Below are 55,805 nucleotides of genomic sequence, written 5' to 3'. Positions count from 1 at the left end.
CAACGCATGAACTCACATTTGGGTGCTTGATCCGGGTGCCGCAAATCACGTTGCCGAGAGGCAAGTTATGCGCTGTGCGCATGGCTGCATCCCACCTCCTGCGGTGGCTTAACAGCGGCGCGCCCGCTACAACGACCCCTTCGCGCGAACATAATATCCTATAGGACTGTCCAATGCCCCGAGCCTTGCTGGCAAGTTTTGCCAACCGTATCGCCATACCCGATCTGCGCTGGGTGCCGGATGAGGGGCTGACCTTCTCTCGCCTGCGGATCGAGCTGCTGTCCGGCCTGACCGTGGCCCTCGCGCTGGTGCCCGAGGCCGTGGCCTTTGCTTTTGTGGCAGGCGTGCATCCGCTGGTGGGCCTCTATGCCGCGTTCATTGTGGGGCTCATCACCGCGCTGATCGGCGGGCGACCCGGCATGATCTCGGGAGCGACGGGCGCGCTGGCGGTCGTCATGGTGGCTTTGGTGGCCGAACATGGGGTCGAATACCTGTTCGCGACGGTGGTTCTGATGGGGATCCTCCAGGTTATCGCCGGGGCGATGCACTGGGGCCGCTTCATCCGACTGGTGCCGCACCCGGTGATGCTGGGCTTTGTGAATGGCTTGGCCATCGTGATCTTTCTGGCCCAGATGGGCCAGTTCAAGGTGCCGGGTACCATGGAAAACACCGGTCACGGCATGGGTGGTGGAGAATGGCTCTCGGGTGCGCAGCTATACACCATGCTAGGCCTTGTGGCACTGACAATGGCGGTGATCTGGGTGGTGCCGCGCATCACGCGTCTCATTCCAGCACCTTTGGCCGGTATTCTGGTTGTCGCTGCGCTGGTGATCGGTCTGGGGCTGGATGTCCCGCGCGTCGGTGATCTGGCCTCGATCGAAGGTGGCCTGCCTGCCTTCCACATCCCCATGGTTCCGCTGAACTGGGGCACGCTTGAGATCATCCTGCCCTACGCCGTCATTCTGGCTGCGATTGGCCTGATCGAATCCCTGCTGACCCTGAACCTTGTGGGCGAGATCACCGGCAAGCGCGGCGGGGCTTCTCAGGAATGTATCGCGCAAGGTGCGTCGAATATCGTGACCGGCTTTTTCGGTGGCATGGGTGGCTGCGCGATGATCGGTCAGTCGATGATCAACGTGAAATCCGGTGGCCGGACCCGCATCGCGGGGATCGCTGCGGCGCTGTTTCTGCTGACCTTCATCTTGTTTGCCTCACCGCTGATCGAACAGATCCCGCTGGCCGCGCTGGTTGGGGTGATGTTCATGGTGGTGATCGGCACCTTTGCGTGGAACTCGTTCAAGATCCTGCGCAAGGTTCCACTGACCGACGCCTTTGTCATCGTTCTGGTCACTGTCGTGACGGTGATGGAAGACCTCGCGGTGGCGGTTGTTGTCGGCGTCATTGTCTCGGCTCTGGCCTATGCGTGGAACAACGCCAAGCGCATCCACGCGGTCACCCGCGACTCGGCGACCGAAAAAGGGGCGAAGGTCTATGAAATCCAGGGACCGCTGTTCTTTGGGTCATCGGATGGCTTTATCGAACTTTTCGATGTGCCGAATGACCCGGAAACCGTCATCGTCGATTTCGCTGAAAGCCGTGTGGTGGACCAGTCGGCATTGCAAGCCATCGAAAACATCGCGGCCAAATACGAGGCCGCGGGTAAACGCGTCATGCTGCGCCACCTGAGCCGGGATTGCCACAAGCTGTTGAACAAGGCAGGCCACCTGATGGTCGACAGTGATGATGACCCGGATTATGAACTTGCCGTCGATTATTCGGTCCGTACCGGCATTCTGGGCGGCCACTGATCCTTTTGCGAGGCTCTGCCTCGCGCTCCGGGATATTTGAAGCCAGATGAATGAAGGATCCCTGCTTCATCTGGCCAAAAAATATCCCGGGGGAGCCGCCCGGAACGGGCGGTGGGGGCAGAGCCCCCGACAACCTCAATCATCCGGGCGATTGAGCGAGAACAGCTCGGACACGACCGAATAGTCCCGGTATCCAAGCCGCGCCAGAGGTTTGAACGAGGTTACGTCGAACTTGCCCTCCCGGATGTGGTCGTCGAGCAGATGCACGCCTGTCACTTCGCCAAACACGACGCGGTTGGCCGCGCCGGGCAGGGTCACGATCTGGGTGAGCTTGCATTCCAACGCCGCCGGGGCACCTTGTACACGGGCACAGGGGATGGTTTCGCATTCGACCGATGTTAATCCGGCATGGGCAAACTCGTCCACCTCCTTCGGAAGGCTGGCCGAGCTGGCGTTCATGGCATCCTGATGCGCATGGGCCACGACATTCACGCAGAATACGCCAGTCGCCTCGATATTGGCGATACTGTCCTTGCCGCCGACCTGATCGTGTTTCGTGCCGGTTGTGGCAAACATCACCTGCGGTGGTGAGTAAGCCACCCCGTTGAAAAAGGAATAGGGTGCCAGATTGTTGATCCCATCCGCATCACGGGTCGAGATCCAGCCGATCGGGCGTGGCGTGATAATGGCATTGAATGGGTTGTGCGGCAGGCCGTGGCCGTCTTCAGGGCGGTAGAACATCATATCTCCAAGCGTTTGCCCAAGGCGTAACGAAGTGCTAGGGCGATTTCCAGCAAGGAAAAGAGGGCAAACGTGCAGCAATTCGGGATCAGGCCGGAAGAGCCGGACGATTGGTGGGAAGTCGAGGCCCTATACGATCTGTGCTTTGCGCCGGGCCGTGAGGCGTTGTCGTCCTACCGGTTGCGCGATGATGTGCCGCCGGTTGCTGGTCTGTCTCTGGTCGCGCGCGACGGTCAGGGCATTCTGGCCGGGGCGATCCGCTTCTGGCCTGTCCATGTAGGCGAACACGATGCATTGTTGCTGGGGCCCGTTGCCGTGCACCCTACCCATCAGGGCGAGGGTCTGGGCGGATATCTGATCCATGCCGGTGTTGAAGCCGGGCGCAAACTCGGATGGCAGCGGGTCATGCTGGTCGGTGACGAACCCTATTACAGGCGATTTGGTTTTGCGCGGCTGCAAGGTGTCGAGATGCCGCCGCCCACCAACCCGGACCGGGTGCTGGGGCTGGAACTGACGCCCGGGGTCTGGTCCGGAGTTCATGGGGCCGTCACCCGCTGGACCCGCTGACCTATTGAATCGACACGGTTCAACGCCGATGTTGATAGGCAGGAGGACGCACATGCAGAACGTGGTTCTTGTCGAAAACGTGGATGCCGAGGCTGAACTGGATCGTTTGGCGGGTTATTACCGATCTGCCGGAGGGGCCGGTGTCAAACTGCTGAACAAGCTGGGCGGATCAGCCGAGTCACTGCTCGAGCAATTGCCCGAACCAGTTCGGAACGGCCTGACAGGGGCTACCGAGCAGGCGTTGTGGTTTGCGATGCACGCGGCTCAGGGGTCCCGGCTTGCGATCCCTGATCAGCAGCCCTGGGTCAATACCGCGCTTGCCACGGCCATGGGTGCGGCCGGTGGGCTGGGCGGTGTATCAACAGCCCTGATGGAGCTGCCTGCAACAACCGCCATGCTGCTGCGTGCCATTCAGGGGGCCGCCGCGCGCGAAGGTTTCGACCCGTCCGCCGAGAACGTGAAGTTCGATTGTGTGCGGGTTTTGTCCGCATCGGGTCCGCTGTCGCATGATGACGGAGCGGATTTCGGCTTTTTCTCGGTGCGCCTGACACTGACCGGTCCGGCCATGCAGCGTCTGATTGCTGCCGTGGCACCACGCTTTTCGATCGTGCTGGGGCAAAAACTGGCGGCACAGTCCGTCCCGGTGCTCGGCGCATTGGCTGGTGGTGGAACGAACTATGTCTATTCGCGCTATTACCAGCAGATCGCGCGTGTGCATTTCGGCCTGCGAAGACTGGCGGTTGACGCCGATATCTCGCATGACGAGCTGGTGAAGCAGCTGTCAGCCCGCATGTGATCAACAAATGCTCCGTCACGCCAGACTTGGCGGACACCACTTCATATGGTAGTTTTTCAAGGGGTGGGCGCTAAATAGGCGTGTCATGCGCGCCTATAAGGCCAACGGGTCCGTTGCCCGAACAAAAGGTGCGTCGCGCAATGAATGCAAGACCGGTGCCGCGTGAATTGGCTGAGACTGCGGAACACCCTGTTTTGCGGCAATCCTCTGCCCTGTGTTATCGGATCCGGCATGGCCAGCCAGAGGTTTTGCTGATCACGACGCGCCGGGCCCAGCGCTGGATTATCCCCAAGGGGTGGCTCATCCCCGGGCTAACCCCAACAGAAACCGCAGTGCAGGAAGCTTGGGAAGAAGCGGGCGTGACGGGGCGATGCAGTACAGCGGGGCTGGGGCAGTTTCTGCACCTCAAGCATAGCCCAAATCAGCGCCCGACCTTGATACTGGTTGATGTTTTTGCGCTGCATGTACAGGTTATGTCGCAGGATTTCCCTGAAATGCACGAGCGCAGGCGCAAGTGGTTTGCGCCTAAAAAGGCAGCTCAAAAGGTCGGATCACCCGAGCTAGCCGATTTGTTACGCGACTTTAAGACATATACACATTAAGATAGTTCCAGAGAGGCTTGATATTGTCAGTCTGGTCGGTATCTATTCGCCAATCGCAATTTTGGACTGAACATGATTCAATACGCGTTGAAATGCAGTGAAGGCCACACATTCGACAGCTGGTTTCAATCCGCAGAAGCCTTTGACAAGCTGGCCTCTGCCAGGATGGTGACCTGCGCGATCTGCGGATGTACGCAGGTTGCGAAGGCGATCATGACACCGCGTGTCCGTCCGGCCCGGAATGCGCCGGGAAAACCTGAAAACGCGCCTGCATCCAATGAACAGATCAACGTCGCCACCCCTTCGCCTGAGATCGCGAAGGTTCTGGCCGAGTTGCGCCGCCATGTGGAAAAGAACTCGGACTACGTTGGCAAGGATTTTGCAAGCGAGGCGCGCAAGATGCATCTGGGAGAGGCGCCAGAGCGTTCGATCTATGGTGAAGCCAGACCGGATGAAGCGAAATCGCTGATCGAAGATGGCGTGCCGGTGGCACCGCTGCCGTTTCTGCCCAGCAGAAAGACCAACTGATCCATGCATGTCGTGATCACCGGTGCCAATCGCGGTATCGGCCGCACCCTTGCCTCGCGCTACGACACCCGCGGTGACGTGGTCACTGGAACCGCGCGCGATGGCAGCGCGCAAGTGCGTCTGGACGTGGAGGACCCTGCTCAACAGACGGCAATGGCCGAACAGCTGAAAGGCCAGCCCGTTGATCTGCTGGTCTGCAATGCCGGGGTCTATCTGGACAAGGGGCACACGATCGACGGCTACCCCGCCGAAATGTGGGCGCAAAGCTTTGCCACCAACGTGACCGGCGTTTTCCTGACCGTTCAGGCCTTGTTGCCCAATCTGCGTGCCGCAGGCGGCAAGGTCGCGATCATCTCGTCGCAGATGGCGTCTCATACGCGGGCACCGGGGGGCAGCTATATCTACCGTGCCTCCAAGGCGGCGGCGCTGAATCTGGGGCGGAACTTGGCAACGGATCTGAAAGCCGACGGGATCGCCGTTGGCATCTATCATCCGGGCTGGGTACAAACCGACATGGGCGGCGCGGCCGCCGATATTGATGTCGATCAGGCCGTTTCGGGCCTGATGGAACGCTTTGAGGCCCTGTCGATCAGCTCAACCGGCTGTTTCGAAACCTATGATGGACAGGCGCACGCTTACTGACGGGACAGTGCCGCTTTGGGAATTTCATAGACTTCACCGGGTTCAATATAAATAACCATCAAATCACCGCGCGTTTCATACGACATCTTCGAGGTGGAACTGCTGGAGTCTGGCACGCCTTCCTTGAAATAGATGCGGCGCACCTCTCCTCCACCAAGAGCAACCGCAAGCGTTATCGTGCCGTCGTCATGGCGGCGCAATTCCGCATTGCAGCTTTGCATCGGGTCACCGGCATTTGCGGCACAGGGCACTTTGCCCAGTGCATTCTTTCCGTCCGTTCCGGCCACACTGGCAACCTGGGCCAGTACAGGCGACGACAACAAAGTAACGGCAAGGGCTAGGCGAAACATGGGGAACCTCTTGATTTGGTTGTTACTCGCAGGCTGACACCGCACCTGCGTAATGTAAAGCGGCCCTGTGCCACAGGCGGGTCCTGTTTGCGCTCTTGCTCTTGGGGTGCCCCTCGCTTATGAGGCTCGGGACCTCTAATCCAAGGCGCGGAGACATTTGCCCCCATGCCCGTACTCGTTATGAAATTCGGCGGCACTTCGGTCGCCAACCTGGACCGCATCCGCCGCGCTGCCAAGCGTGTTGGCGTCGAAGTTGCCAAGGGCTATGACGTGATCGTCATCGTCTCGGCCATGTCGGGCAAGACCAACGAGCTGGTGGGCTGGGTGAACGAGACGTCGCCGCTGTTTGATGCACGCGAATACGATGCTGTTGTATCTTCGGGCGAAAATGTCACCGCTGGCCTGATGGCTCTGACATTGCAGGAAATGGACGTTCCGGCGCGCAGCTGGCAGGGCTGGCAAGTGCCGCTGCTGACAACCAGTGCGCATAGCCAGGCGCGGATCGAAGACATCCCGACCACAAACATCAACCAGAAATTCGGCGAAGGCATGAAAGTGGCCGTTGTGGCCGGGTTTCAGGGGCTCAGCCCCGAAGGCCGCATCACAACGCTGGGCCGGGGTGGCTCGGACACCACTGCCGTGGCTTTTGCCGCGGCGTTTGGTGCGGAACGCTGCGACATCTATACCGACGTGGATGGTGTCTATACCACCGATCCGCGCATCTGCGAAAAGGCCCGCAAGCTGCACAGGATCTCGTTCGAGGAAATGCTCGAACTGGCGTCGCTGGGCGCCAAGGTGCTGCAGACCCGCTCGGTCGAGTTGGCAATGCGCTACAAGGTGAAACTGCGCGTTCTTTCAAGTTTCGAAGAACAATCCGACGAGGCCGGTACGCTGGTCGTTGACGAGGAGGATATCATGGAATCCAATGTTGTGGCCGGTGTGGCCTATTCCCGTGACGAGGCCAAGATGACCGTCGTTTCGGTGGCGGACCGTCCCGGTATCGCCTCGACCATCTTCACCGCGCTCAGCGATGAGGGCGTCAATGTCGACATGATCGTGCAGAACATCTCGGACGAGGGACGCACGGACATGACCTTCTCGTGCCCCACCGATCAGGTGGTCCGTGCCGAAAAAGCGCTGCTGGCGATCAAGGACAAGGGCGAGCTCAACTATGCCGAACTGGTCGCCGATACCGGTGTCTGCAAGGTTTCGGTGGTGGGAATCGGTATGCGCTCGCAATCGGGTGTTGCGGCCAAAATGTTCAAGGTACTCTCGGATGAGGGGATCAACATCAAGGTCATCACAACCTCCGAAATCAAAATTTCCGTTCTTATCGACAGGAAATACATGGAACTTGCCGTTCAGGCACTGCATGATGCCTTTGAACTGGACAAGGCGGCCTGAGCTGATCGGCCAAGGGTTTCGCCTGACACACTGAATTGGTTGGGCCATGGCAGACGGCACGGAAACAGAATCCCGCAAGCTGCTGGGGCGGTTGCGCGAGGCGATGGCCAGCGAAGCCGCTGGGCAGGAGCGCCTTGATCAGATCACTCATCTGATCGCCGACAGCATGCGCAGCGAAGTGTGCTCGATATATCTGTTCCGCGATGAAGAGACCCTGGAACTCTGTGCGACCCAAGGGCTTGCGCCGGAATCGGTACACCAGACCCGGATGCGCATGGGCGAGGGGCTGGTGGGCCGGGTCGCCAAGACCGGCAAGGTGGTCAACACCCCGGACGCGCCGTCTGAAAAAGGGTTCCGGTATATGCCGGAAACCGGGGAAGAGCGGTTTTCGTCCTTTCTCGGCGTGCCGGTGCAGCGCCTTGGGGAAAAGCTGGGTGTTCTGGTTGTCCAGTCCCGCAAAGCGCGTGAATTTTCCGCTGACGAGATTTATGCGCTGGAAGTGGTGGCCATGGTGCTGGCCGAAATGGCCGAACTGGGTGCCTTTGTCGGCGAAGGCGCGGCCCTGTCGCCACGGCACCAGCAATCGGTCCTGTTGCGCGGCGGCCCGGCGCAGGAAGGTTCCGCCGAAGGCCATGTCTGGCTGCATGAACCCCGCGTGGTCGTCACCAATCCGATTGCCGAAGACCCGCACCGGGAACGCGAACGTCTGAATGAGGCAGTGGAAGAGCTGCGCGTCGGTGTCGACAAGATGCTCGAAATTTCCCGGGATGGTGATACCGAACAGCTCAAGGTGCTGGAAGCCTACCGGATGTTTGCCAATTCCAAAGGCTGGATGCGCCGGATGGAAGAGGACATTGCCCTGGGGCTCAGCGCCGAAGCCGCAGTCGAGAAAGAACAATCCCAGGCGCGCGCCCGGATGGGGCAGGTGTCTGATCCCTATCTGCGCGAACGGCTGGCGGATCTTGACGATCTCAGCAACCGTTTGCTGCGCATTCTGACCGGGCAGGGAAAAACCGACAGCGCCGATCTGCCACCCGACCCGATTTTGGTCGCACGCAATATCGGCCCCGGCGACCTGTTGGAATACGGTCGGGCGCTGAAGGGGATCATCCTCGAAGAAGGTTCAGTCGGCAGTCACGCTACCATTGTGGCCCGTGCGCTGGCGATCCCTCTGGTGGTCCATGTGGGCCGGATCACGACCGAAGCGCTGAACGGTGACCACGTGCTGGTGGATGGCGATCAGGGCGTTGTTCACCTGCGTCCGGAAGACAGCGTGGTCAGCGCCTTCCGCGACAAAATCGCGATGCAGGCCAAGGCACAGGAACGCTATGCCTCGATCCGCGAAACCCCCTGTGTCACTCGCGACGGAACGCGCATCAATCTGGTGATGAACGCGGGTCTGATGGCCGACCTGCCATCGCTGGGAACGTCAGGTGCCGAGGGTGTTGGCCTGTTCCGAACCGAGCTGCAATTCCTGATCCGCAATAAGATGCCCAAACGGTCCGAGCTGGTCACTCAGTACCAGCGGGTTCTGGATGCCGCGGGCGACAAAAGGGTGGTGTTCCGCACGCTCGATATCGGGTCGGACAAGGTACTGCCCTATATGAAACACGTGGCCGAACCCAACCCGGCCCTGGGTTGGCGCGCCATTCGTGTCGGTCTGGACAAACGCGGCGTGATGCGGATGCAGTTGCAGGCCCTTCTGCGCGCCGCCAATGGTCGCCCGCTGACCGTCATGTTCCCCTTTGTCGCGCAGGCCGAGGAATATCGCGAAGCCCGCTGGGAAGTGAACAAAACCATCGAACGCGAAAAGCGACTGGGCCACGTTCTGCCCGAAACGCTTGAAGTCGGCGCGATGCTGGAAACCCCTTCACTGGCCTTTGCGCCGCAAAAGTTCTTTGACGAGGTCGATTTCATCTCGATCGGTGGGAATGACCTCAAGCAGTTCTTTTTTGCCGCTGACCGCGAAAATGAACTGGTCCGCCGCCGCTATGACACGTTGAATGTCAGTTTCCTGAGCCTGATGGAACGCATTGTCGAACGCTGCGGGCTTTCGGACACTCCGCTCAGTTTCTGTGGCGAGGATGCGGGCCGTCCGGTCGAGGCGCTGTGCCTTGCGGCCATGGGTATTCGCACCCTGTCTATGCGCCCGGCGTCGATTGGTCCGGTCAAAAGCCTGTTGCTGCGGTGCGACCTGATGGAGGTGCGAAAAATCATCGCCGACGCGCGCCATCGCGGCGAACAATCCGTACGTCCGGCCGTGATGGAATGGCTGCGCAGTCAGGTATAGCCCTCAAAACCTCGCTTTTTGGGGAAACTATGCTTGATTTTTTCGCGCAGGCTTTCTATCACGCAGGCAATGTTAGCGGTAACAGTGTGCCGCAGAGCCGTTTCATGCCGTGCTGAACTGATATCGGCAAACTCGAGAAGGAGCCTGTGATGGTTTCACGCGTAATTCCGGTAGAGCCGTTCGATCTTGTGTTGTTCGGCGCGACCGGGGATCTGGCGCAACGTAAGATCTTGCCGGGCTTGTACCATCGGTTCGAGGTCGGCCAGATGCCCGATGGGGCGCGGATCATCGGCACGGCGCGCTCGGATATCGACAGCGACGAGTTTCGCGATCAGGTCCGCGCATCGATGCAGGAATTCGCACCAAAGTTCAAAAAGGACACGCTGGACCGGTTCCTGTCTCATGTTGAATACGTGCCGGTGGATGCACTGGGCGATGCCGGATGGTCCGATCTGTCCAAGCTGCTGCGCCCCGACGTGGTGCGGGCCTTTTACCTGTCGGTGGGTCCCAGCCTGTTTTCGGGCATTGCGCAGCGCCTGCATGACGCCGGTCTGGCCACGCCGGACAGCCGCATCGTTGTTGAAAAGCCTTTCGGTCATGACCTTGCCTCGGCAAAAGCGCTGAACGAAGGCTTGCGGGCGTGTTTCAAGGAACACCAGATTTACCGGATCGACCATTATTTGGGCAAGGAAACCGTGCAGAACCTGATGGCGCTGCGCTTTGCGAATTCCCTGTTCGAGCCGCTTTGGAATTCGACCCATGTCGACCATGTGCAGATCACCGTGGCGGAAACCGTCGGGGTCGAAGGGCGCGGGGCCTATTACGATCAATCCGGCGCGATGCGGGACATGATCCAGAACCATCTGGTGCAGTTGCTGTGCCTAACCGCGATGGAACCTCCGTCAAAGTTCTCTCCCAACGCGGTGCGTGACGAGAAGGTCAAGGTGATCGAGGCGCTGGAACCGGTCGAACCCAGGGATATCGCCCGTGGTCAATATCGCACGGGCAAGGGCGGTGACGGATACCTTGATCACGTTGGCAACCCGGCCAGCCGCACCGAAAGCTTCATTGCGCTCAAGGTTCATATCGGCAACTGGCGCTGGGCCGGGGTGCCGTTCTACCTGCGCACAGGCAAACGCCTGCGCGCCCGTGCCTCTGAAATCGCGGTGTTCTTCCGCGACCCGCCACACACGATCTTTCCCAATGTCGGCCCGTTGCACGGCAACGTGCTGGTGATCCGCCTGCAACCAGACGAAGGCATCACCCTGCGCACGACGATAAAGGAACCGGGGCAGGGCGGGTTCCGCCTGTCCGATGTTGCTCTGGACATGAGCTTTGCCGACGCGCTGGGTGATGACTCGCAATCCCCGGACGCATATGAACGCCTGATCATGGATGTCATTCGGGGCGATCAGACCCTTTTCATGCGCGGGGACGAGGCCGAGGCCGCCTGGGCCTGGGTCGATCCCATCATTCACGGCTGGGAACAGCGCGGGGACAAACCCGCCAAGTACGATCAGGGCAGTTCAGGCCCCGAAGAAGCACTGATGCTGATGCATCGCGATGGGCGTCGCTGGCGTCAGATCGGAGGGTAATCATGGTTCACTCTGTCATTTCCGACGTCACCAAACGGATCATCGACCGCAGCGCCGATCTGCGCGGCCCCCATATCGACCGGATGGAACAGGCCAGATCCAAAGGTCCCGCCCGTGCGCACCTGTCCTGTAGTGGGCAGGCCCATGCCTATGCGGGTGCGGGTGAAGACCAGCAATCCATGGCCACCGGCACGGCGGGCAATCTGGGCATCGTCACCGCCTATAACGACATGCTGTCCGCCCATCAGCCCTTTGAAAGGTACCCCGCCCTGATCCGCGATGCGATCCGCGCCGCCGGAGGTACTGCTCAGGTCGCAGGTGGCGTGCCAGCCATGTGCGACGGTGTCACCCAAGGTGAAGCAGGGATGGAATTGTCGCTGTTTTCACGCGACGTGATTGCTCTGGCAACTGGCATTGCGCTCAGCCACAACACCTATGACGCGGCAGTCTTCCTCGGCGTCTGCGACAAGATTGTCCCTGGTCTGATCATCGGTGCGCAGGCGTTCGGGCATCTGCCTGCCGTGTTCCTGCCCGCAGGACCAATGACCAGCGGTCTGCCCAATGACGAAAAGGCCAAGGTCCGCCAGAAATTCGCTGCCGGAGAGGTCGGGCGCGACGAACTGATGGCCGCTGAAATGGCCGCCTATCACGGCCCCGGCACCTGCACTTTCTACGGCACCGCCAATACCAACCAGATGCTGATGGAGTTCATGGGCCTGCACCTGCCGGGCTCCAGCTTCGTCAATCCCAACACGCCCTTGCGCGACGCGCTGACACAAGAGGGCGCGCGCCGCGCCCTGTCGCTCAGCGCGCTGGGAAACAGCTATACCCCGGTTTATCAGGTGCTCGACGAACGGGCCTTTGTGAACGGTATCGTCGGCCTGATGGCGACCGGAGGCTCGACCAATCTGCTGATCCACCTGATCGCCATGGCGCGCGCCGGGGGCATCGTGCTGGATTGGCAGGATTTTTCCGATATCTCCTCCGTTGTTCCACTGGTCGCGCGGGTCTATCCCAACGGTCTGGCCGACGTGAACCACTTCCACGCCGCAGGCGGGCTTGGGTTCACGATCGGCACGTTGCTCGAAGAAGGTTTGCTGCACCCCGATACTCTGACCGTCGCCGGGCAGGGCCTGCACAATTACACGCGCGAACCCAAGCTGATCAATGGTGAGCTGACCTGGCAAGACGGTACAGGCCACAGCCTGAATGACAAGATCGTCCGCCCCGCCCGCGATCCGTTCCAGCCCACCGGCGGCCTGTCGCGCCTGACCGGCAATCTGGGCACAGCCGTCATGAAGGTCTCGGCCGTCGCGCCAGAACATCAGGTGGTCGAGGCTCCGGTCCGCGTTTTCCACGACCAGGACGCGGTCAAGGCAGCCTTCAAGGCTGGCGAGTTCACCGGTGACGTCATCGTCGTGGTCCGGTTTCAAGGCCCCAAGGCCAACGGGATGCCGGAACTGCACTCGCTGACGCCCATGCTGTCGATCCTCCAGGGCCGGGGCCAGAAAGTGGCGCTGGTCACCGATGGCCGCATGTCTGGCGCTTCCGGTAAAGTGCCCGCCGCCATCCATGTTGTCCCCGAGGCGCTCGACCGCGGCCCCATTGCATACCTTCAGGACGGTGACATCCTGCGCGTTGACGCGGTCAGGGGTGATCTGGAAATCCTCACCGCAGGCGTTCTGGACCGCGCGCCCGTCACCACCGATCTATCCGCCAATCAACACGGCGCAGGGCGCGATCTTTTTGGCGCGTTCCGCCAGAATGTCGGCTCGGCCGACACCGGTGCCAGCATTTTCGGAGTTTAACCTCATGTCCAAATCCCAACGCACCCGTGAAATCTGCGCACTGGCCCCGATCGTTCCGGTTCTGGTTGTCGATGACGTCGCGCAGGCCCGCCCGCTGGCCGAGGCATTGGTCGCCGGCGGTCTGCCAGCGCTCGAGGTCACCTTGCGCACGCCCGCCGCGCTCGACGCGATCCGCGCGATGGCCAAGGTGCCCGGCGGCGTGGTCGGCGCAGGTACGCTGGTCACACCCGAAGACGTCCGCGCCGCCAAAGAGGCGGGCGCGCAGTTCGGCGTCTCTCCGGGCGCAACCGACGTGCTTATTGCGGCGTGCGAGGCCGAGGGCCTGCCCCTGCTGCCCGGCGCGGCCACGGCCAGCGAAGCGATGGCTTTGCTGGAAAAAGGCTATGACATGCTGAAATTCTTCCCGGCCGAGGCCTCGGGCGGCGCGCCCGCACTCAAGGCAATCGGTGCGCCCCTGCCGCAGATCAGCTTTTGCCCGACAGGCGGGGTGTCGCCGTCCAACGCCCGTGACTATCTGTCCCTGTCCAACGTGGTCTGCGCCGGTGGCAGTTGGGTCGCGCCCAAGCAGATGGTCGAAAGCGGTGACTGGGCCGGGATCGAAACACTTGCGCGCGAGGCATCAAAGCTGGCGGATTGACGCCGCGAAGCCCCTCGGTAATGTGGGCGTCACCTCAGACAGGCTGACCCCATGACACAGACATCTGCCCTCTCCCAGGGGCGAACTTATTTGGCAATCCCGGGCCCCTCGGTGATGCCGGACGCGGTCCTGCAGGCGATGCATCGCCCGTCGCCCAATATCTACGATGGCGCGCTCATCGACATGATGCCCGACCTGACCCGCGATCTGCGCCGGGTTGCTCGCACAGGCCATGACGTTGCCATCTACATTGCCAATGGTCACGGCACGTGGGAGGCCGCTCTGTCCAACGTGATCGCCCCCGGCGAAACCGTTCTGGCTCCTGCCTCGGGCCGGTTCACCCATGGCTGGGCCGAGATGGCCGAAGGCATCGGGGCAAAGGTGCAACTGATCGACTTCGGCACCTCATCCGCCTGGGATCTCGACCGGATTGCCGACGCTTTGCGCGCGGATAAAGGCCACCAGATCAAGGCTGTTCTCGCGGTTCATGTGGACACATCAAGCTCGATCCGCAACGATATCCCGGCGCTGCGCAAACTGCTCGACGATCTGGACCACCCCGCGCTGTTGATGGCCGATTGCATCGCCTCGCTGGGATGCGACCGGTTCGAGATGGATGAATGGGGCGTCGATGTCACGGTCACCGCCTGCCAGAAAGGCCTGATGACCCCCGCAGGCACAGGCTTTGTCTTTTTCAACGACAAAGCACAGGCCAAGCGGGCCGCCATGCCGCGTGTGTCGCGATACTGGGACTGGCAGCCGCGCGCCAATCCCGACCTGTTCTACCAGTATTTCGACGGTACCGCGCCGACGCATCACCTCTATGGTCTGCGCGCCGCGCTCGACCTGATCCATGCGGAAGGGATCGAACAGGTCTGGGCCCGCCATGAGCGTCTGGCTACTGCCATCTGGGCGGCCTGCGAAACATGGGCCGAAGGCGGCGCGCTGCATCTGAACGTTGCCGACCGCGACCACCGCAGCCATGCCGTTACAGCCCTGCGCCTGACCGGAGGGCGCGGCACGGCCCTGCGCGCGTTCACCGAACATCAACTGGGCCTGACATTGGGCATTGGTCTTGGGATGGAGGACTACGACAGCTGTTTCCGCCTCGGGCATATGGGCCATGTCAACGGGCAAATGGTGATGGCGATGCTGGGCGGTATGGAAACGGCCATGGCCGCGCTTTATATCCCCCGTGGCAAAGGCGCGCTCGAGGCCGCCGCCGCCGTCCTGGCCGCCTGATACACGTCAGACGAACAGCACTGATCCGCCCCTTCATCTGGCCAAAAACATCCTCGGGGGGAATCGGGCATTGCGCGATGGGAGGCAGACAGCCCCCCTTTGACCCGATGGCAAGACAGACCAGCGCTAGCCCGTCTTTGCCCGCACTTCCGCTAGCGCCTTGGGCAAGGCGGCCGCAAAAGCATCCAGATCTGCTGTTTCACCACAGCTTACCCGGATGCACCTGTTCTGGGGCGTTGCAAACGGCATCCGGACAAACAGGCCCCGCGCAACCAGAGCCTCCAGAACCGCTCGGGCAAAATCCCCATCCCGCCCGCAATCAATCGTCACGAAATTGGTGGCCGAGGGCAGCGGCTCCAACCCGTTCTCGCGGGCAATCGTTCCTATCCGCTCACGCGCCTCGGCGATTTGCGCCTGAATATGCTCCAGCCACGCACCATCCTGCAACGCGGCCAACGCCCCGGCCTGTGCCGCGCGGTTCATGCCGAAATGGTTGCGCACCTTGTTGAAGGCTGCAATCAGGTCGGGCGCTCCCATGGCATAGCCAACCCGTGCGCCCGCCATGCCATAGACCTTGGAAAATGTCCGCATCCGTATCACGCGGGGGTCGTCTGCGCTTACAGGAGCCGCTGTCCCATCTGGCGCGCACTCCACATAAGCCTCATCCAGAATCAGCAGGCACCCGTCGGGCAGGGCGTCCATCGCCGCCACGATATCCGCGCCGGAATGCCAGCTGCCCATCGGATTGTCCGGATTGGCCAGATAGACCAGCTTTGCACCCACCTCGGCCGCCTTCGCAAACAGGGCCGCCGGGTCTTCGTGATCCCCGGCATAGGGAACCTTGTGCAGAACGCCACCGAACCCGGCCACATGATAATTAAAGGTCGGATACGCCCCGTCCGAGGTCACAACCGCATCCCCGGGCCCTACAATCAGACGCACAAGATAACCCAGAAGCCCGTCAATCCCTTCGCCCACAACGATATTTTCGGAGGTTACCCCATGATACTCGGCCAAAGCATGGCGCAGTTCGTGGTTCTCGGGATCACCATACATCCAGATATCAGACGCGGCCTGCTCCATGGCCCGGATCGCGCGGGGCGAGGGGCCAAACACGCTCTCATTGGCCCCAAGACGGGCAATGAACGCCGCGCCGCGCTGACGCTCTTGCGTTTCGGGGCCCACAAAGGGCACGGTGGCGGGCAGGGATTGGGCAAGCGGGGTGTATCGAGGTCCTGTCATGCCTGCAGATAACCCCAAGCCCGAGCTTCGGGCAAGCGCGCACCTCATCCCGCGCGTCAGAACGTATTGAAACAAAAGTAAGGAGCGCAGATGCGCATACTGTCTGCCATTGTTCTTCTGGGCCTTGCCTATCTTCTGTTCTGGCCCGTTCCCGTTATCCCCGTCGCCGTTGAGATACCGGAAGATGCCGGTTTCACAGGAGATTTCGCAGAAAACACCGCGCTGGACGCCGCGCAGCTGATCCGCCTGCCGGATGGGGAAACCGGCCCCGAAGATATCGCCATCCTGCCCGACGGCGCGGTCTATACGACCAGCCGGTCTGGCACGCTCTATCGGATTGACGGGGCCGACCCTGTTGTGGTCGACCAGCTTGGCGGGCGTCCTCTGGGCCTCAGGGCCGGGCCGGATGGCGCGCTATATATTGCCGACAGCTTTCGCGGGGTGATGCGCTGGACCGGGTCGGGCACGCTTGAATCCGTGGTGGCCGATATCGACGGTGCGCCCGTGGTCTATGCAAACCAACTGGACGTGGCACAGGACGGCACGATCTATTTTTCGAACTCCTCTGACCGGTTCGACCCCGAAACCATGGGCGGGACCAAGCCGACCTCGGTCCTGACCATCTGGGAACAATCCGATACAGGCTATGTCGCCCGTCACACACCCGACGGCAGAACCGAAAAGATTGCCACTGGGTTCGTCTATACCAATGGCATTGCCCTCTCGCCCGATACAGATTTCCTGCTGATCGCCGAGACCGGCCGCGCAAGGGTGCACAAGCTGTGGCTCAGCGGGCCGAAAGCCGGTCAGCAAGAGGTCTTGCTGGACAATCTGCCGGGCTATCCCGACAATCTCGAAGCACAGGGCGATGGCACCTACTGGATGGCCTTCGCCAGCCCGCGTGTGCCGTCCGAGGCGCTGATGCCGTACCCCTTCCTGCGCAAGGTGATCTGGCGGCTGGGCCCGGCTGTGCGCCCGGCGCCGATCCATCGGGGTATGCTGGTGCAGTTCGATGGTGAAGGCACGATCCTGCGCACGCTACAGGATCCGCAGGGCCGTATTGGCATCACGACAGGGGGCCGGATCGTGGGCGATCAGTTCTATGTCATGACGCTCGATTCTCCCTGGTTCGGGCGGATGCCTGTCAGCGATCTGCCCTGACGTCGCAGTGGAAATCGGCGTCCCGTCCGGGCATGGTCGCCGCAACTGAATTTCGGGAGGTCCCCCATGTCACGCGTATCCGTCACCTATCAAGACCATGTTGCCCATGTCACCCTGACCCGGGGTGACAAGATGAACGCGCTGGATGACGCGATGGTCAAGGCATTGCTCTCTGCCGGGCAAGAGGTCGCCGCCTCGGACGCCCGCGCCGTGGTTTTGTCGGGCGAGGGGAAAAGCTTCTGCGCAGGGCTCGACATGGCAAGCTTTGCAAAGATGGCCCATATGGATCCCACCGAATGGCTGATGACCCGCAACCATGAGGATGCCAACGAGATGCAGGAGCTGGCCCTGATCTGGCGTCGCGTACCGGTACCGGTGATCTGCGCCATTCAGGGTGTCGCCTATGGCGGTGGCCTGCAAATTGCGCTGGGCGCGGATATCCGTATCGCGCACCCCGAGGCGAAACTGGCGGTGATGGAGATGAAGTGGGGTATCATCCCCGATATGGGCGGCATGGTTCTGCTGCCCCGGCTTGTGCGTTCGGACGTGCTGCGCCTGCTGACCTACACGGCCCGGCCCATCGGCGCGCAGCAGGCGATGGATTGGGGACTGGTCACGCAGCTTTCAGATGACCCGCTGACCGAAGCTCTGGCCATTGCCGAGAATATCGCCGGTCAAAGCCCCTCGGCTATCCGTGCCGCCAAGCGGCTGATCGAAGTGGCCGAAACCCAGCCCCGTGCGGACGTTCTCAAGGCGGAATCCGCCGAGCAGGTTGAGCTGATCGGCAAGCCGCATCAGATGGAGGTCGTGATGGCGCAGATGCAGGGCCGCAAGCCCGAGTTCAAGTGATCAGCGCATGAAAGCCCGCCGTGCATCGCGGGCCATGTTGTAACGCATTTCAAAATCGGCGTTTTTCGCCATCACAACCTTGCGTTCTGCCGAACCAACCAAGGGGCGATTAATCCCGGCAAGGGCAGGATGCGAAAGCGGCTACCGGATTCTGTTGCTCACCAGATAGGCCAGCCCGCCGACCAGCAGGCCCCAGACCGCCGCGCCCAGCCCAAAGACCGAGATGCCCGATGCGGTGATCGCAAAGGTCAGCATCGCGGCCTCACGCTCGGCAGGAACCTCAAGTGCTGCGAAAATCGAATTGGCCAGCACGCCGATCAGGGCGACACCGGTCAGTGTCCCCATCAACAGCGGATCGGCATGGGATGCAAAGCCGGTAATCGCCACGGCAAAGATACCGAATACACCATAGAACACCCCACCCATGATGGCCGACCAGTACCGTTGCGCGGGATCGGGGTGGCTGTCTTCGTTGGAACACATCGCAGCGGTGATCGCAGCAAGGCAGGTGGCAGGTGCACCAAACGGAGCCGATAACAGGCTCGCCCCACCCACGGATGAAAACAGCCTGCCCGGAGCCGGGGTATAGCCAAAGCTGCGCATCACCGCGATGCCGGGAATGTTCTGGGTCGCCATCGTGACGATGAACAGCGGGATGGCGATTCCGATGGTCGAGGCCAGCGAGAAACCGGGCATGGTCCAGACCGGTGCCGCCAGCCATCGCGCCGGGGTCACCGAGGTGTCGCCTGCGTTCAGTACCACAACCAGCGCGGCGGCGGCAACGGCCGCCGGAACGGCGAACAGCCGGTTGACCCGGCCTGCGATGAACCATGTCAGGATCACCGGCAGGGCTTGCGCGGGCAATTCGACTGCGGCCTGAAAGGGCAGAATGCAAAGCGGCAGCAGAACGCCCCCCAGCATGGCCTGTGCCAAAGTCGTTGGAATGGCGGCCGCCAGCCGCCCCAATGGCCGCCAGAGCCCGGCCAGCACCGTCAGCGCCCCTGCACACAGGAACGCGCCCGTTGCCTCGGAAAACCCCAGCGCCGGAGTCGCGGACACCGCCAGCAGCGCCGCCCCCGGTGTCGACCAGGCGACGCTGATCGGTTGCCGGTACCACAGGCTCAGCACAATGGCGGTCAGTCCCATTGCGATGGCCGCCATCATCAGACCCGAGGCCGCCTGCGCCGGAGACGCCCCCATCGCGGCCAGCCCCTGCAACACGATAGGAAAGGAACTGAAGAACCCGACAATGGCGACAACCAGCCCGGTCGAGACTGTCTGGAGCGGTGGGGCAAACTGGGTCATGACAGCCTCGGGCGGTTGGGGTTGGTGATTGCTAACAAGCGGCGGCAGGGGCGGGCAAGGTCTGAACACGCAAAAGAAAACCCCGCCGGATCAGCGGCGGGGTTCGGGGTATGAGTATTTTTGAAAAGATGAAGATCAGGCGATCTCGGCCAGACGGGCCAGTGCCTCGTTCAGCTTGGCTTCTTCTTCCTCGCGGGCGGCGAGGTTGGCTTTGGCTTCCTCAACCACCTCGTCCGGGGCCGAGGCCACGAATTTGGGGTTGTTCAGACGCCCGCGCAAGCCACCCAGTTCCTTGGCCAGCTTGCCCTTGGCTTTCTCCAGCCGCTCCTTTTCCGCGCCGATGTCGATGATATCCGCCAACGGCAGGCCGAAGGAGGCTCCAGGGGCGGCAATCGAGATGGTGCCCTTGGGCAGCGCGTCCGCCTTAGTCAGGCTGTCGATGCGTGCCAGACGTTTGATCAGCGCCTCGTTGCGGTCCCACGCGGCTTGGCCGTTGGCGTCGATCTCGGTCACCAGCATCGGCACGTAGAGACCGGCAGGTACCCGCATCTGCGCACGGGCCGAGCGGGTGTTTTCGATTACCGAGATCACCCAGTTCATCTCACGATCCGCATCGGCGTCGACCAGTTCCGTGCCGTAGGTCGGCCAGTCGGCGTGGACGACCAATTTGGCGCGATTGCCGGTCAGGCCCCACAGCTCTTCGGTGATGAAGGGCATGATCGGGTGCAGCAGGACCATGCACTGATCCAGAACCCAGCGCATGGTGGCGCGGGTCTCGGTCTGAGCCTCGGCGTCGTCGCCCTGTAACAGAGGTTTCGACAGTTCCACGTACCAGTCGCAGACCTTGCCCCAGACAAAGACATATAGCCCGTTCGCCGCATCGTTGAAGCGATAGCTTTCCAGCGCCGCGTCGACCTCTTCCCGCACGCGGGCGGTTTCACCGATGATCCAGCGGTTGACGGCGGCCTTGGGCTTCAGGTCTGCCACATCCAGTTGCGGAACGGCGTCGGTAAAGACCTCGTTCATCTCGGCAAAGCGGACGGCATTCCAAAGCTTGGTGCCGAAGTTGCGATAGCCGGTGATGCGTTCACGCGACAGTTTCAGAACGCCGCCAATTGCCGCCATCGAGGCGTTGGTGAACCGCAGCGCGTCGGCACCGAACTCGTCCACGATCTCCAGCGGGTCAATGACGTTGCCGGTGGTCTTGGACATCTTCTTGCCCTTCTCGTCGCGGACGAGCGAGTGCAGGTAGACGGTTTGGAACGGAACCTCGTTCACCACGGCCAGTTGCATCATCATCATCCGAGCGACCCAGAAGAACAGGATATCCGCGCCGGTGATCAAAACGCTGGTCGGGAAATAGCGGCGCATCTCCTCGGTATCCTCGGGCCAGCCCAGCGTGCCGATGGGCCAGAGGCCGGAGGAGAACCAGGTGTCGAGGACGTCTTCATCACGGCGCATTCCAACGCGCCTTTTCCCATCGGACAGTGGGCCAATGCCCGCTCCTACGCCACTTTCTCGACCAACACGGCCTTCGATTTTTTCTTCCTCAAAGTAGCAACCTTCTGGAAATTGCTTTTTGATCTGCTCGACTGCCGCGTCAAAGCTAGGGGCACAAACCTGTTTCTCGATCATCGAATACCTGAGATGCTCGGGAATTTCCACGCGACCAGAGGGATTGTTCTCGCCTTGGAAAGTTTCGTTCAGCCACTTTATTTGGGCATCCAGCTTTTCAAAGCTATCTGGAACCCAATAATACCAAACCGGAATCTGATGCCCCCACCACAGCTGGCGCGAGATGCACCAGGGCTCGATGTTTTCCAGCCAGTGGTAATAGGTCTTTTCACCCGACTCGGGGATGATCTTGACCGTGCCGTCCCTGACCGCGTCCAGCGCGGGGCCGACCACCTTTTCGGCGTCCACGAACCACTGGTCGGTGAACATCGGCTCGATGACGACTTTCGAGCGGTCGCCAAAGGGCTGCATGATCGGCTTGCTCTCGACCAAAGGCACCAGAGCCGCCGGGTTGTCATCCTCGCCCAGTTTGGTGCCCAGACGCGGATCATCCGCGCGGGTCATCACGGCCAGACCGTCAGCAGTGATTTCCTCGACCACCTTCACACGCGCCTCGAACCGGTCCAGTCCGCGCAGGTGATCCGGGATCAGGTTGATCGCGTCGATCTCATTCTCGGTGAACGCTTTGCCGCGCGCGTATTCCTGCGCCTTGCCCGCCTCCTCGGCGTAAGGCGCGCCATCGGCCCGCATCGCGCCCTTGGTGTCCATCAGGCGGTACATTGGAATGCCGCCGCGCTTGGCCACCATGTTGTCGTTGAAGTCATGCGCGCCGGTGATCTTCACCGCGCCCGAGCCGAAATCGGGATCGGGATACTCATCGGTGATGATCGGGATCTGGCGGCGATGCTCTTTCGGGCCAACCGGGATTTCGCACAGTTTGCCGACGATCGGCGCGTAGCGCTCATCCGACGGATGCACGGCCACAGCACCGTCGCCCAGCATGGTTTCGGGCCGCGTGGTTGCAATGGAAATATAATCCCGCTCCTCGCGGAAGATCACATTCCCATCTTCATCTTTTTCCAAATACTCATATGTCTCGCCGCCCGCCAAGGGGTACTTGAAGTGCCACATGTGGCCCGGCGTTTCAATATTCTCGACCTCAAGGTCCGAAATCGCCGTCTCGAAATGCGGGTCCCAATTGACCAGTCGCTTGCCGCGATAGATCAGGCCCTTTTCGTACATGTCGACAAAGACCTTGATAACAGCATCATGGAAGTTGGGTGAGTTTTCGTGCCCGGTGCGTGGGTCACCTGGCGCGCCCGCCATGGTAAAGGCATTGCGCGACCAGTCGCAGGAATTCCCCAACCGCGTCATCTGTTCGATAATCTTGCGGCCGTATTGCCCCTTCCAATCCCAGACCTTGGCCAGAAACTCCTCGCGCGCGTAGTCGGTGCGCTTCTTGCCCTCTTCGGCCATCAGTTTCTTTTCAACCTGCATCTGCGTGGCGATGCCGGCGTGGTCCTGACCAGGTTGCCACAGAGTGTCGAACCCGCGCATCCGGTGCCAGCGGATCAGAATATCCATCAGTGTATGGTTAAAGGCATGTCCCACATGCAGCGCGCCGGTCACGTTGGGCGGTGGCAGCATGATGCAAAAGCTCTCATCACGCGAACGGTTCGCGCCTGCCTTGAAGGCTCCGGCCTGTTCCCAGGCCTCATAGATACGGGCCTCGGCCTCGGCCGCGTTGAATGTCTTTTCCATCGCCATGGGATGCGTCCTGCGTCAACAAATTCGGGTCAGCGCCTGCAATAGCGAATGGAGACGGGAAGGGGAAGGCCCTGCGCGGCGACGATTGCCGATGTCACCCCGTGCCGGTCGCCTCGTTTCCGTACAGGTGCGTGCTTTGCGCCGCGCCTTGTGTCATCGCCTTGGCCTGATCCTCCCGAATGCGGGCATGAAGCGCCAAGGCTGGCGGCGAAAACAATTCGGTCGGTGGTTCGATGAGGATGAAATTGCCCACACGGTCTTCGCCCCGCGCCAAGACCGCGTAATCGCGGTCCGCCACTTTTTGCTGTGCGTTCGGGTTCAGATACCGGATTGCCAGCCCGATCCGCCGATCGTCCGACATATTGGGTCCCGAGCCATGGATTGTGAGGCCATGGTGCAGCGACATTTGACCCGGCTGCAACTCGATATGCGTTTTGTCCTCGTCTGCCACATCGACAGCCACCTCCTGCCCGCGCGACAGCAGGTTGTTGTCTGAAAACGTGTCGTTATGGGGCAGGATCGGGTTCTTGTGGCTGCCCCTGACAAAGTCCATGCAGCCGCTTGCAACCGTGGCAGGCGACAATGCTATCCACGCGGTCATCTGATCTGGTGTTTCGCCCATCCCCCAATAGGTCAGGTCCTGATGCATTCCAACAACCTGCGTCGTGCGTGGCTCTTTGATGAACAGTTCCGCAGACCACAGCAGCAAGTCCGGCCCCAGTATTCCTTCGACGACGTCCAGAACCCTGGGGTCCAGTGCAATACGGGCGACCAGCGGCATCACCACATGGGCGTTCAGGCGCTTGTACATGTTCAGCGGCAGCGGAAGGTCGGCCACGCGCCATGTCTTCTCGATCTGCTCCAGCTCGGCCCGAAACTGTGCGGTCTCATCCGGTGAAAAGACTGTAATGGGAAAGGCAAACCCGTCTTGCCAATACGCGTCGACCGATGGGGCGTCCAGACGGCCCTGTGTCAGGGAAATGGGTTCGGGCATGGAGGACCTCCGGCAGGCTGCATTTTCAAACAGCCTACGAATCCCTCTGCGGCTCCTGCAATCCTGTTTGCGACATCGGTGTCGCCACACGCTTTCATGCAAGGCGCTGGACATAAGCCGGCGCAGGGCTAGTGTCGCCATCAAGGCAGCGACAGGAGCATCCCATGGAAAAATTCGGCAAAAGCCAGCCCGTCAAACGGACCGAGGATCAGCGGTTCCTGACCGGGCAAGGGCGCTATATGGACGATGTCGTGCCCGGCAATGCGTTGTTTGCCGCTTTCTTCCGCAGCCCTGTGGCCCACGGCGATATCACTGCGCTGGATATTGAATCCGCGCGGGATGCCGACGGGGTTCGGCTGGTCATGACACTGGACGATCTTGCCGCCTCGGGCATCGACACGGTGATGAATGCCGCAACCTTGACCAACCGCGACGGGACCGGCTCTGCCGCGCCGGATCGGCACATGCTGGCCAGGGACCGCGTGCGCTTTGTGGGCGAACCCGTGGCCGTTGTCATCGCTGATACGCTGGTTCAGGCGCAGGACGCGGTCGAGCTGATCTGGATGGATATCCGGGAACGCGCTGCCAAGCTGGACGTGAACGCGGGGGGTGAGGCCCTGCACCCGCAAGCGCCAGACAATCGCGCGTTTGACTGGGGCTTGGGTGACGAAGCCGCGACCAAAGCCGCCTTTCAGGCCGCCGACCATACCGTCTCGCTGAACGTGCACGACAACCGCGTCATCATCAGCTCGCTCGAGCCGCGGGGCTGTCAGGCCGACTGGTTTGGCGGGCGTCTGCACTTTTCCTATGGCGGGCAGGGTGTCTGGGCGATGAAGGCACAACTGGCGCAAAAACTGAAACTCAATGCGGATGCGATCCGTGTCACCACCCCGGATGTGGGGGGCGGGTTTGGCATGAAGGTGATGCCATATCCCGAATATTTCTGCGTGGCCGTGGCCGCGATGAAACTGGGCCAGCCCGTGCACTGGATGTCCGACCGGTCCGAGGCAATGCTGTCTGATCACCATGGCCGCGACCTGACCTCGCTGGCCGAGCTGGCCTTTGATGCCGACCACCGGATCACCGCCTACCGCGTCCACAGCAAAGTCAACCTTGGTGCCTATAACAGCCATTTCGCGCAGGCGATCCAGACAAACCTGTTCAGCAAGGTGCTGATGGGGGTCTATGACGTTCAGACCACCTATCTCCGGGTCGAGGGGTTCTATACCACGACAACGCAGGTTGACGCCTATCGCGGTGCCGGACGTCCCGAGGCGATCTATGTGCTGGAACGCGTGATGGACCGCGCCGCACGCGAACTGGGCGTTGACCCGTGGGAGTTGCGGCGCAAAAACTTCATCAGACCCGGCGATTTCCCCTACACCTCTGCTACGGGTGAAACCTATGATGTCGGAGATTTCGACATGGTCCTGCGCCGTGCGGCCAGCCAGACCAGCGGGTTCGAGGCCCGCAAGGCCGCCGATGCCGAACGCGGTCTGATCCGGGGGCAGGGTCTTTGTTACTATATCGAAAGTATTTTGGGCGACCCTTCCGAGAACTCGAAGGTCGAGTTTTGCGAGGATGGCACTGTGAACCTTTATGTCGGCACACAATCGAACGGGCAGGGACACGAGACGGTTTATGCCCAGTTCCTGTCCGATCAGACCGGCGTTCCGATGGACAGGATCACCGTCATTCAGGGGGATACCGACCGGCTTGGCCATGGCGGCGGAACGGGCGGCTCGCGCTCGGTGACGGTGCAAAGTACCGCGACCCTCGCCACCATTGACAAAATGATCGCCGCATTCACGCCTTATCTGGCCGATAAGATGGGGGTCGAGGACAGTGATGTGCGATTTGACCATGAAACATTCCGCGCGCCGGGCTCGAACCTGACGCCGACCCTGACCGAAGCCGCGGCCATGGCCCGCGCTGACGGGCGATTGGACTTGCTGACGCATGAGTCCCGCGCGCAACTGGATGCCCGCAGCTATCCTAACGGCGCGCATGTTGCCGAGGTTGTGATCGATTCCTTCACCGGCGAAACCCGTGTGGACCGCTACACCGTGGTTGATGATTTCGGAAATCTTATCAACCCGATGCTGGCCGAAGGGCAGGTGCATGGCGGGGTGGTTCAGGGCATCGGGCAGGCGCTGTCGGAACATGTGGTGCATGATGATCACGGACAGCTGCTCACGGCATCGTTTATGGATTACGCCTTGCCCCGCGCGGTGGACGTACCCATGATAAAGTTTACCTCGGCGCCGGTGCCGTCAACTTCCAACCCGATGGGGATGAAAGGATGCGGCGAGGCCGGCACGGTGGGCGCTCTGGCCGCTGTGGCGAACGCGGTTCAGGATGCGCTCTGGGATCACGGGGTGCGGCAGGCGGATATGCCTTTCACACCTCATAAAGTTTGGGAATTGCTGACGCATGAAACTGTCGCGGCTGAGTAGGAAGGTTCTGGGATGGCTCGGGCGGCCCTTACGGTCCGAGCACTCCGCCGAAACGCGGCACCGCGAGCCGATCAGCCACGTCATTATCCTTGATGGCACCATGTCCACCCTCGAACCGGGGTTCGAGACCCATGCCGGTCAGACCTATCGCCTGTGTTGCGAAATGGGCAGCAAGGTGTCGGTGTTCTACGAGGCGGGCGTGCAGTGGGAAAGCTGGAAATCCACCATGGACGTGATGATGGGCCGGGGCATCAACCGCCAGATCCGCCGCGCTTATGGCTATCTGGCGTCCCGCTACAAGCCCGGTGACCGGATTTATTTCATCGGTTATTCCCGTGGGGCCTACGGCGTGCGCAGCCTGGCCGGGGTGATCGACATGATCGGCCTGCTCAAGGCCGAACACGCGACCGAGCGGAACATCCTGCAAGCCTACCGCCATTATGAATGCAATGTCAGCGGCACCGCCGCCCGCGATTTTCGCCGCAAGTTCTGCCATGACAATGTCAAGATCGAGATGGTCGGAGTCTGGGATACGGTCAAGGCGCTGGGCCTGCGCCTGCCGCTGCTGTGGCGCTGGGCCGAGGATCGCCATGCCTTTCACAACCACCAGCTGGGCCCGGCCACTCTGCATGGCTATCACGCGCTGGCCCTCGACGAAACGCGCGAGGTGTTCGAGCCGGTTCTGTGGCGATGCAAGCCCGATTTCAAAGGTCATGTGGAACAGGTCTGGTTCCGTGGCACCCACGGCGATATCGGCGGCCAGCTGAACGGCTATGAAGAGGCCCGGCCGCTCAGCAATATCTCGTTGATCTGGATGCTGGACAAGGCCGAGATGCACGGGCTGCCGATGCCCGAAGGCTGGCGCACCCGTTTCCCGACGGATGCCCATGCGCAATCGGTTGGAACCTGGCGCGGCTGGGGCAAGATCTTTCTGCTGCGCAAACACCGCAAGGTCGGGCGGGATCAGTCAGAACGCCTGCATGTCTCGGTCGTGCCGGATGAATTGCCGGGCTGGGTGGCGATGCCGAACCTGCCGACACATCCCGCGCAGTGAAAGGCTACCATGTGCCACTGACACCAAGATCACCGGCACTTCAATGTCAGGTTCGAGCCCGAAGCGGGCAGAGCAGAACTTAATAAAAGTCGAATTGCATATAATCAAAGTAGTCAGTTAGCTCGATGGGATCGGAACACTCCGGGTATCTTTCGATGAATCTAAAGCCGATGCGCTCATAGATGCGGAGCATATCTTGATTGCCTTTTACAGTATTCACCAAAAGGGTGCGCCAACCCATCTCCCGAGCGGCCTCCATCCGTGCATCGACCAAAGCTCGGCCAAGGCGGTTTCCACTTGCTTCCGGTCGAACAAAAAGACGCTTTAGCTCTCCGGCATCTGGTCGGGCCTGTTGCAGCGTACCACACCCCACAAGGCGGTTTTGTTCACCATATGCCAGAACGAGGCGGCCGGTTGGCGGCAAGAACGTCTGAATATTTGCCAGAACGGATGATGCCATATCTTTTGGTTCTTTTCTCGCAGACCCGCCTGCCAAGGCCAGTTTATGAAAGACGACGGCGTAATACTCGGTCAGAAGTTCTTCGAATGCGGGTTTGTCGTCTACTTCGGTAACCGAAGCTATCCGATATTCCATACCGACCTCTTTTCATGCCCAATAAAGATCGGCAGCTTACTCCGCTTTTCCGCGCCGACATAGTAAAATCATCGAGGGCATCAGCCAACGGCACAGCCTGGAAAGGAATGATGCGTCTAGTGTCGGCGATGCCAGCTTCGTCCGCAAAGCTGACAACCACCGAGACGATTGGCGCCGCCACGCAGCGAACGGCAGCATCGTCCGCAAAGTTGACGCTCCGAACTAAAACACCCTCGCAGCATTCAGCGAGGGTGTTTTCTTTGTAAGAGCCCGTTACGCCTTGCGTCGTTCTTGACTATACAACGCCTCCGGTAAAGGGCGTGGCGAAACGCCTGCGCCCTTTTCACGTTCTATAGACATGATTTAGGTTCTGGTGTTCGCTATTACCGCCGCCGGTCGCGGCGCGAACTCATCGGCTGGAAAGCCACGCCCACATGCGCCTCGCAATAGGGTTTGCCCGCCTCAACCGGCAGGCCGCAGAACCAGAAATCCTCGGTCGCGGGGTCGCCCACGGGCCACTTGCAGGTCTTCTCGGTCAGTTCCATCAGCGTCAGCTTCTTGGCTTTCTTCTCGATCTCGTTGACCTTGGCCAGCGCCTCGGGGCTGATCTCGTTGGCCGAGGGCTGCGGCGGCAGCGGCTGACCGGCCGGGATGATCTGGCGGCGGGCCGGAACGGCGGGTTTCGCCTCGGCAGCAGCAGCCGGGCGCGCCGGTTCTGTCTTTGGCATGGGTCTGGGCTTGGCTTCGGCCTTGGGCGCGGGCGCCGGTTTCTCTTTCGGTTCGGACTTGGCCGGGGCTGCGCCTGCTGTCCGGTTGGACAGGCCCAGGCGGTGGACCTTGCCAATCACCGCGTTACGGGTCACACCGCCCAGTTCCTTGGCGATCTGGCTGGCCGACTGGCCTTCGCCCCACATCTTCTTCAGCAGTTCTACGCGCTCGTCTGTCCAGGACATCGTCAGCCTTTCAAAAGCGGAAAGCGGCCCCGGATTCGGGCCGCCTTGGGAATTCGTCTCAGCCCCCTATTCTAAACACTGCGGCCCGAGTTACAAGCTGTCTTCGAATCAGGTTGAGGGCAAAGCATGCAGAATCCCGCAGAACAGACCGCACGCAGCTTTGGGGCGGTCAACTGGATGGGGCTTTACACGCTGGCGCAGCGCGAAATCCGGCGCTTTCTTTCGGTCTGGACCCAGACCGTTCTGGCGCCTCTGGTCACGGCTGGCCTGTTCCTGCTGATTTTCACCATCGCCATCGGGCCCAGCCGCCCTGACGTCATGGGCGTGCCGTTTGTGGTCTTTCTGGCACCGGGGATCCTGATGATGACTGTGATCCAGAACGCCTTTGCCAATACCTCCTCTTCGATGGTGATTGCCAAGGTGCAGGGCAATATCGTCGACACGCTGATGCCGCCGCTGTCCCCGCTCGAGATCCTGCTGGGGTATCTTGCCGGTGGCATTGCCCGTGGCCTGATGATCGCGCTGGTGATTTCGGTTGCTTTGCTGGTTTTGCTGTCCATCGCGCCCCAGCACCCGTTGATTGCGCTGATCTTTGTTGTTCTGGGGGGCGCATTCATGGGCGCGCTGGGCCTCTTTGCCGGGATCTTTGCGAACAAGTTCGACCAGATGGCCGCGATCACCAACTTCATCGTCACACCTCTGGCCTTCCTGTCGGGCACCTTCTATTCGGTCGAGGCGCTGCCTTCTGTCCTGAACCGCCTGACCCACCTGAACCCGGTCTTCTACCTGATCGATGGGCTGCGTTACGGCATGATCGGCGTGTCCGACAGCTCTCCGTGGTTGGGCATGGCGGTTTGTGGTTTTGCCACGCTGGCCATCGGGCTGATCACCTGGCAGATGCTGCGTACCGGCTATCGGCTTAAGGCTTAACCGGGCTCTGCCAGCCTATCGGGCGACAGGGCAGGCTTGGGTTCGCCCAGCCGCGGATGCAAGCGGGCCGAGACAGCCCATGCCCCAAACAAAGCAATCCCGCCTGCCGCGAACACACCGGCCACCGGTGCCGCCAGCAAGACCAGAGCTGCAATACCGGGCGTCAGAATGCCCGAGACATCGCGGTAACTGGAATAAATCGCCGACATCTCGGTTCGCTCAGACGGTTTCACGGCCATTAGGAAGGGCAATCCGGCGCAGATATCCAGAACGATCAGCCAGACAGACCCCAGAACCAGCGCAGCGACCGAGGCGACAGGCCATCCCGCGACCAATCCGGCTGCGAAAAAGCAGCCCCCGGCAGCAGCAAACCCGATGCGAACAGCCGACCTGAGCGACCGCGTCTGGACCCAGCGCAGGATCAAAGGGGCGGCCAGCAGCATGGCGTTTGTGCACGACAGAAGGATGCCGCCCAGTTGTTCTCCCAGCCCGTTTTGGATGGCGAAAATGGGCAGGTAGACCACATATATCCACCACCCGCAGGACCGGATCATTGCAAACAGATATCCGGCAACCAATCTGGGTTGAACAAAGAACCGGGGAAGAAAGGCCAACGGGTTGTTGGCCGGACCACGGGCCTTGGTGATCAGCTTGCCATTGCCCAGACGCATGCGCCAGAACTGCGCCAGCATGACCAGCGCTGCACCGGCACTGATGACAAACGGGGCAGGGTGCCACAGCTCCATCAGCAGGACACCGGCCATTGGGCCGCCCGTCCATCCCAAAGCGCTGTAGAACATGCGGCTGGTCTCGCACCGGCCAAGTTCGATCTTGCTGATGTAATCCAGCACATAGGTGTTGAAGCAGATGAAAGTGACAACCGTGGCCATGGTATTTAGGGCCAATGCGCCGACCACGGCCTCGGGGCTGCCCTCGATCGCCAGCGATGCACCACAGATGAACATGACACAACCGGTGGAATAGGCCCATCTGCGCGGTACAAAACGGATCAGGAACGGCACCATCAACCCGACCAGCAGGGACAGGATGCCAATCAGGAAATACAGGAATGACACGGACGAGGCATCGCCCAGCGCCCGGTACATCGCCAGCGGAAAGACTGAAATCAGGATGCCACGCACGATGGCTTCAATCCCGGCCAGAATCCCAAAATCGCGAACTGATGGGGCAGGCGCGTGGCGGACCCATTCAGGTATTCGGCGTTCATGCATGACAAACTCGCAAATCAACTCAGCCCAGAATGCGCCTGCTGCTTTGCCGTTCATGGGGGTTTGCGACACAAAGGTCGCCCCTGAACCGCAAGGACGGTTTTTTCTGTCAGGTCCGGCGGTTTACTGCCTCGCGCCAGACCAGGATCAGCCCTCCGGTCAGAATCGTGACCGCGCCAATCAGACTGATCCGGTCGGGGATCACATCAAACACCGCAAAATCGTACAGCGCGGCGAAAATCAACGTGGCATAGCTGATCGGGGCCACGAATGACGCGTCCGCCCGTGCCATGCCGTTGATGAAACAAACCTGCGCGCAGGCCATCAGCAGGCCGATCCCCACCAGTGCAACCCATTGCTGCGGCGTAGGCATTTGAAACACAAAGCTGACCGCGACCATAGCGATCACCAGCCCCATCGTGTTGTTGATCAGCAGAATCTGGATCGGAGCCTCGCGCCCCGACAGTTTCTTGATAAAGATCAGCTCCATCCCGATAAACGCCGCCGCAGCCAGCGCCAGAAGGGCGGCGGGCTGAAAACTTGCAGGTGTCGGGCGCAGCAGGATCACCGCACCCACAAGGGCCACGGCCGCCGCCAGCCAGCGCCACCGGCCGACCCGCTCCCCCAATAGCGGAATGGCCAGTACCATACCAAAGACAGGGTTCAGAAAGGAAATCGCCGTCGCATCCGCCATCGGAATGAACGCAACAGACGCGAACATCAACGTCACCCCGGCCCAGCCAAAGCTGGTTCGCCCGACATGCAGCCCCCAATGGGGCCGTCCCAGCCGGGGGCGAAGCACTGCGACCGCCGACAGGATGGCAAACAGAGCAAACAGAAACCGCCCGTGACTGATCTGCATCGCGTGCAAGGGAGGCCCGAGTGTCTCCGTCCCCAACGCCTTGGCCAACAGCGTCGTCGCCGCGATAAAGGCGGTCGCGACAAAGATCAGCCCTGCGGCCACAGCAGGATTTTGCGCCTTCGGGGTGAACATGGGCGAAAGCGGTGCGCCAAAACGGGGGCCTTGGCAAGACGCAAATCTGCGCTCAGCGCAAAACCGGAGGGGCAGCCAGCGCCGCCTTGGCTTGTTTGAGGCTGTTCAAAAACCGCTCTGCCCGTGCGATCCGTGCTTCGACCTCGTCAATCCGGTCCTGCAAAAACGCCTCGCCGTCAAAGCTGTCGGGATCGGCGGCTTCCAACTGCCCCAGCAACATGACCAGCTCTGCAATGCTGATGCCTGCCGCCTGTGCATCTGCAACTTGCTCCAGCGTGATCAGCGCTTCTTCGGGATAGTCGCGATAGCTGTTGGTGTTGTCCGGCCCCGGAGCTGACCGGATCAGCCCTTGGCGTTCATAAAACCTCAGCGTGTCACGGCTCAGCCCGCTGCGCCGCGCAAGTTCCCCGATCCGCATGTTTCAAAACCGTTGACTCAACTCCATGGTTTTGATCCTATGTCAGACAGTTATTCTCTGCAAGGACAAGCACCATGGGTCCCAAATGCCAAAGTTGCGGCATGCCGCTGTCAAAAGACCCCCAGGGCGGCGGGTCCGAAGCTGGCGGCGGGCGCAGCACGCGTTACTGCTCGCTGTGTTACGAAAACGGTGCGTTCCGCCATCCCGACGCATCGCTGGAAGAGTTTCAGTCTCACTGCGTCGATGCCCTTGTCGCCAAAGGCATGCCCCGCATCCTTGCCTGGGCTTTCACCCGCGGGATGGGCAAGCTCGACCGCTGGCGCCCGGCGAAATGATCCGGTGGCAATTTTGACCCTGCGGCAATAATGGGGTTTTCAGGCTGTCTTTTCACGTCTATAGAGCGGCCATGATCAAACGCGCACATATCCAGTTGCTCCGACGCCGACGCCGCTCTGCGTAATCGGCCTGTTTGATCCCATGTGCCTGCCAAATTGGCACAAATCTCACCAAATCTGTTGACGAACCGGGCCTTCGTGTATCACTCACGAGGCTCAAACGACCCGAAAAGGATGATCCCATGATCCCGTCCGTTCTGCCGACCTATAACCGCGCGCCCCTGTCATTTGTAAAGGGCGAAGGCGCCTGGCTGACCGAGGCGGATGGCCGACGTTTTCTGGACCTCGGCGCAGGGATCGCGGTGAACGCGCTGGGCCACGCCCATCCGGCGCTGGTGGCCGCCCTTACGGAACAGGCCCACGCGCTGTGGCATGTCTCGAACCTCTACAACATCCCGCAACAGCAGGCACTGGCAGACAAGCTGGTCGAACACACCTTTGCGGATACGGTATTCTTTACGAATTCCGGTACCGAAGCCTGTGAACTGGCCGTGAAAATGGCCCGCAAGTATTTCTATGACAAAGACCAGCCCGAACGGGTTGAGATCATCACCTTCGATGGCTCCTTCCATGGCCGGTCGTCGGCGGGCATCGCTGCGGCCGGGTCCGAGAAGATGACCAAAGGCTTTGGCCCGCTTTTGCCGGGCTTTGTCCACGTCACCTTTGGCGATCTCGACGGTGTCACCGACGTCATCACGGAAAATACCGCAGCCATCCTGATCGAACCGATTCAGGGCGAGGGTGGCATCCGCCCCGTACCCGATGCCGAACTCAAGGCCCTGCGCGCCATTTGCGACGAACACGGTCTACTGCTGATCCTGGACGAGGTGCAATGCGGCGTCGGTCGGACCGGCAGGCTCTTCGCCCATGAATGGGCCGGGATCACCCCGGATATCATGATGGTCGCCAAAGGCATCGGCGGTGGTTTCCCCCTCGGCGCTGTGCTGGCAACCGAAGATGCGGCGTCCGGTATGACCGCAGGCACGCATGGCTCCACCTATGGCGGCAACCCGCTGGGCTGCGCCGTGGGCTGTGCGGTGATCGATCAGGTCGCCACACCCGCCTTTCTCGAAGGTGTCAACCGCAAGGCTGGCCTGTTGCGCCAGAAACTCGAAGGCCTGGTCGCCGATCACCCCGAGGTCTTCGAAGAGGTGCGCGGATCGGGCCTGATGCTCGGCCTGAAATGCAAGGCGCCGAATATTGATGTGGTCAATGCGGGCTATGACAATCTGGTCATCACCGTCCCCGCCGCCGACAACGTCATCCGCCTGCTGCCCCCCCTGACCCTGACCGAGGATGACATCGCCCAGGCCATGATCTGCCTCGAAAAGGCCGCCAATCAGATCGAAACCCAGCTCGCAACTGCCTGAGCTTCATCTTTTCCCAAATACTCCGGGGGTGTGCGGGCTGGCCCCCACCGCCCGACCAGCCAAAAGCGAAGCGATATGAACCATTTTCTCGACATCCACAAAACCGATGCCACCGCGCTGCGGTCCATGATCGATCAGGCGGGCGCGATGAAACAGGCGCGTCTGGGCCGTCCCAAGGCCGCCCCTGACGACGAACAGCCGCTGAAAGACCGTATGGTCGCGCTGATCTTCGAAAAGCCCTCGACCCGGACACGCGTGTCCTTTGACGTGGGTGTGCGCCAGATGGGTGGCCAGACAATGGTGCTGTCAGGCAAGGACATGCAGCTGGGTCACGGCGAAACCATTGCCGATACCGCCCGTGTGCTGTCGCGCTATGTCGACATGATCATGATCCGCACCTTCGATGAAACCATCCTGACCGAGATGGCCGAATATTCCGACGTGCCCGTCATCAACGGCCTGACCGACCGCACCCATCCCTGCCAGATCATGGCCGATGTTTTGACGTTCGAGGAACACCGCGGCCCCATTGCGGGCAAGAAAGTGGTCTGGACCGGCGATGGCAACAATGTCTGCGCCTCCTTCCTGCACGCCGCCGGTCAGTTCGGCTTCGATCTGACCTTCTCCGGCCCGGCCCAGCTTGATCCCGAAGAAGAATTCATGGGGTTTGCCCGCCAGAAGGGGTCCCGAGTCGTCATCGAACGGGACCCGCACAAAGCGGTCGAGGGCGCTGATCTGGTGGTGGCCGACACCTGGGTTTCGATGCATGACAGCCAATCCGCCAAGGAACGCCGCCACAACATGCTGCGCCCCTATCAGGTCAACGCGGAACTCATGTCACATGCCAAACCCGACGCGCTGTTCATGCACTGCCTGCCCGCGCATCGTGAGGAAGAAGCAACCTCCGAGGTCATGGACGGCCCGAACTCGGTCATCTTCGATGAGGCCGAAAACCGCCTGCACGCACAAAAGGCCGTAATGCGCTGGTGTCTTGGCGTTTAGGATCACCTTGCAGTTTCGAGAGGGCCATCAGGCTCTCTCATGACCTTCGGAGCATTCAATGCCTCACGTCACACTGGAATTTTCCAAATCTCTGGACGACACTCATGATTTCCAGATGATTTGCGAGCGGCTGCATGCTGTTCTCGCAAAACATGATGAAATCGATGCCTCAGCGCTCAAGATCCGCGCCGCACCGATTGCCTATTCCTTCATCGGCACGCAACCGCAGACCTTCGTGCATGCCACGCTGCTGTTGATGCGTGGCCGGGATGAGGCCACACGGGCCGAGCTTAACGCCATCATTCTGGACGTTCTGGCCCAGACCATGCCCGAGGTCGGCAGCATCACCGTGCAGGATGTCGAGATGACCCGCGCCACCTATGCAAAGCGCCTGGCAGGTTGACGCGGACCCGGCAGCGTTCCTCGGTGGTTTAACGCCGATCCACCTCCCAAATCCGCAACTTGGCGAGTGTTCCCGCGCTCACCAATATCACCAGCGCGCACAGAGCGACCTTGGTCATCGTCTCCATCGTACCTTCGATCAGCAGTGCGTGAATGACGCTACCCAGAATGGTTACCATGGCCAGTCCTGCATGGCCCAGGCGCCAGACCCGAAACCGCAAGTTTAGTCGCTGCCGAAAATTCCCCATTGCCGCCGCCGCAAAACCCGCCCACATGGCGATGACCCCCCATGTCGAAAAAGGTGTTGCAGACACGAAAAGCAATGCGTCCGCCACATCAGGCGGGCTTGTGATCCACAGGCCGGTCACATGGATCATAATACTTGCAGCAAGGGCCAAGCCACACCGCCTGTGCCAATGGTGGCTGTTGACCGGAGAAAGTCCGGGCAACCAACGCCCGGCCAGCAAGGGTTGCAGCAGAAGAAGACACATCCCGATGATGCCTGCGAAACCGGCGACGATGTAAATCGGCTCTCGCCACGCCAGATAGGGGCTGAAAGCCGCTGCTACGACCGGTACCAGAAGTGCGGCGATCAATGCCGCCCAGATCGCAACGCGCTTTAACACCTGTCAGACAGGTTGCAGCACGAAATGTGCAGCAAGGGTTTTGTCGTTCGCGCTCGCCATCACAGGGCGCAGGAACACAGTCTCAAATTCACCGCTGTCATAGGCCAGATGCCCGTGCGGTTGACCAAAAGCAGGCACAATCTGAGGCATTTCCAACCGGAATTCTCCGTTCGCATCGGTTAGTGTCGCCCCATGGCTGCGCTGGTCACGTTCATGCCCCTCGGTCGTGTGGGCCCATATCTGGATGCGCTGGCCGGGCAGGGGGGCTCCGTCGCCCGCGCGCCGCACGGTGCCGGTCATCCAGAACCCGCCGCCGCCGATGCGCTTCACGATCGGCGCACCGGGCCTGTAATTGTTCGACCCGCCCCGCATCGACGGTGTCGGCGCAAGACCGGCGGCGTGCGCAGGTGTGAAAATGCCGGTCATACCGGCTGCAAGTGTACCAATCCCTGTCGCAACAAACTTGCGGCGGTTGATTTCGAGTCGGGCCATTGCATCCACTCCTGTCGGTTGAATCCCATCTTCGACTGGCTTCCCTGAACCGGCGACACCCGATGTCTAAAGATAGCACGATTGTTCATGATTCCGAGAGTCGCGAAGGAGCGTGCCAAATACGCCATTCCACGCCTTTGTGAGTATCTGCAAATCGTTCCAGGGACTACACGATCACTGTGCAAAAATGCACTTTTCATGCGTTACTTTCCCAATACCTTCTGCATGGGCGAACATGAAGCCGTCTCGCAGGACCAAAAAGGAGATCAGGATTGAGTTGGAACCCCACCCATGACCCCGAATGCGCCTCCGAAAAAAATGCGCTGGAAACGCTCATCATTCCCCGCGCCCGCGATCTGGGCGGGTTCGAGGTGCGCCGCGCGCTGCCCTCGGTCAAACGCCAACTGGTTGGCCCGTTCATCTTCTTCGATCAGGTCGGCCCGGCAGAATTTGTCACCGAAGGCGGCATTGACGTGCGTCCGCACCCCCATATCGGGCTGGGAACCGTCACTTACCTCTATCAGGGCGAATTCGAACATCGCGACAGCCTCGGCACTCACCAGATGATTTACCCCGGCGAGGTCAACTGGATGGTTGCAGGCCGTGGCGTGACCCATTCCGAGCGCACCAGCGAAGAAACGCGCGGTAAAGGCCACAAGCTGTTCGGCATTCAGACCTGGCTTGCCCTGCCCGAAACGCATGAGGATATGACCCCCGAGTTCGAACACCACAAGCAAGGCGCGCTGCCCCATATCCAAGACAAGGGCGTCAGCGCACGGCTGATCCTCGGCAACGCTTATGGCGAAAGCAGCCCCGTGACGATGCTGTCCGAGACCTTCTATCTGGATGTTCAGCTTGCCCCCGGCGTGTCCTTCCCACTGCCCGACGACCACGAGGATCGCGGTGTCTATGTCACGCAAGGATCGATCGAGATTGCAGGCGACATGTTCGACGAAGGCCGCATGATGGTGTTCCGCCCCGGTGACAGGTTGTCGGCCCGAGCGGGTCCGCAGGGTGCGCGGCTGATGCTGCTGGGCGGCGCCACTTTGAACAAGGATCGCTATATCTGGTGGAATTTCGTCTCATCCTCGAAAGAAAAGATCGAGACGGCGATTCATGAGTGGAAAAGCGCCGATTGGGTCAATGGCGCGTTCCACCTTCCGGCAGGGGATAACCGCGAATTTATTGCCATTTCAGAACAGCTTGAGCGCACAAAGCCCCGGCTGGCCCGCCCGCGAGCGGCGTCAGGGGCGGGTGGGCTTGTGTAACCGTCCGTTTGCGGTGATCCTTTCTAGTATACCAGAGGGGGTACCATGAAACTTGTCATCGCAGGCGCGGGCAGCATCGGCTGCTACTGCGGCGGTTTACTGGCCCGCTCGGGGCATGCAGTGACCTTGCTGGGCCGTGCCCGTGTACTGGACCCCATCCGCGAACATGGGCTGACGGTCACGAATTACGATGGCCTCAATTACCATGTTGCGGCGGAAGCCCTGACACTTAGCACCGATCCCGCCTGCCTGGATCAGGCCGAGCTGGTCATTGTCACCGTCAAATCCGGGGCAACGGCGGATATGGCCGGTCATATCGCGGACGCCGCCTGTTGGGATGCGCCCGTCCTGTCCTGGCAAAACGGGATCGAGAATGCGGCGACCCTGCGCAAGGCGCTGCCCGGTCGCGATGTGCGCGCGGGAATGGTCCCATTCAACGTGGTCCCGAACGGCCCCGCCACCTATCACCGGGCCACATCAGGCGAAATTGTCATCCAGAACGGCCCCGGCGACCTGGCCACCGCCCTCAGCAGCCCGGACCTGCCCGTTATCGCAAGTGACCGGATCGAGGCGGTGCAATGGGGCAAGCTGGTAATCAACCTGAACAACGCGCTGAACGCGCTGTCAGGCCTGCCGCTTGTGGATCAGCTGCTCAGCCGTGACTGGCGCAACCTCATGGCCGACCAGATGGTCGAGGCGCTGTCCGTTCTCAAGGCGGCCGGGCATCCGGTGGCCTCGACAACGCCGCTTCCGGCGTGGATGACGCCGCATATCCTACGCTTGCCGACACCCTTGTTCAGCCGGATCGCAGCGCGGATGCTCACCATCGATCCCACCGCCCGGACCTCGATGGCCTATGACCTGATGGCCGAGCGGCAAACGGAAATTGACAGCCTTCAGGGCCATATCATTCGGCTGGGGCATGAAACCGGGGTGCCCACCCCCCTGTGCACAAAAGTGTCTGACCTGATCAAACACGCGCCTGATCATCCGCTGTCCCCGGAACAGATCAGGCTCTGATCCCGGTCGTCAGACGAGGCCGGTCAATATCCAGAAAATCACGGCCGACATGGCGGCGGCGGCGGGCACGGTCACGACCCAGGCTGCAATGATCGTCATGAAATGCGACCGCCGCACCAGCTTGCGCCGCCGGAATTCTTCGGGGGCCAGCTTCTGCGCTGTCGCGTTTCTCCCATTGTTCTGTTTCCGCCTGCGATCCGACTGCCATTCGCGATAGAACCCGACGCCAAAGATTGCGCCAACGGCGATATGCGTGGAACTGACCGGCAGGCCCAGCCAGCTGGCCACAATGACAGTGATCGCCGCCGACAGTGCGACGCAAAAGGCCCGCATCGGGTTCAGCTTGGTGATCTGGCTGCCGACCATCCGGATCAACTTGGGCCCGAACAGAAACAGGCCGAACGATATCCCGAACGCGCCGATGATCATCACCCATAACGGGATCGAAACCTTTTGGGCGAAATCTCCGAACTCAGCCGCGTGTACAATCGCCGCCAGAGGGCCGACCGCGTTGGCCACATCATTGGCGCCGTGGGCAAAACTCAGAAACGCGGCCGATATCACCAATGGCAAGCCGAACAGGGTTTTCAGCGACCGGGTCCGGTTCTCCATCCCCTCGGATTTGCGGCGTACCCAGGGAACCGTCAGCGCCCAGACCAGCACGCCGCTGCCCAGACCGATCAGCAGCGCCACCTCCAGTTCGATCTTCACGATCCGCTTCAGACCCTTGACCGACAGATAGGTGGCAAACGCTGCCGCCATCACCGCCACAAGGATCGGCACCCAACGCCGCGCGGCGGCGATCTTGTCGTCCTGATACTGGATCTTGGTCTTGATCAGCGCCAGGAACCCAGCCGCGATCACGCCGCCAAGAACCGGAGAGATCACCCAGCTGGCGGCAATCGCGCCCATCGTGCCCCAGCTCACCGCGCTCAGACCGGCAGCGGCAATCCCCGCGCCCATGACCCCGCCCACAACCGAATGCGTTGTCGACACTGGCGCACCGATCCAGGTCGCCAGATTGACCCACATGGCGGACGAGATCAGCGCCGCCATCATGGCCCAGATGAACACATTGGTGTTCTGCACCGAGGCCGGGTCGATGATCCCCTTCGAGATGGTCGAGACGACGTCGCCTCCCGCAAGCAAAGCGCCCGCGCTTTCGGCAACGGCGGCGATCACGATGGCACCGCCCATGGTCAGCGCGTTCGCACCCACCGCGGGACCCATGTTGTTGGCCACGTCATTGGCACCGATGTTGATCGCCATATAGGCTCCGAACGCGGCGGCAGCCACGACGATATAGGTGCCGTCGGCCCGACCGAACAACACCGCCGCCATCAATCCGGCAAGCACCATGAACGCCAGTGCAATTCCCGGCGCCAGCAGCGGGCGGGCGACATGAAGATTGGCGATTTCTACGCGCGAGATGCGTTGCAGGTCGCTGTCAAGCGACTGCCAGCGCGGTTTTGAATTTGTGTCAGACATGGGCTTGGTCAAAGTTTCGCAGATCGCCCGCAGCTAACGGTTTCCCGGTTCAGGGGCAAGCGCGCAGCCATCAAATTGTTGCGAAACGGCTACATCTGTCGCAGCAGCGCCTGCAACTCGGGCTCCTGCACCCGTTTGGCGGCTTCTGCCGGTGAAAACCACTGACGTTTGCGCTTATCCACTTCGGGAAAATCATCGGCAAGTTCTCGCACGGAAACCCGGTAGACGCGGGTCAGGACCGACTGTGCCGATCCCCCCTTGAAGATCTTGTCATAGGTGAATTGGCCGATGGGCTCCTTGTCGACCGCTTCTGCACGCACGCCAGCCTCTTCCCACGCCTCCAGCAGGGCCGTCTCCAACCCGTCCAGACCATTGACAGGCCAGCCCTTCGGGATGATCCAGCGCCCGGTTTCGCGGCTGGTGATCAGCAGAACCTCGTCCTGATCCTCATGCCTGCGTGTACACAGGGCCGCAAACTGCACCCTTTGGGGACGCAGGAACAAGGGGCGTCCGACCTCTTCCCAGATATTTCGCAGCCAAGCACTCATGAGATGTCTTCAAATCCTGTTTCTGTCTTCGAAACCTGTGTGACGTAACAACAATAATGCCAGACTTCAATGAAATGTCCGCTTATTTCTGATTATGACCGGTTCTTCGGTCAATTTACTGTGATTTGTGAGATTTCGTGCAACAGCCCCGAAAGCCTGAGCCGCTTGCCGGAAGCAACACGGCAATGGGTCTATTCCTGCCTGCGTTTGGCCCTCAGCGTCGGGTCGGCCTGTGTCGGGTCTTCGGGCCATGGATGTTTGGGGTATTGCGCCCGCATATCCTTGCGCACATCCGCATAAGACCCGGCCCAGAACCCCGGCAGATCGCGGGTAATCTGGATCGGGCGCTGCGCCGGGGACAGCAGCGTAATCTTCAGGGGCTGTCCGCCAACCACCGGATGCCGGGTCACTCCGAACAGCTCCTGCAACCGAACCGAGATTTCGGGGACCGCCGCGCCATAATCGATTGGTACCTTGCGCCCCAGGGGTGTTTCAAACGATCCCGGGGCGCGCCGGTCCAGTTCCTGGGACTGGGTCCAGTCCAGCCGCGCGCGCAAGGCGGGCAGCGGGTCGAACCGTTTCCAGTCCTCCGCGCTTTTGACACCGGACAGCATCGGCAACAGCCAGTCGTCCAGCTCGGCCATCAGACCCTCGACCGAAAAGTCGGGCAGGTCCACCCCGTCGGCGCGCACCAGTTCCACCCGCGCGGCCAGCCGTGCGGCGGCCCCGTCCAGCCGCAATCCCAGATCGCGCACCCCGTCCAGCATCGCACGCGCCACGGCGGCGTCCGGGACATCCTTCCAGATGCGGTCGTCCAGCGTGATCGCCCCAAACCGCTCCTGCTGTCGTGACACAACCCGCCGCTCACGTTTTGACCAGGCGCAAACCTCGGCCCAATGGATCTGGTCGGCGAACAGTTCGCGGATCTCGCGTTCCGAAATCTGGGTGGCCATCCGCACCTTTGCCTCGCGCGGGTTTCCATCGGTGTCGGTGACAACCAGAAAAGGCGCCGCCGCCAGCGAATCGCCGCTGTCCAGCACGACACCTTTGCCCCCCGACAACACATAACGCGGCGCATCGCCCTTGCGCCGCTGTCCGATACGATCGGGATAGGCGAGGGCGGCCATGGCGGCAGCGCTCAGATCATCCGTCTTGCTTCCGGCCTGTTTCCTCAACCGCTTGGCCTCGGCATTGATCCGATCCACGGCGCCCATGTTCACCTGCCAGACCCGGTTGCGCTGAAAGGTGCGCACATCCCGCAGTGCCTCTTGCCGCAAGGCGATATCCACCGGCGCGCCGCGCAGGGGGTCGCGTTCGGCCATCAAGGCGGCCAAAGGCGCGGCACTCGGTCCGGCCCGCACCAGCATATGCCCCAGCCGGGGATGCAACGGCAGCGCCGCCAGCGCCCGCCCGTGTTCGGTGATCCGCCCCTTGCCGTCCAGCGCGCCCAGCATCGCCAGAAGGGCGCGCGCCTCGGCCATCGCGCCTTCGGGTGGCGGGGTCAGAAAGGCCAGATCGGCGGCATCCGCGCCCCACAGCGCCAGCTCCAGCGCCAGCCCGGTCAGATCGGCGGCTTCAATCTCGGCAGGCGGGTACGCGGCCAGCGCGCCATCCTCCCCCTTTGACCACAGCCGGTAACACAGCCCCTCTGCCACACGGCCCGCACGACCCGCGCGTTGCGTGGCCTCGGCCCGTGTAACCCGCTCGGTCACCAGCCGGGACATGCCCGAGCCCGGATCAAACCGCGCCCGCCGCGCTTGCCCCATATCCACCACCACCCGGATATCGGGGATCGTCAGCGAGGTTTCGGCAATCGACGTCGCCAGCACCACCTTGCGCCCGGTCTCAACCGGGGCAATCGCTGCGCGCTGGGCCGCAAAGGGCATGGCTCCGAACAGCGGGCGCACCGTGCAACTGGCGGGCAGGCGTCCGGTCAGGGCTGCTTCAGCCCGCCGGATTTCACCTTCACCGGGCAGAAACACCAAGATCCCGCCACCGATGGCGCGGGTCTCGCGCTCGGCCTCAACGACCAGATCGACCAATGCATCCAGCCGCCGTGCCTGAGGCCCCAAGGGCCGGTCCAGCCAGCGCATCTCGACAGGAAAACTCCGGCCTTCCGACGTAACCAGCGGCGCGGCCATCAGGCGCCCCACCGGGTCCGCGTCCAATGTGGCCGACATGGCCAGCAGAATCAGGTCGTCGCGCAGCGCGCCCGTGACCTCAAGGCACAGCGCCAACCCCAGATCCGCGTTTAGCGAGCGTTCGTGGAATTCATCAAAGATCACCGCCCCGATGCCCGGCAGGTCAGGGTCCGATTGCAGCATCCGGGTCAGAATGCCCTCGGTCACCACCTCGATCCTTGTGTCTTTTGACACTTTCGCATCGCCCCGCACGCGATAGCCAACACTCTGGCCCGCGCGCTCTCCCAGCGTCTCTGCCATCCGCTCTGCCGCGGCCCGTGCCGCCAGCCGCCGCGGCTCCAGCATCACGATCCTGCCGCCGCACAGACCCGCCTCCAGCATCGCCAGCGGAACCCGCGTGGTCTTGCCCGCACCGGGCGGTGCTTGCAGCACAGCACGGCCCTGCGCCCGCAGGGTGTCCAGCAGGCCGGGTATGGCATCGTCTATAGGCAGGCGTAGGGTCATCCGGCCCTTATCCGCGATCCCGCAGGTGGCGTCCAGTTTCCGCGCTCACATCAGTAAATCGCCCCGCACGAAATGACGCAGGCTGCGCGATCTTCGCACTTCCTGCCGCCTCCGGTCTGGACAAACACCCCCCAAGCACGGCAACTGTTCCTGCCTCTAGGAACGGGACAAGAATGCAGACAGACAGCCTGAGCGACAGAATTCTGAAGGGCGAGCGCCGGGCGCTGGCGCGTGCGATCACCCTTGTTGAAAGCAATCGCGCCGATCACCGGGCACAGGCCAGCGACCTTCTGGCCCAGCTTGCCGGTTCGGGGCGTCAGGCGCTGCGTATCGGTCTGTCCGGCACACCCGGCGTGGGCAAGTCCACCTTCATCGAAAGCTTTGGCATGATGCTGACGGGGCAGGGGCTGCGCGTCGCGGTTCTGGCGGTCGATCCCAGCTCGGCCCGCTCGGGCGGCTCGATCCTGGGCGACAAGACCCGGATGGAACGCCTGAGCCGCGAGCAGAACGCCTTCATCCGGCCCTCTCCCAGCCAGAGCCACCTTGGCGGCGTCGCCCGCCGCACCCGCGAGGCCATCGCCCTGTGCGAGGCCGCAGGCTATGACGTGGTGCTGATCGAAACCGTGGGCGTGGGACAGTCGGAAACGGTGGTGTCCGAACTGTCAGACCTGTTCCTGCTGCTGCTGGCCCCGGCGGGTGGGGACGAGTTGCAGGGCGTCAAGCGCGGCATCATGGAAATGGCGGACATCATTCTGGTCAACAAGGCCGATGGCGACCTGAAAGCCACCGCCACCCGCACCTGCGCGGATTATGCCGGCGCACTGCGGCTGCTGCGCAAACGCCCGCAGGACCCCGAAGGTTTCCCCAAGGCAATGACCGTTTCCGCCGTCGAAGAGCACGGGCTGGAACAGGCCTGGGAGGAAATGCAAACCCTGACCAAATGGCGCCGCGACACCGGTATCTGGGAGGCAAACCGCGCCGCCCAGGCCCGCTACTGGTTCGGTCAGGAGGTCCGCCACGCCCTTCTCGCCCGTCTCGATACACCTCAGGCCCGCGCCGAGATGGAGCGCCTGAATGACCAAGTCTCGCAGGGACGACTCAGCCCGGCGGTTGCTGCCGGACAACTTCTGGACACGCTCGGCTGAAGGGCCGTCATGGCCGCTTCACCTTTTGCCAAATACTCTCGCCAACGGCATGGCCCGTCCGGGCCATTCCTGCATGGCAGGCAAAATGAAAGATTTCGCGCAGCCCGTCTTGACCCTCCGCGCGATTCCCACTACACGCATCCAACCAGTTTTCGGGCGCGACTTCGGGTTGCGCCCCTTGTGATTTGGCCGCGGGTACCTAGCCCGGCCTCCAGAAACAAAGGAAGAAACCATGTCGCGCCGTTGCGAACTGACCGGAAAAGGCCCGATGACTGGCAACAATGTCAGCCACGCCAAAAACAGAACTCGTCGTCGTTTTCTGCCGAACCTGAACGACGTTACCCTGCAGTCCGAAACTCTGGGCCGTGGCGTCAAGCTGCGCATCTCGGCGGCTGCGCTGCGTTCGGTTGACCACCGCGGTGGTCTGGACGCGTTCCTGGCCAAAGCCAAGGACGATGAGCTGTCGGCAAATGCTCTGAAAGTGAAGAAAGAAATTGCCAAGGCGCAAGCTTCGGCCTAAGGTCTTTCACTTAACAGTATTTCAGGCCCTGCACCTTATCGGTGCGGGGCCTTTTCTGTTGGGTCAGCCCCTTTCGGCCTCCATTGTTTTCAATCTGGAACTAATTTTTCGCCATTGGTGAACTTCTTCACATACAGGTTTCCGAATCTGACCTAACGTCACTGTCATCCATCAGGCGGGGGCCACATTATGACGTTAAAAAGTTTTTATCTTTTCTTGTTTCTGGCCGCGGTATTCCGCAAGGCGATTGCAACCTGCACACGGATGCAGCGCTGGGTGAACCGGTCCCATACCAGCTTCACCACAGACAGGGTGAAAAGACCCGGACTGGATTATTGAAAAACAGCTTCAAGCGCGACCCTTTGGCGCTTGAAGCTTTTCCCGTTGCTGACCTATAGCTGGGTCAGAATGAGACCTTCTGTTACCAGATTTCTGCCTTATGTGCTGACCCTTCTGCTGGTTCTGACCGGGCAGGGGCTGGCCATGTCGCGCGGTATGGACAAGGCGGTGGGTCAGATGGTGCTGTGTACGGGCACCGGCCCGGTTGTCGTCTATATGGACGAAAACGGGCAACCGACCGCCCCGCCGCATTACTGCCCGGACTACGCAATATCCTTGCTGGGGGCCGTTGCGGTTGCCGAACAGGCACTGCCAGCCGCGCCGGAACAGGCGCAACCAGCACCGCTGCGGCATCTGGGCAACCAGATCGCCCTTCCGGTTCCCGCAACCCCGGCCCGCGCGCCTCCTGTCAGCGTTTGAAACCCACCCATTTCAAACCTTTATACAGGAGAGGCACGATGTCCCTCAAAACCACTCTGCTCGCAACCCTGGCCTCCGTGTCGCTGGCCATCCCCGCCTTTGCCGAAGGCACCATCACGGTTGACGACGCCTATGCCCGGTCCTCGGGCAAGACCGCCATCGCCGGTGCTGCGTTCATGATGATCCATAATCAGGGTGATGCGGATGACCGGCTGATCGGTGTAACCTCAGACGCGGCAGCGCGTGTTGAATTGCACACGCACCAGGTCGATGAAAACGGCGTGGCCAAGATGGTGCATGTCGAAGAAGGATTTGCCATTCCAGCCGGTGAAACCCACATGCTGAAACGCGGCGGCGACCATGTGATGTTCATGGGGCTGACGGCCCCGTTCGAACAGGACGCCAAGGTGCCGGTCACGCTGATCTTTGAAAAGGCAGGCGAGGTTGAGATCGAGATTCCCGTGGATCTGGAGCGTCAGGACAAAGGCGGCCACGGAACGCATTCGAACTAGGGCAACGCCTGTCTTCGGGCCGCGCGGCAGCCCTCATCCATGCGTCAGGCCGGGCTTTGCCCGGCCTGTTTTCCATGCGGCCGCGGATGGCGTTATTTGTTGATGGTTTTCAGGCCGACACGGTCGCCCGCCTGATGGAATCGCGAGGCCAGCCAGAACATGACAGCGGCCATGGCCAGCGCCGAGAATGCGATACCCCAGCCCAGCGCTACCAGCGCCACCGCAGGCCAGATCATCAGGACAAGCCCGACGACAAGCGCGACAAATCCCGATACGCGCATGGAGCCGCGTTGCGGGTCACTTGCATGCATCCGCCCGGCAGCCGCCAAGGATCCGATCCCGATGATCAGCGCCCATGCGCCCAACAGGAAAAACGCCAGTTTCACCGTGCCTTCCGGCCAGATCAGCAGGACAAGCCCGATCAGAAGCGCGCCGATCGCAGCACCTCCCAGCACCCCGCGACGGCCAACACCCAAAAGCGTCAGCCCACCGTCGAGGATCAGCAACACTCCGACCAGCCGCAGCAGCAGCGCGATGCTGCCCGATGGCCAGAACAGGGCCGCGATGCCTACTACCCCGGCCAGCACCCCGCGCAGCAGAAAAGTCCACCACAGGCTGGAAAGCTGTTCCCCCAGCATGTCACGCCCGGCCATGCTGCCGTCATCCAGGATTTCACCGGTGCGGGGGTCTTGATCAGTCATGGGGCATCCTCCAGTCGTTATCGCAGATAGTGTACACAAATTAAGCCAGCGTTGTCTGTAGCTTAAGAATATCCCGCAAGAAGCTGCCCGACCCATCGCGGAACCGTTTCGGATGCCCTGCCGACAATGCGCTCGTCAAAGCCCGACGGCCCGGGCGTCGGCTCCAGATTGATCTCGACCGTCCGCGCACCCGCCGCCTGCGCCTCGTGGACAAAGGCCGCCGCCGGATAGACCTGACCCGAGGTGCCGATGGCGGCAAAGATCGACGCGCTGGCAAGGTGGTCGTAGATGTCGTCCATGTAATAAGGCATCTCGCCGAACCAGACCACATCGGGCCGGGCGGTGGGCTGGCCGCAGGCGGGGCAGGGCTCGGCGACGGCCATCTCAGGCGGGGCGGGCCAGCGATGATCGCACCCGGAACACAGGGCACCCGCCAATGTGCCATGCATGTGGATGACACCCGTCGCACCGCCTGCTTCATGCAGGTTGTCTACGTTCTGGGTCACGATCACGACCTCTGCGGGCCAGCCCTGCTGCAACCGGGCCAGCGCCATGTGGGCCGCGTTGGGCTGCACGGCGGCGGCCTGAACGCGGCGTGCATTGTAAAACTCTTGCACCAAGGCGGGATCGCGCGCAAAGCCCTCGGGCGTGGCCACATCCTCGATCCGGTGCTGCGCCCACAGCCCGCCTTCGTCGCGAAAGGTGCTCAGCCCGCTTTCAGCCGAAATCCCGGCCCCGGTCAGAATGACGATCTTTCCCATATCCCCTCCGCGCGTTACACCTTGGCCATGACACACCGTATCCTCTTTGTCTGCCTGGGCAATATCTGCCGCTCTCCCGCGGCCGAGGGCGTCTTTCGCGCCCGCGCACCGCATCATGCAACCGACAGTGCCGGAACCATGGGCTGGCACGCGGGCAATCCACCCTATGGCCCGATGCAGAAGGCCGCAATCCGCAGAGGCATTGACCTTGGCGACCTGCGCGCGCGCCAGTTCACCGTCGCGGATTTCGACCGGTTCGACCTGATCATCGGCATGGATGCCCAAAACATCGCCGATATCGAAGACCTGCGCCCGTCGGGCAACGGCACGCCGGTTCGCCTGCTGACGGATTTCGCCCCTCAGACCGGTGCCGATCACGTACCCGATCCGTATTACACGCGGGATTTCGACGGCGCGCTGGACCTGATCGAAGCGGCGGTCGAGGGGCTTGCCGCCCATCTGGACACCTAGCCGCCGGTCACCCGCAACTGGCCGCTCAGCCAGGGCAGCTTGGCAACCGCCGGGTCCACGATCTGGTTCTGCATCAGGCGCCGGGTCATGCCCGCAACCTCCTGCGGGACCTGATCGGACCACTCGGTGCGCGCCAGCAGCGATATGTTGCGCGAGAACTCTCCGAACGGGGCAGGGTGCGCCTCCAGCCCCTCATGGAACCGCGCCGCGCGCATGAAGCCCAGCGGCGTGGTGATCGCCCAGCCCAGACCCCGCGCCACCATGGCCATCAGCGCCATGTGCGAGCCGATCTCGAACCGTTCCTCGAACACCTGCGACCGGCGCGCCAGATGCGCCTCGATCTGGCGGCTGATCAGCTGCTCGCGGGCATAGCGCAGAAACGGCAGCCGCTCCTGCACGGCCTCGACCCCGCCCGATCCCTGCGGCGCCACCAGAATGAACGGATCATGGACCAGCGGGTATTCGACCACCCCCTCCAGCACTTCGCCGCTATGGGCGGTGACCGCCATATGCAGGCGCTGCTCGGCCAGCGCCTCGAACAGATCAAGGCTCGACAGGGTGATCAGCTTGAATTTCGACCGGGTCAGGCTGTCGGCCAGCAAGGTGGCCAGCCGCGGTGTCAGATCATTGTCGAAATCGTCGATCAGCCCGATCGACAGCGTGGTCAGATGCCCCAGATCCATGACCGACAGCTCGCTCTGGGCCATGTGCAGCTCGGCCAGAACCGCCTCGGCCCGCGCAAGGAAACTGCGCCCCGCCTGCGTCAGCCGCATCGGTCGCCGCCCGTGATCGACCAATTCGGTCCCCAGCGCGTTTTCCAGATTGCGCAATTGCTGCGATACGGATGGCTGGCTGAGCCCCGTGATCTCGGCAGCCTGTGCCACCGATCCCGTCCGCGCCAAAGCCTCGAACACTTCAAGGCCCCGCAGAGTCAGCCCTTTCATTACCATGCAATACACCTTTCGCTGCGCCTTTCTGGGGCGCAGCGTGGATCAGGTCAAGCATTCTGACCGGGTTAGCTGCAGATCGCCTGCGCCATCTGGCCAAAGTTCTGGTACCGATCCCACAGCGCATCATCGCGCGCGGATTTCGACATCTTCAGCACCTGCGCCTGATGGGGGTCCTTGAACCATTTCGCCACGGTCTTCTGATCGCTGCGCGTCAACGCCTGATCCGCCACGCGCTGAATGCAGCTGCACCGGTCCCGCGTCGCGGCCGAGCGGTCCGACGCCATGCACGCCTGCCTGATCTGCGCCGCATCCGCGACCTGAGCCACCGCCGTCAGCGATGCCGCACAAAATGCGATAATGAGGAACTGTTTCATACTCGAGCCTCGTTTTTGCCTGCCCGGACGGGTCTTATGCCCCTCTCGGTCTGCGGCGGAGTATGAATCAAACGGGCGCGCGGATCAATCATACGTTGCGAAAAAGTGATTGCAAGCGGCTGGGATGTCGCGGTATCTGGTCCGACTTTGATTAGATCTCTTTCGTGAGACCAATATGCTTAAGAAATATGGGCGCACTTTCCACCTGCCGCAATCTCCCGGGGCCACCAGTGATGACAAGATCATGTCCAGCGTTGACGCGTTGGTGTCGGTTGACGAGGTGGTCTTTACTGAAAAGATGGACGGCGAGAACACGACTATTCACAGCCACGGCTGTCACCCCCGCAGTATTGACGCACGATACCACCCGTCTCGAGATTGGATGAAGGCCTTCGCTGCCGGAATTTCGCCCCAGCTTGCCGAAGACGAGCGCATTGTTGGTGAATATCTGTTTGCGCGCCACTCCATAGCGTACTCGGCATTGCCGACCTATTTCCTTGGATTCGCGTGGGTAAAGCAGGGCATGGTACAATCTTGGGACGCGACGCTTTCACGCTTCGTCGAGCTTGGGATCACCGCTGTGCCCGAACTCTATCGCGGGCGGTTCTCTGCTAAGGTCGTGGCGGATGTGATAGCAGACTTGAATTTGGATACTCAGGAGGGGTTTGTCGTTCGCACAACGGCTGCGTTTAACGAGGAAGACATGCCCACTCGCCTCGCGAAATACGTGCGCGAGGGCCACGTGCAAAGTGAGACGCATTGGATGAACGAGGAGTTGGTTAAAAACAGGTTGCTCTGAACGGTCATAGGCCTCGCAATCAAAGGGTTTCGCCGGGCTCTCGTCCCACCTTGACCACAGCCCATTTCCGACGCATATCCCCAACCCATGACAGACCTCGCTCATATCCGCAATTTCTCCATCGTCGCGCATATCGACCATGGCAAATCCACCCTTGCTGACCGGCTCATTCAAGAGACCGGGACAGTGCAGGATCGTGACATGAAGGAACAGCTGCTCGACAGCATGGATATCGAGCGCGAGCGTGGCATCACCATCAAGGCCAACACCGTCCGCATCGACTATACCGCCGATAATGGCGAGACATATGTGCTGAACCTGATCGACACCCCCGGCCACGTGGATTTCGCCTACGAGGTCAGCCGGTCGATGCGCGCGGTCGAGGGCTCGCTGCTGGTCGTGGACAGCACCCAGGGGGTCGAGGCGCAGACGCTGGCGAACGTGTATCAGGCCATCGACGCCGATCATGAGATCGTGCCGGTCCTGAACAAGATCGACCTGCCCGCGTCCGATTGTGACCGCGTGGCCGAGCAGATCGAGGACGTGATCGGCATCGACGCCAGCGACGCCATCCGGGTCAGCGCCAAGACCGGGCAGGGCATCCACGAGACGCTGGAAGCGATCGTGCACAAACTGCCCGCGCCGCAGGGCAATCTGGACGCGCCGCTCAAGGCGATGCTGGTGGATTCGTGGTACGATGCCTATCTGGGCGTCATCGTTCTGGTCCGCATCATGGACGGCACGCTGAAGAAGGGGATGCGGGTCAAGTTCATGTCGAACGGCACTCTGCACCATGTCGACCGCGTCGGTGTCTTCCGCCCGGAAATGCAGATGATCGACAGCCTCGGCCCGGGTGAGATCGGCTTTCTCACCGCCTCGATCAAGCAGGTCCGCGACACCCGCGTCGGCGACACCATCACCAATGACCGCAATGGCACCGAAGTCGCACTGCCGGGCTTCAAACCCGCACAGCCGGTGGTGTTCTGTGGCCTCTTCCCGGTGGACAGCGCCGAATTCGAAGACCTGCGCGACGCGATCGAAAAGCTGGCGCTGAACGACGCCTCATTCTCGTATGAAATGGAAACCTCGGCCGCGCTTGGCTTTGGCTTCCGCTGCGGCTTCCTTGGCCTTCTGCACCTTGAGGTCATCCGCGACCGGATCGAGCGTGAATACGATATCGACCTCATCACCACCGCGCCCAGCGTGATCTATCACGTCTACATGAAAGACGGTGAGATGATCGAGCTGCACAACCCCGCCGACATGCCCGACCTGTCCAAGGTCGACCACCTTGAGGAACCGCGCATCAAGGCGACCATTCTGGTGCCCGACGAATATCTGGGCGACGTGCTGAAACTCTGCCAGGACCGCCGCGGCATCCAGATGGACCTGACCTATGCGGGCCAGCGCGCCATGGTCGTCTATGACCTGCCCCTGAACGAGGTTGTCTTTGACTTCTACGACCGCCTGAAATCGGTTACCAAGGGCTATGCCAGCTTTGACTACCAGATGACCGGCTACCGTCAGGACGCGCTGGTCAAGATGTCGATCCTTGTGAATGACGAACCGGTCGATGCGCTGTCGACCATGGTTCACCGCGACCGGGCCGAGATGCGGGGCCGCGCGATGTGCGAAAAGCTCAAGGACCTGATCCCGCGCCACATGTTCAAAATCCCGATCCAGGCCGCCATCGGAGGCAAGGTCATCGCCCGCGAGACCCTGTCCGCCCTGCGCAAGGACGTGACCGCCAAATGCTACGGCGGCGACGCCACCCGGAAACGCAAACTGCTGGACAAGCAGAAGGCGGGTAAAAAGAAGATGCGCCAGTTCGGGAAGGTCGATATCCCGCAGGAGGCGTTTATTTCAGCACTTAAAATGGACAGCTAAGGCTGTCCATTTTTAGTGACGGTGGGCGAAAGCGGTTGGCGCAGCTAACCGGCGTGCCCACACGGTGATCAACTACTTCTCAGAAAGTTGTCTGAGCAAAGCGCCTCAGCTTTTTGGACTATCCAGGGTAATGGCCATCTTTCCATATTTCGCGGCAATCTTGGAAAAAAGCATCGTTCTCAATATACTTTTCTAGAATAAATTCGACAAATGCAGGGCTGTATTGCGGGCTTGATTGCTCGTGTGGCTTGGAGACCATTTCAGGTCTTTGAATTTCATCAATATCTTCAGCAAATTTGATTGCCTGTATGTCATGAGTATTGATCGGTTTATCAAGTTGCAGGCTTTCGTTGATAATTCTTATCACTTCGCCTTGTTTGTGCGGAAAACCATCACTCAGGCGAGGCAGATGGACAACCGGTGCACCCGGGTCATTGGTGATGCGGACTTCCGCGCTAGATGAAGCCGAGTGCGTCAGAACAACGTTTGCACCAAACGGCGCTTCAACAACTTTTCGGATGTTGCCGAGCCACTCTTCCCTAATTTTTTCTAGTTCTCGCTTCAGAAAGTCCTCTAAGTCACTCCTTGTGCAAGGTTCGCTCTTTGGTCCATGTCTAAAGTAAATCGTGCCTTTGCTAAACGCGGTCTTTTGAGTGCTGGCATCGATTTGATAAGTACCGACTTTCGTAAAGACGAGGGGGGCGGCGACAGGTTTCACTAAAATCGCAGGAAAACTCTTCTCAGCTCTAACTACACGAACAACTTTGGCTCCTGAATAGTCAGATCCAGTGTATTTTCTGATTTGATCCGCTAGAGCAGCACCGTCCAAATCAAAAAGAGCGTCGCAGTTAAATTCTGAAGGTGTGCCGTCGTCTTCAATACCGAAAACGAGAATCCCGCCGCGAGTATTGGCAAAAGCCACTACATCTTTGATGGTCTCAGCCCAAAATGCTGCCCTCTTTTGAGGTGAAAACTCGCGTTTAAAGTCAATTAAATCACTTTCGTCATTCGTGGCTTCTGCCAGCTTTATCAGAGACTCGGACATATTTGGCTTCCAGGAGAATTTTATCTCATTGTGAGACGTAAGTGTGGATTTTTCAAGCACTTAGGAGGCTAGGGTCGAAGGTCTTTCCTAAAACTGTGGGGTCCACGCCATGGCTTCAACCCACCCGCCCGGCGGCACCGCCGGGCCGCGTCATGCTGAAAGCATGCCTCCAGCATGACCCGCCCGTCGAACCGAAGGTTCGCCTTTGGCGAAACAAACCAAAGATTTGCCTCTGGCAAAACGGGCGGCGTGTTTGCGCCGCTCTTCGGTTCCATCGACCACTCGTAGGGCGGGCTTCAGCCCGCCAATCCACCACTCCCCCAATTCCCGACCTCAAAACCAATGCGCATGGACAGGCTGTGTCCGGTGGCGGGCTGAAGCCCGCCCTACGGGGTGGGGTTGGTTGGGCGGTTGTATCTGCGCTTGCGTCCTTGGGGCTTTGGCCGTTTGGGGCCTTCGGGTCTGCGGGTCAACCGCCGAAACCACACCTCACCCGCGCGGCACCAGATGCAACCATTGCATCGGGAAACCGCGGCCTTCGGACAGGATCGGCCATTTGAAATCATCCCCCAGCTGGATAATCTCATCCATCTCGGACGTGTCGCGCACGCTTCCGTCCACATAGGCGACATCAAAATACCCGGCGCAGAACGTTTCGATCGCTTTCAGTTTCGCATCGCCATCCTCCACCATCTGGGGGTGCAGTTCGATCAGAAACTCCGATCTGCGGAAATGCGTCAGAAAATCTTCGGTCAACAGGCTGAATTCGACACCCTCGATATCGATCAGAAAGAAGATGTCCGCCGGGTCAGGGGCCACGCTTGCGATGTTTTCAACCGTGTCCGTCAGCGCATCCCCAAACACCGTCACACGGTCGCCCACGCCGTTATGCTCCGCTGTTTCCCGGATCACATCCCGGCCTTTTGCCGAAACCTCAAAGCACACGCTTTTTTCGAACTGCCCGGCGGCCACCAGCCCGACGCCCCAAAAGCCGTCCGCCGCGCCGATATCCACCAGCACCGGCTTGTCCGAGCTGCTCAGCACCTTCAGGTTCTGCTGCTCATACAGGCCAAAGATTTTCGTGGCCGTATCCGAATGCCCGCCCCAGAATGCGTTTTCGACAAAGCGAAACCCTTTCATCGGCCCGCACAGCACCTGTCCGCGGCTTTGTTCCAGCACGAACAGCGAAAACTCGTTGCGGAACCTGCGCACAATGCTCTTGAACTCTCGATGTTGTCGTTTTGGAAATCGCATGTTCTGTCTGGGGCTTTTCAAGTTTGACCGGACGCCCCCGGATGAGGGCAGTTGCCTGAAATCCCTGTTTAAGTTGAGGCGCGCGGTGTTGGAAGGAAAAACGCAATGCGCAATACCCGGCAGGATGGGGTTTTCTTCTTGTCCACCTTTCCCGCGCATGAACCCTTGATGAAGTTTCCTTCAGGCAGGTTGCAACCGCCGCGCGCCCTTCCAATCTCAGTCACAGGCCACCACGGCCCGCACCCCAAAGAAGGGTGCCGATCATCAGATCAGAGAATTCCGTAGCCTGCGCACCGGGACTGTTTTCGACCACGTTCCGGCCCGTCAGGTGAACCGAAGCGTTTCCGGCCCGGTCGGGTTGTTAAGGGGTATGAGCCGCCGTTGCTCACGGATTGCGGCGGAGGGGGTGTTGGTACCACCGCCGGGCCGGAACGCTTCTCAGAAACGGAACCAGCGTCTCCATCGTGCGGAGACAGGCCGGGCGGCCAGTTCACCGCCTGCGACAGGATCCAGACCGCCCCGCGCCAGAATGCGGCGTTCCTCGGCGCGGGTCATCTGGATCTCGCGGACCTTCAGCGCGGCCTCGCGCGCGGTGACATAGCGGCCGTCCGGTCCCGGTTCCATACCGGGGATGTTGCGCCCCTTCGACCACATCCCCCGCAGACCCGACAGCGGGTGCTTCCATCCAATCTCCTCATCATCCTGCAACTGCCAGATCCGGTTGGCCTCGGTCATCGAGACCAGCGCGGCCAGCGGCTTGCCGTGCCGGGTCAGGATGATCACCTCGCGCGGGTCCTGGGCGCGGGTGATCAGCGGCCCCAGATGGGCGCGGGCATAGGAAATGGTGCAGCGCATCGGCGAATCTCCGTCTGTACGATTCGTAAGATTGGGGGTCCGAG

54 protein-coding genes (1 of these 54 cut by a window edge) are annotated in these 55,805 nt (G+C 61.1%); 30 read left to right on the top strand and 24 right to left on the bottom strand.

Translation table 11 applies throughout. From position 1 onward, the window contains the following. Window positions 1-8: the 5' end (the start) of an invasion associated locus B family protein gene (locus tag ACR0AM_RS09515; protein WP_480518879.1), read on the bottom strand. The gene continues 553 nt to the left of window position 1, outside the view; 8 of the gene's 561 nt are visible here — the first part of the coding sequence; its start codon is at window positions 6-8; the stop codon falls past the left edge of the window. A gap of 165 nt (window positions 9-173) precedes the next feature. Between ACR0AM_RS09515 and ACR0AM_RS09510 the strand changes: the two genes are divergently transcribed. Beyond that, entirely contained in the window at window positions 174-1,808 is a 1,635-nt protein-coding gene (locus ACR0AM_RS09510) for a SulP family inorganic anion transporter (RefSeq protein ID WP_480473680.1), read from the top strand. A gap of 135 nt (window positions 1,809-1,943) precedes the next feature. Here the strand turns inward: ACR0AM_RS09510 and ACR0AM_RS09505 are convergent, their stop codons facing one another. Next, window positions 1,944-2,549 (bottom strand): flavin reductase family protein, encoded by a 606-nt coding sequence (locus tag ACR0AM_RS09505; RefSeq protein WP_480622751.1) that lies wholly within the window; start codon window positions 2,547-2,549, stop codon window positions 1,944-1,946. A gap of 72 nt (window positions 2,550-2,621) precedes the next feature. Here ACR0AM_RS09505 and ACR0AM_RS09500 point away from each other — a divergent pair, with 72 nt between their 5' ends. The 5 genes from ACR0AM_RS09500 to ACR0AM_RS09480 all read left to right on the top strand — a co-directional run bounded on the left by ACR0AM_RS09500 (window position 2,622) and on the right by ACR0AM_RS09480 (window position 5,684). Then, window positions 2,622-3,116 carry a GNAT family N-acetyltransferase gene (locus tag ACR0AM_RS09500; RefSeq protein ID WP_480473678.1) on the top strand — a complete coding sequence of 165 codons (495 nt, stop codon included), beginning with the start codon at window positions 2,622-2,624 and terminating at the stop codon, window positions 3,114-3,116. Between the two features lie 52 nt (window positions 3,117-3,168). Then, window positions 3,169-3,912, top strand: coding sequence for an EcsC family protein (locus ACR0AM_RS09495; RefSeq protein ID WP_480473676.1), 744 nt, complete (start codon window positions 3,169-3,171; stop codon window positions 3,910-3,912). A 140-nt stretch (window positions 3,913-4,052) separates the two neighbouring features. Then, window positions 4,053-4,514 (top strand): NUDIX hydrolase, encoded by a 462-nt coding sequence (locus tag ACR0AM_RS09490; RefSeq protein WP_480622750.1) that lies wholly within the window; start codon window positions 4,053-4,055, stop codon window positions 4,512-4,514. 72 nt (window positions 4,515-4,586) lie between these two features. After that, window positions 4,587-5,042: a DUF1178 family protein gene (locus ACR0AM_RS09485; protein ID WP_480622749.1), complete on the top strand. Its 456-nt coding sequence runs from the start codon at window positions 4,587-4,589 to the stop codon at window positions 5,040-5,042. Between the two features lie 3 nt (window positions 5,043-5,045). Continuing rightward, window positions 5,046-5,684 (top strand): SDR family NAD(P)-dependent oxidoreductase, encoded by a 639-nt coding sequence (locus tag ACR0AM_RS09480; protein ID WP_480622748.1) that lies wholly within the window; start codon window positions 5,046-5,048, stop codon window positions 5,682-5,684. Here the strand turns inward: ACR0AM_RS09480 and ACR0AM_RS09475 are convergent. Beyond that, on the bottom strand, window positions 5,678-6,034 hold the full coding sequence (locus ACR0AM_RS09475) for a hypothetical protein (protein WP_480473671.1): 357 nt from the start codon (window positions 6,032-6,034) through the stop codon (window positions 5,678-5,680). The genes ACR0AM_RS09480 and ACR0AM_RS09475 overlap by 7 nt on opposite strands. Window positions 6,035-6,199: 165 nt before the next feature. Here ACR0AM_RS09475 and ACR0AM_RS09470 point away from each other — a divergent pair, with 165 nt between their 5' ends. The 6 genes from ACR0AM_RS09470 (at window position 6,200) to ACR0AM_RS09445 (ending at window position 15,010) form a co-directional block, all read left to right on the top strand. Further along, a complete protein-coding gene (locus ACR0AM_RS09470) occupies window positions 6,200-7,438 on the top strand; it encodes an aspartate kinase (protein ID WP_480473670.1) in 1,239 nt (412 codons plus the stop codon). A gap of 46 nt (window positions 7,439-7,484) precedes the next feature. Continuing rightward, the gene (gene ptsP, locus ACR0AM_RS09465; protein WP_480473669.1) at window positions 7,485-9,728 is read left to right on the top strand and encodes a phosphoenolpyruvate--protein phosphotransferase; all 2,244 of its coding nucleotides are present in this window, start codon (window positions 7,485-7,487) and stop codon (window positions 9,726-9,728) included. Between the two features lie 149 nt (window positions 9,729-9,877). Continuing rightward, window positions 9,878-11,323: a glucose-6-phosphate dehydrogenase gene (zwf, locus tag ACR0AM_RS09460; protein ID WP_480622747.1), complete on the top strand. Its 1,446-nt coding sequence runs from the start codon at window positions 9,878-9,880 to the stop codon at window positions 11,321-11,323. 2 nt (window positions 11,324-11,325) lie between these two features. Continuing rightward, complete coding sequence (gene edd / locus ACR0AM_RS09455) at window positions 11,326-13,131, top strand: phosphogluconate dehydratase (RefSeq protein ID WP_480622746.1); 1,806 nt, start codon at window positions 11,326-11,328, stop codon at window positions 13,129-13,131. A gap of 4 nt (window positions 13,132-13,135) precedes the next feature. Next, complete coding sequence (locus ACR0AM_RS09450) at window positions 13,136-13,768, top strand: bifunctional 4-hydroxy-2-oxoglutarate aldolase/2-dehydro-3-deoxy-phosphogluconate aldolase (RefSeq protein WP_480507793.1); 633 nt, start codon at window positions 13,136-13,138, stop codon at window positions 13,766-13,768. 51 nt (window positions 13,769-13,819) lie between these two features. Then, window positions 13,820-15,010, top strand: coding sequence for a pyridoxal-phosphate-dependent aminotransferase family protein (locus tag ACR0AM_RS09445; protein ID WP_480622745.1), 1,191 nt, complete (start codon window positions 13,820-13,822; stop codon window positions 15,008-15,010). Window positions 15,011-15,136: 126 nt separating this feature from the next. Here the strand turns inward: ACR0AM_RS09445 and ACR0AM_RS09440 are convergent, their stop codons facing one another. Then, window positions 15,137-16,252 (bottom strand): pyridoxal phosphate-dependent aminotransferase, encoded by a 1,116-nt coding sequence (locus tag ACR0AM_RS09440; protein ID WP_480622744.1) that lies wholly within the window; start codon window positions 16,250-16,252, stop codon window positions 15,137-15,139. A 90-nt stretch (window positions 16,253-16,342) separates the two neighbouring features. On the opposite strand from ACR0AM_RS09440, the gene ACR0AM_RS09435 reads away from it, so the two are divergent. Then, window positions 16,343-17,413 (top strand): SMP-30/gluconolactonase/LRE family protein, encoded by a 1,071-nt coding sequence (locus ACR0AM_RS09435; RefSeq protein WP_480622743.1) that lies wholly within the window; start codon window positions 16,343-16,345, stop codon window positions 17,411-17,413. Between the two features lie 66 nt (window positions 17,414-17,479). Beyond that, window positions 17,480-18,262 carry a crotonase/enoyl-CoA hydratase family protein gene (locus ACR0AM_RS09430; RefSeq protein ID WP_480473662.1) on the top strand — a complete coding sequence of 261 codons (783 nt, stop codon included), beginning with the start codon at window positions 17,480-17,482 and terminating at the stop codon, window positions 18,260-18,262. A gap of 141 nt (window positions 18,263-18,403) precedes the next feature. Here the strand turns inward: ACR0AM_RS09430 and ACR0AM_RS09425 are convergent, their stop codons facing one another. The 3 genes from ACR0AM_RS09425 to ACR0AM_RS09415 all read right to left on the bottom strand — a co-directional run bounded on the left by ACR0AM_RS09425 (window position 18,404) and on the right by ACR0AM_RS09415 (window position 23,843). Then, window positions 18,404-19,567, bottom strand: a complete 1,164-nt coding sequence (locus ACR0AM_RS09425) for a benzoate/H(+) symporter BenE family transporter (RefSeq protein ID WP_480622742.1) — start codon at window positions 19,565-19,567, stop codon at window positions 18,404-18,406. Window positions 19,568-19,702: 135 nt separating this feature from the next. Beyond that, window positions 19,703-22,849, bottom strand: coding sequence for a valine--tRNA ligase (locus ACR0AM_RS09420; RefSeq protein ID WP_480622741.1), 3,147 nt, complete (start codon window positions 22,847-22,849; stop codon window positions 19,703-19,705). 94 nt (window positions 22,850-22,943) lie between these two features. Beyond that, window positions 22,944-23,843 (bottom strand): phytanoyl-CoA dioxygenase family protein, encoded by a 900-nt coding sequence (locus ACR0AM_RS09415; RefSeq protein WP_480622740.1) that lies wholly within the window; start codon window positions 23,841-23,843, stop codon window positions 22,944-22,946. Window positions 23,844-24,007: 164 nt separating this feature from the next. Between ACR0AM_RS09415 and ACR0AM_RS09410 the strand changes: the two genes are divergently transcribed. Together ACR0AM_RS09410 and ACR0AM_RS09405 are read left to right on the top strand one after the other, a co-directional pair. Further along, window positions 24,008-26,299, top strand: coding sequence for a xanthine dehydrogenase family protein molybdopterin-binding subunit (locus ACR0AM_RS09410; RefSeq protein ID WP_480622739.1), 2,292 nt, complete (start codon window positions 24,008-24,010; stop codon window positions 26,297-26,299). Next, window positions 26,277-27,353: a DUF2235 domain-containing protein gene (locus tag ACR0AM_RS09405; protein ID WP_480622738.1), complete on the top strand. Its 1,077-nt coding sequence runs from the start codon at window positions 26,277-26,279 to the stop codon at window positions 27,351-27,353. Before ACR0AM_RS09410 ends, ACR0AM_RS09405 begins: the two co-directional genes overlap by 23 nt. A 79-nt stretch (window positions 27,354-27,432) precedes the next feature. Here the strand turns inward: ACR0AM_RS09405 and ACR0AM_RS09400 are convergent, their stop codons facing one another. Further along, entirely contained in the window at window positions 27,433-27,948 is a 516-nt protein-coding gene (locus ACR0AM_RS09400; RefSeq protein ID WP_480473656.1) for a GNAT family N-acetyltransferase, read from the bottom strand. A gap of 383 nt (window positions 27,949-28,331) precedes the next feature. Further along, window positions 28,332-28,901, bottom strand: a complete 570-nt coding sequence (locus tag ACR0AM_RS09395; RefSeq protein WP_267363457.1) for a GcrA family cell cycle regulator — start codon at window positions 28,899-28,901, stop codon at window positions 28,332-28,334. A gap of 126 nt (window positions 28,902-29,027) precedes the next feature. Here ACR0AM_RS09395 and ACR0AM_RS09390 point away from each other — a divergent pair, with 126 nt between their 5' ends. After that, complete coding sequence (locus ACR0AM_RS09390) at window positions 29,028-29,831, top strand: ABC transporter permease (RefSeq protein ID WP_480622737.1); 804 nt, start codon at window positions 29,028-29,030, stop codon at window positions 29,829-29,831. Here the strand turns inward: ACR0AM_RS09390 and ACR0AM_RS09385 are convergent. From ACR0AM_RS09385 to ACR0AM_RS09375, 3 genes are all read right to left on the bottom strand, one after another. Next, the gene (locus ACR0AM_RS09385) at window positions 29,828-31,063 is read right to left on the bottom strand and encodes an MFS transporter (RefSeq protein ID WP_480476807.1); all 1,236 of its coding nucleotides are present in this window, start codon (window positions 31,061-31,063) and stop codon (window positions 29,828-29,830) included. The two genes, ACR0AM_RS09390 and ACR0AM_RS09385, sit on opposite strands and share 4 nt — an antisense overlap. 106 nt (window positions 31,064-31,169) lie before the next feature. Continuing rightward, window positions 31,170-32,054, bottom strand: a complete 885-nt coding sequence (locus ACR0AM_RS09380) for a DMT family transporter (RefSeq protein WP_480622736.1) — start codon at window positions 32,052-32,054, stop codon at window positions 31,170-31,172. 52 nt (window positions 32,055-32,106) lie between these two features. After that, window positions 32,107-32,472 (bottom strand): MerR family transcriptional regulator, encoded by a 366-nt coding sequence (locus ACR0AM_RS09375; protein ID WP_480473652.1) that lies wholly within the window; start codon window positions 32,470-32,472, stop codon window positions 32,107-32,109. A gap of 74 nt (window positions 32,473-32,546) precedes the next feature. On the opposite strand from ACR0AM_RS09375, the gene ACR0AM_RS09370 reads away from it, so the two are divergent. The 4 genes from ACR0AM_RS09370 to ACR0AM_RS09355 all read left to right on the top strand — a co-directional run bounded on the left by ACR0AM_RS09370 (window position 32,547) and on the right by ACR0AM_RS09355 (window position 35,642). Further along, the gene (locus ACR0AM_RS09370; RefSeq protein WP_480622735.1) at window positions 32,547-32,807 is read left to right on the top strand and encodes a zinc ribbon domain-containing protein; all 261 of its coding nucleotides are present in this window, start codon (window positions 32,547-32,549) and stop codon (window positions 32,805-32,807) included. A gap of 242 nt (window positions 32,808-33,049) precedes the next feature. Beyond that, window positions 33,050-34,237 carry an acetylornithine transaminase gene (locus ACR0AM_RS09365; protein WP_480622734.1) on the top strand — a complete coding sequence of 396 codons (1,188 nt, stop codon included), beginning with the start codon at window positions 33,050-33,052 and terminating at the stop codon, window positions 34,235-34,237. Between the two features lie 75 nt (window positions 34,238-34,312). After that, complete coding sequence (argF, locus tag ACR0AM_RS09360; protein ID WP_480473650.1) at window positions 34,313-35,239, top strand: ornithine carbamoyltransferase; 927 nt, start codon at window positions 34,313-34,315, stop codon at window positions 35,237-35,239. A gap of 58 nt (window positions 35,240-35,297) precedes the next feature. After that, the gene (locus ACR0AM_RS09355; RefSeq protein ID WP_267363452.1) at window positions 35,298-35,642 is read left to right on the top strand and encodes a 5-carboxymethyl-2-hydroxymuconate Delta-isomerase; all 345 of its coding nucleotides are present in this window, start codon (window positions 35,298-35,300) and stop codon (window positions 35,640-35,642) included. 28 nt (window positions 35,643-35,670) lie between these two features. Here ACR0AM_RS09355 and ACR0AM_RS09350 read toward each other — a convergent pair whose 3' ends face one another. Together ACR0AM_RS09350 and ACR0AM_RS09345 are read right to left on the bottom strand one after the other, a co-directional pair. Then, window positions 35,671-36,267: a ferric reductase-like transmembrane domain-containing protein gene (locus ACR0AM_RS09350; protein WP_480622733.1), complete on the bottom strand. Its 597-nt coding sequence runs from the start codon at window positions 36,265-36,267 to the stop codon at window positions 35,671-35,673. Between the two features lie 3 nt (window positions 36,268-36,270). After that, entirely contained in the window at window positions 36,271-36,759 is a 489-nt protein-coding gene (locus ACR0AM_RS09345) for a peptidase associated/transthyretin-like domain-containing protein (RefSeq protein WP_480622732.1), read from the bottom strand. Window positions 36,760-37,031: 272 nt separating this feature from the next. Between ACR0AM_RS09345 and ACR0AM_RS09340 the strand changes: the two genes are divergently transcribed. Both ACR0AM_RS09340 and ACR0AM_RS09335 read left to right on the top strand, forming a co-directional pair. Beyond that, the gene (locus ACR0AM_RS09340) at window positions 37,032-38,027 is read left to right on the top strand and encodes a pirin family protein (RefSeq protein ID WP_480622731.1); all 996 of its coding nucleotides are present in this window, start codon (window positions 37,032-37,034) and stop codon (window positions 38,025-38,027) included. A gap of 45 nt (window positions 38,028-38,072) precedes the next feature. Beyond that, window positions 38,073-39,047 (top strand): 2-dehydropantoate 2-reductase, encoded by a 975-nt coding sequence (locus ACR0AM_RS09335; RefSeq protein ID WP_480622730.1) that lies wholly within the window; start codon window positions 38,073-38,075, stop codon window positions 39,045-39,047. Window positions 39,048-39,056: 9 nt separating this feature from the next. Here ACR0AM_RS09335 and ACR0AM_RS09330 read toward each other — a convergent pair whose 3' ends face one another. The 3 genes from ACR0AM_RS09330 to hrpB all read right to left on the bottom strand — a co-directional run bounded on the left by ACR0AM_RS09330 (window position 39,057) and on the right by hrpB (window position 43,728). Next, window positions 39,057-40,535: an inorganic phosphate transporter gene (locus ACR0AM_RS09330; protein ID WP_480473642.1), complete on the bottom strand. Its 1,479-nt coding sequence runs from the start codon at window positions 40,533-40,535 to the stop codon at window positions 39,057-39,059. Window positions 40,536-40,624: 89 nt separating this feature from the next. Next, window positions 40,625-41,083: an NUDIX hydrolase gene (locus tag ACR0AM_RS09325; protein WP_480473641.1), complete on the bottom strand. Its 459-nt coding sequence runs from the start codon at window positions 41,081-41,083 to the stop codon at window positions 40,625-40,627. Window positions 41,084-41,274: 191 nt separating this feature from the next. Further along, window positions 41,275-43,728: an ATP-dependent helicase HrpB gene (hrpB, locus tag ACR0AM_RS09320; protein ID WP_480622729.1), complete on the bottom strand. Its 2,454-nt coding sequence runs from the start codon at window positions 43,726-43,728 to the stop codon at window positions 41,275-41,277. Between the two features lie 173 nt (window positions 43,729-43,901). On the opposite strand from hrpB, the gene meaB reads away from it, so the two are divergent. The 4 genes from meaB to ACR0AM_RS09300 all read left to right on the top strand — a co-directional run bounded on the left by meaB (window position 43,902) and on the right by ACR0AM_RS09300 (window position 46,664). After that, window positions 43,902-44,873, top strand: coding sequence for a methylmalonyl Co-A mutase-associated GTPase MeaB (gene meaB / locus ACR0AM_RS09315; RefSeq protein ID WP_480622728.1), 972 nt, complete (start codon window positions 43,902-43,904; stop codon window positions 44,871-44,873). Between the two features lie 232 nt (window positions 44,874-45,105). Further along, window positions 45,106-45,393: a 50S ribosomal protein L28 gene (gene rpmB / locus ACR0AM_RS09310; RefSeq protein ID WP_008756960.1), complete on the top strand. Its 288-nt coding sequence runs from the start codon at window positions 45,106-45,108 to the stop codon at window positions 45,391-45,393. A 408-nt stretch (window positions 45,394-45,801) separates the two neighbouring features. Continuing rightward, window positions 45,802-46,152: a hypothetical protein gene (locus ACR0AM_RS09305; RefSeq protein WP_480495098.1), complete on the top strand. Its 351-nt coding sequence runs from the start codon at window positions 45,802-45,804 to the stop codon at window positions 46,150-46,152. Window positions 46,153-46,190: 38 nt separating this feature from the next. Continuing rightward, window positions 46,191-46,664, top strand: coding sequence for a copper chaperone PCu(A)C (locus ACR0AM_RS09300; protein ID WP_480473637.1), 474 nt, complete (start codon window positions 46,191-46,193; stop codon window positions 46,662-46,664). 92 nt (window positions 46,665-46,756) lie between these two features. Here ACR0AM_RS09300 and ACR0AM_RS09295 read toward each other — a convergent pair whose 3' ends face one another. Both ACR0AM_RS09295 and ACR0AM_RS09290 read right to left on the bottom strand, forming a co-directional pair. Then, window positions 46,757-47,365 (bottom strand): HdeD family acid-resistance protein, encoded by a 609-nt coding sequence (locus tag ACR0AM_RS09295; RefSeq protein WP_480622727.1) that lies wholly within the window; start codon window positions 47,363-47,365, stop codon window positions 46,757-46,759. 62 nt (window positions 47,366-47,427) lie between these two features. Continuing rightward, window positions 47,428-48,126, bottom strand: a complete 699-nt coding sequence (locus ACR0AM_RS09290; protein ID WP_480622726.1) for an NAD-dependent deacylase — start codon at window positions 48,124-48,126, stop codon at window positions 47,428-47,430. Window positions 48,127-48,153: 27 nt separating this feature from the next. Between ACR0AM_RS09290 and ACR0AM_RS09285 the strand changes: the two genes are divergently transcribed. After that, window positions 48,154-48,597, top strand: coding sequence for a low molecular weight protein-tyrosine-phosphatase (locus ACR0AM_RS09285; protein ID WP_480622725.1), 444 nt, complete (start codon window positions 48,154-48,156; stop codon window positions 48,595-48,597). On the opposite strand, the gene ACR0AM_RS09280 is transcribed toward ACR0AM_RS09285, so the two are convergent. Beyond that, complete coding sequence (locus ACR0AM_RS09280) at window positions 48,594-49,547, bottom strand: LysR family transcriptional regulator (protein WP_480473633.1); 954 nt, start codon at window positions 49,545-49,547, stop codon at window positions 48,594-48,596. The genes ACR0AM_RS09285 and ACR0AM_RS09280 overlap by 4 nt on opposite strands. Window positions 49,548-49,612: 65 nt before the next feature. After that, window positions 49,613-49,921 carry a hypothetical protein gene (locus ACR0AM_RS09275; RefSeq protein ID WP_480473632.1) on the bottom strand — a complete coding sequence of 103 codons (309 nt, stop codon included), beginning with the start codon at window positions 49,919-49,921 and terminating at the stop codon, window positions 49,613-49,615. 175 nt (window positions 49,922-50,096) lie between these two features. Between ACR0AM_RS09275 and ACR0AM_RS09270 the strand changes: the two genes are divergently transcribed. Continuing rightward, a complete protein-coding gene (locus tag ACR0AM_RS09270; RefSeq protein WP_480622724.1) occupies window positions 50,097-50,720 on the top strand; it encodes an RNA ligase family protein in 624 nt (207 codons plus the stop codon). A gap of 87 nt (window positions 50,721-50,807) precedes the next feature. Further along, complete coding sequence (lepA, locus tag ACR0AM_RS09265) at window positions 50,808-52,607, top strand: translation elongation factor 4 (protein ID WP_480622723.1); 1,800 nt, start codon at window positions 50,808-50,810, stop codon at window positions 52,605-52,607. A gap of 118 nt (window positions 52,608-52,725) precedes the next feature. Here the strand turns inward: lepA and ACR0AM_RS09260 are convergent, their stop codons facing one another. The 3 genes from ACR0AM_RS09260 to ACR0AM_RS09250 form a co-directional block, all read right to left on the bottom strand. Then, entirely contained in the window at window positions 52,726-53,652 is a 927-nt protein-coding gene (locus tag ACR0AM_RS09260; RefSeq protein ID WP_480622722.1) for an AlbA family DNA-binding domain-containing protein, read from the bottom strand. A 489-nt stretch (window positions 53,653-54,141) separates the two neighbouring features. Continuing rightward, complete coding sequence (locus tag ACR0AM_RS09255; RefSeq protein WP_480622721.1) at window positions 54,142-54,906, bottom strand: SAM-dependent methyltransferase; 765 nt, start codon at window positions 54,904-54,906, stop codon at window positions 54,142-54,144. 438 nt (window positions 54,907-55,344) lie between these two features. Continuing rightward, window positions 55,345-55,761 carry a type II toxin-antitoxin system Phd/YefM family antitoxin gene (locus ACR0AM_RS09250; protein WP_480539516.1) on the bottom strand — a complete coding sequence of 139 codons (417 nt, stop codon included), beginning with the start codon at window positions 55,759-55,761 and terminating at the stop codon, window positions 55,345-55,347. Window positions 55,762-55,805 lie beyond the last annotated feature (44 nt).

It is taken from the genome of Ruegeria sp. AD9 (assembly GCF_056542305.1).
This window is presented reverse-complemented; position numbering and strand designations above follow the sequence as displayed.

Excerpts from the sequence above, each read along its gene's own strand:
- ACR0AM_RS09510 (WP_480473680.1), top strand. The coding sequence starts at position 174 with ATGCCCCGAGCCTTGCTGGCAAGTTTTGCCAACCGTATCGCCATACCC.
- ACR0AM_RS09505 (WP_480622751.1), bottom strand. The coding sequence starts at position 2,549 with ATGTTCTACCGCCCTGAAGACGGCCACGGCCTGCCGCACAACCCATTC.
- ACR0AM_RS09495 (WP_480473676.1), top strand. The coding sequence starts at position 3,169 with ATGCAGAACGTGGTTCTTGTCGAAAACGTGGATGCCGAGGCTGAACTG.
- ACR0AM_RS09490 (WP_480622750.1), top strand. The coding sequence starts at position 4,053 with ATGAATGCAAGACCGGTGCCGCGTGAATTGGCTGAGACTGCGGAACAC.
- ACR0AM_RS09485 (WP_480622749.1), top strand. The coding sequence starts at position 4,587 with ATGATTCAATACGCGTTGAAATGCAGTGAAGGCCACACATTCGACAGC.
- ACR0AM_RS09480 (WP_480622748.1), top strand. The coding sequence starts at position 5,046 with ATGCATGTCGTGATCACCGGTGCCAATCGCGGTATCGGCCGCACCCTT.
- ACR0AM_RS09475 (WP_480473671.1), bottom strand. The coding sequence starts at position 6,034 with ATGTTTCGCCTAGCCCTTGCCGTTACTTTGTTGTCGTCGCCTGTACTG.
- ACR0AM_RS09470 (WP_480473670.1), top strand. The coding sequence starts at position 6,200 with ATGCCCGTACTCGTTATGAAATTCGGCGGCACTTCGGTCGCCAACCTG.
- ptsP (WP_480473669.1), top strand. The coding sequence starts at position 7,485 with ATGGCAGACGGCACGGAAACAGAATCCCGCAAGCTGCTGGGGCGGTTG.
- zwf (WP_480622747.1), top strand. The coding sequence starts at position 9,878 with ATGGTTTCACGCGTAATTCCGGTAGAGCCGTTCGATCTTGTGTTGTTC.
- edd (WP_480622746.1), top strand. The coding sequence starts at position 11,326 with ATGGTTCACTCTGTCATTTCCGACGTCACCAAACGGATCATCGACCGC.
- ACR0AM_RS09450 (WP_480507793.1), top strand. The coding sequence starts at position 13,136 with ATGTCCAAATCCCAACGCACCCGTGAAATCTGCGCACTGGCCCCGATC.
- ACR0AM_RS09445 (WP_480622745.1), top strand. The coding sequence starts at position 13,820 with ATGACACAGACATCTGCCCTCTCCCAGGGGCGAACTTATTTGGCAATC.
- ACR0AM_RS09440 (WP_480622744.1), bottom strand. The coding sequence starts at position 16,252 with ATGACAGGACCTCGATACACCCCGCTTGCCCAATCCCTGCCCGCCACC.
- ACR0AM_RS09435 (WP_480622743.1), top strand. The coding sequence starts at position 16,343 with ATGCGCATACTGTCTGCCATTGTTCTTCTGGGCCTTGCCTATCTTCTG.
- ACR0AM_RS09430 (WP_480473662.1), top strand. The coding sequence starts at position 17,480 with ATGTCACGCGTATCCGTCACCTATCAAGACCATGTTGCCCATGTCACC.
- ACR0AM_RS09425 (WP_480622742.1), bottom strand. The coding sequence starts at position 19,567 with ATGACCCAGTTTGCCCCACCGCTCCAGACAGTCTCGACCGGGCTGGTT.
- ACR0AM_RS09420 (WP_480622741.1), bottom strand. The coding sequence starts at position 22,849 with ATGGCGATGGAAAAGACATTCAACGCGGCCGAGGCCGAGGCCCGTATC.
- ACR0AM_RS09415 (WP_480622740.1), bottom strand. The coding sequence starts at position 23,843 with ATGCCCGAACCCATTTCCCTGACACAGGGCCGTCTGGACGCCCCATCG.
- ACR0AM_RS09410 (WP_480622739.1), top strand. The coding sequence starts at position 24,008 with ATGGAAAAATTCGGCAAAAGCCAGCCCGTCAAACGGACCGAGGATCAG.
- ACR0AM_RS09405 (WP_480622738.1), top strand. The coding sequence starts at position 26,277 with ATGAAACTGTCGCGGCTGAGTAGGAAGGTTCTGGGATGGCTCGGGCGG.
- ACR0AM_RS09400 (WP_480473656.1), bottom strand. The coding sequence starts at position 27,948 with ATGGAATATCGGATAGCTTCGGTTACCGAAGTAGACGACAAACCCGCA.
- ACR0AM_RS09395 (WP_267363457.1), bottom strand. The coding sequence starts at position 28,901 with ATGTCCTGGACAGACGAGCGCGTAGAACTGCTGAAGAAGATGTGGGGC.
- ACR0AM_RS09390 (WP_480622737.1), top strand. The coding sequence starts at position 29,028 with ATGCAGAATCCCGCAGAACAGACCGCACGCAGCTTTGGGGCGGTCAAC.
- ACR0AM_RS09385 (WP_480476807.1), bottom strand. The coding sequence starts at position 31,063 with ATGCATGAACGCCGAATACCTGAATGGGTCCGCCACGCGCCTGCCCCA.
- ACR0AM_RS09380 (WP_480622736.1), bottom strand. The coding sequence starts at position 32,054 with ATGTTCACCCCGAAGGCGCAAAATCCTGCTGTGGCCGCAGGGCTGATC.
- ACR0AM_RS09375 (WP_480473652.1), bottom strand. The coding sequence starts at position 32,472 with ATGCGGATCGGGGAACTTGCGCGGCGCAGCGGGCTGAGCCGTGACACG.
- ACR0AM_RS09370 (WP_480622735.1), top strand. The coding sequence starts at position 32,547 with ATGGGTCCCAAATGCCAAAGTTGCGGCATGCCGCTGTCAAAAGACCCC.
- ACR0AM_RS09365 (WP_480622734.1), top strand. The coding sequence starts at position 33,050 with ATGATCCCGTCCGTTCTGCCGACCTATAACCGCGCGCCCCTGTCATTT.
- argF (WP_480473650.1), top strand. The coding sequence starts at position 34,313 with ATGAACCATTTTCTCGACATCCACAAAACCGATGCCACCGCGCTGCGG.
- ACR0AM_RS09355 (WP_267363452.1), top strand. The coding sequence starts at position 35,298 with ATGCCTCACGTCACACTGGAATTTTCCAAATCTCTGGACGACACTCAT.
- ACR0AM_RS09345 (WP_480622732.1), bottom strand. The coding sequence starts at position 36,759 with ATGGCCCGACTCGAAATCAACCGCCGCAAGTTTGTTGCGACAGGGATT.
- ACR0AM_RS09335 (WP_480622730.1), top strand. The coding sequence starts at position 38,073 with ATGAAACTTGTCATCGCAGGCGCGGGCAGCATCGGCTGCTACTGCGGC.
- ACR0AM_RS09330 (WP_480473642.1), bottom strand. The coding sequence starts at position 40,535 with ATGTCTGACACAAATTCAAAACCGCGCTGGCAGTCGCTTGACAGCGAC.
- ACR0AM_RS09325 (WP_480473641.1), bottom strand. The coding sequence starts at position 41,083 with ATGAGTGCTTGGCTGCGAAATATCTGGGAAGAGGTCGGACGCCCCTTG.
- hrpB (WP_480622729.1), bottom strand. The coding sequence starts at position 43,728 with ATGACCCTACGCCTGCCTATAGACGATGCCATACCCGGCCTGCTGGAC.
- meaB (WP_480622728.1), top strand. The coding sequence starts at position 43,902 with ATGCAGACAGACAGCCTGAGCGACAGAATTCTGAAGGGCGAGCGCCGG.
- rpmB (WP_008756960.1), top strand. The coding sequence starts at position 45,106 with ATGTCGCGCCGTTGCGAACTGACCGGAAAAGGCCCGATGACTGGCAAC.
- ACR0AM_RS09305 (WP_480495098.1), top strand. The coding sequence starts at position 45,802 with ATGAGACCTTCTGTTACCAGATTTCTGCCTTATGTGCTGACCCTTCTG.
- ACR0AM_RS09300 (WP_480473637.1), top strand. The coding sequence starts at position 46,191 with ATGTCCCTCAAAACCACTCTGCTCGCAACCCTGGCCTCCGTGTCGCTG.
- ACR0AM_RS09295 (WP_480622727.1), bottom strand. The coding sequence starts at position 47,365 with ATGACTGATCAAGACCCCCGCACCGGTGAAATCCTGGATGACGGCAGC.
- ACR0AM_RS09290 (WP_480622726.1), bottom strand. The coding sequence starts at position 48,126 with ATGGGAAAGATCGTCATTCTGACCGGGGCCGGGATTTCGGCTGAAAGC.
- ACR0AM_RS09285 (WP_480622725.1), top strand. The coding sequence starts at position 48,154 with ATGACACACCGTATCCTCTTTGTCTGCCTGGGCAATATCTGCCGCTCT.
- ACR0AM_RS09280 (WP_480473633.1), bottom strand. The coding sequence starts at position 49,547 with ATGGTAATGAAAGGGCTGACTCTGCGGGGCCTTGAAGTGTTCGAGGCT.
- ACR0AM_RS09275 (WP_480473632.1), bottom strand. The coding sequence starts at position 49,921 with ATGAAACAGTTCCTCATTATCGCATTTTGTGCGGCATCGCTGACGGCG.
- ACR0AM_RS09270 (WP_480622724.1), top strand. The coding sequence starts at position 50,097 with ATGCTTAAGAAATATGGGCGCACTTTCCACCTGCCGCAATCTCCCGGG.
- lepA (WP_480622723.1), top strand. The coding sequence starts at position 50,808 with ATGACAGACCTCGCTCATATCCGCAATTTCTCCATCGTCGCGCATATC.
- ACR0AM_RS09260 (WP_480622722.1), bottom strand. The coding sequence starts at position 53,652 with ATGTCCGAGTCTCTGATAAAGCTGGCAGAAGCCACGAATGACGAAAGT.
- ACR0AM_RS09255 (WP_480622721.1), bottom strand. The coding sequence starts at position 54,906 with ATGCGATTTCCAAAACGACAACATCGAGAGTTCAAGAGCATTGTGCGC.
- ACR0AM_RS09250 (WP_480539516.1), bottom strand. The coding sequence starts at position 55,761 with ATGCGCTGCACCATTTCCTATGCCCGCGCCCATCTGGGGCCGCTGATC.